This window comes from Clostridium sp. chh4-2, assembly GCF_002899675.1.
GTDB lineage: Bacteria > Bacillota > Clostridia > Lachnospirales > Lachnospiraceae > CHH4-2.
Genome location: NZ_PKUU01000021.1, coordinates 1 through 57,671 on the forward strand (window position 1 = coordinate 1; position 57,671 = coordinate 57,671).

The 57,671-nt window shown below is 46.7% G+C and carries 44 protein-coding genes (1 of these 44 running past the window's edge); 6 read left to right on the forward strand and 38 right to left on the reverse strand.

Translation table 11 applies throughout. The features are described from left to right. Positions 1–343: 343 nt before the first annotated feature. The 9 genes from C0033_RS19480 to C0033_RS19520 form a co-directional block, all read right to left on the reverse strand. Complete coding sequence (locus tag C0033_RS19480; protein WP_103229573.1) at positions 344–1,177, reverse strand: PRD domain-containing protein; 834 nt, start codon at positions 1,175–1,177, stop codon at positions 344–346. 91 nt (positions 1,178–1,268) lie between these two features. Further along, complete coding sequence (locus C0033_RS19485; RefSeq protein WP_103229574.1) at positions 1,269–3,527, reverse strand: PTS transporter subunit IIABC; 2,259 nt, start codon at positions 3,525–3,527, stop codon at positions 1,269–1,271. Between the two features lie 859 nt (positions 3,528–4,386). After that, entirely contained in the window at positions 4,387–5,868 is a 1,482-nt protein-coding gene (locus C0033_RS19490; RefSeq protein WP_103229575.1) for a tripartite tricarboxylate transporter permease, read from the reverse strand. A 17-nt stretch (positions 5,869–5,885) separates the two neighbouring features. Then, the gene (locus C0033_RS19495; RefSeq protein ID WP_180994822.1) at positions 5,886–6,377 is read right to left on the reverse strand and encodes a tripartite tricarboxylate transporter TctB family protein; all 492 of its coding nucleotides are present in this window, start codon (positions 6,375–6,377) and stop codon (positions 5,886–5,888) included. Positions 6,378–6,449: 72 nt separating this feature from the next. Then, on the reverse strand, positions 6,450–7,526 hold the full coding sequence (locus C0033_RS19500) for a tripartite tricarboxylate transporter substrate-binding protein (protein WP_180994823.1): 1,077 nt from the start codon (positions 7,524–7,526) through the stop codon (positions 6,450–6,452). 23 nt (positions 7,527–7,549) lie between these two features. Next, positions 7,550–8,998, reverse strand: coding sequence for a sulfatase-like hydrolase/transferase (locus C0033_RS19505; RefSeq protein WP_103229578.1), 1,449 nt, complete (start codon positions 8,996–8,998; stop codon positions 7,550–7,552). Positions 8,999–9,054: 56 nt separating this feature from the next. Then, positions 9,055–10,269 carry an ROK family transcriptional regulator gene (locus C0033_RS19510; protein WP_146043795.1) on the reverse strand — a complete coding sequence of 405 codons (1,215 nt, stop codon included), beginning with the start codon at positions 10,267–10,269 and terminating at the stop codon, positions 9,055–9,057. A 497-nt stretch (positions 10,270–10,766) separates the two neighbouring features. Beyond that, entirely contained in the window at positions 10,767–12,473 is a 1,707-nt protein-coding gene (locus tag C0033_RS19515) for a DUF5722 domain-containing protein (RefSeq protein WP_103229580.1), read from the reverse strand. 138 nt (positions 12,474–12,611) lie between these two features. Next, on the reverse strand, positions 12,612–13,607 hold the full coding sequence (locus C0033_RS19520; RefSeq protein WP_103229581.1) for a spore photoproduct lyase family protein: 996 nt from the start codon (positions 13,605–13,607) through the stop codon (positions 12,612–12,614). 405 nt (positions 13,608–14,012) lie between these two features. Here C0033_RS19520 and C0033_RS27170 point away from each other — a divergent pair, with 405 nt between their 5' ends. Then, on the forward strand, positions 14,013–14,453 hold the full coding sequence (locus tag C0033_RS27170; RefSeq protein WP_180994824.1) for a hypothetical protein: 441 nt from the start codon (positions 14,013–14,015) through the stop codon (positions 14,451–14,453). Positions 14,454–14,567: 114 nt separating this feature from the next. On the opposite strand, the gene C0033_RS19530 is transcribed toward C0033_RS27170, so the two are convergent. The 4 genes from C0033_RS19530 to C0033_RS19545 are packed head-to-tail and all read right to left on the reverse strand — an operon-like array spanning position 14,568 to position 18,675. Continuing rightward, positions 14,568–15,548 (reverse strand): hypothetical protein, encoded by a 981-nt coding sequence (locus tag C0033_RS19530; protein ID WP_103229583.1) that lies wholly within the window; start codon positions 15,546–15,548, stop codon positions 14,568–14,570. 33 nt (positions 15,549–15,581) lie between these two features. Next, positions 15,582–16,445: a carbohydrate ABC transporter permease gene (locus tag C0033_RS19535; protein WP_207656882.1), complete on the reverse strand. Its 864-nt coding sequence runs from the start codon at positions 16,443–16,445 to the stop codon at positions 15,582–15,584. Between the two features lie 10 nt (positions 16,446–16,455). Next, positions 16,456–17,343, reverse strand: a complete 888-nt coding sequence (locus C0033_RS19540; RefSeq protein WP_103229585.1) for a sugar ABC transporter permease — start codon at positions 17,341–17,343, stop codon at positions 16,456–16,458. A 15-nt stretch (positions 17,344–17,358) separates the two neighbouring features. Then, the gene (locus C0033_RS19545) at positions 17,359–18,675 is read right to left on the reverse strand and encodes an extracellular solute-binding protein (protein ID WP_103229586.1); all 1,317 of its coding nucleotides are present in this window, start codon (positions 18,673–18,675) and stop codon (positions 17,359–17,361) included. A gap of 226 nt (positions 18,676–18,901) precedes the next feature. Between C0033_RS19545 and C0033_RS19550 the strand changes: the two genes are divergently transcribed. Beyond that, positions 18,902–20,644 carry a sensor histidine kinase gene (locus tag C0033_RS19550; protein WP_103229587.1) on the forward strand — a complete coding sequence of 581 codons (1,743 nt, stop codon included), beginning with the start codon at positions 18,902–18,904 and terminating at the stop codon, positions 20,642–20,644. Further along, positions 20,638–22,188, forward strand: a complete 1,551-nt coding sequence (locus tag C0033_RS19555) for a response regulator (protein ID WP_103229588.1) — start codon at positions 20,638–20,640, stop codon at positions 22,186–22,188. Before C0033_RS19550 ends, C0033_RS19555 begins: the two co-directional genes overlap by 7 nt. 65 nt (positions 22,189–22,253) lie before the next feature. On the opposite strand, the gene C0033_RS19560 is transcribed toward C0033_RS19555, so the two are convergent. The 7 genes from C0033_RS19560 to C0033_RS19590 form a co-directional block, all read right to left on the reverse strand. Further along, positions 22,254–24,845: a M56 family metallopeptidase gene (locus C0033_RS19560; RefSeq protein ID WP_103229589.1), complete on the reverse strand. Its 2,592-nt coding sequence runs from the start codon at positions 24,843–24,845 to the stop codon at positions 22,254–22,256. Next, entirely contained in the window at positions 24,838–25,221 is a 384-nt protein-coding gene (locus C0033_RS19565; protein ID WP_103229590.1) for a BlaI/MecI/CopY family transcriptional regulator, read from the reverse strand. The genes C0033_RS19560 and C0033_RS19565 overlap by 8 nt, the downstream gene beginning before the upstream one ends. A gap of 297 nt (positions 25,222–25,518) precedes the next feature. Beyond that, a complete protein-coding gene (locus tag C0033_RS19570) occupies positions 25,519–26,724 on the reverse strand; it encodes a uroporphyrinogen decarboxylase family protein (protein ID WP_103229591.1) in 1,206 nt (401 codons plus the stop codon). An 18-nt stretch (positions 26,725–26,742) separates the two neighbouring features. Next, the gene (locus tag C0033_RS19575; RefSeq protein ID WP_180994825.1) at positions 26,743–28,110 is read right to left on the reverse strand and encodes a sulfatase-like hydrolase/transferase; all 1,368 of its coding nucleotides are present in this window, start codon (positions 28,108–28,110) and stop codon (positions 26,743–26,745) included. Positions 28,111–28,204: 94 nt separating this feature from the next. Beyond that, positions 28,205–29,716, reverse strand: a complete 1,512-nt coding sequence (locus C0033_RS19580) for a tripartite tricarboxylate transporter permease (RefSeq protein WP_103229593.1) — start codon at positions 29,714–29,716, stop codon at positions 28,205–28,207. A gap of 33 nt (positions 29,717–29,749) precedes the next feature. Next, positions 29,750–30,724 (reverse strand): tripartite tricarboxylate transporter substrate binding protein, encoded by a 975-nt coding sequence (locus C0033_RS19585; protein WP_103229594.1) that lies wholly within the window; start codon positions 30,722–30,724, stop codon positions 29,750–29,752. Between the two features lie 48 nt (positions 30,725–30,772). Next, positions 30,773–31,237 (reverse strand): tripartite tricarboxylate transporter TctB family protein, encoded by a 465-nt coding sequence (locus tag C0033_RS19590; protein ID WP_180994826.1) that lies wholly within the window; start codon positions 31,235–31,237, stop codon positions 30,773–30,775. Between the two features lie 291 nt (positions 31,238–31,528). On the opposite strand from C0033_RS19590, the gene C0033_RS19595 reads away from it, so the two are divergent. Further along, the gene (locus tag C0033_RS19595) at positions 31,529–32,590 is read left to right on the forward strand and encodes a LacI family DNA-binding transcriptional regulator (protein WP_103229596.1); all 1,062 of its coding nucleotides are present in this window, start codon (positions 31,529–31,531) and stop codon (positions 32,588–32,590) included. Positions 32,591–32,715: 125 nt separating this feature from the next. Here C0033_RS19595 and C0033_RS19600 read toward each other — a convergent pair whose 3' ends face one another. The 12 genes from C0033_RS19600 to C0033_RS19650 form a co-directional block, all read right to left on the reverse strand. Further along, positions 32,716–34,119, reverse strand: coding sequence for a PLP-dependent aminotransferase family protein (locus C0033_RS19600; protein ID WP_103229597.1), 1,404 nt, complete (start codon positions 34,117–34,119; stop codon positions 32,716–32,718). Between the two features lie 58 nt (positions 34,120–34,177). Beyond that, positions 34,178–35,491 (reverse strand): L,D-transpeptidase family protein, encoded by a 1,314-nt coding sequence (locus tag C0033_RS27820; protein ID WP_347501201.1) that lies wholly within the window; start codon positions 35,489–35,491, stop codon positions 34,178–34,180. Between the two features lie 70 nt (positions 35,492–35,561). Beyond that, complete coding sequence (locus tag C0033_RS27530) at positions 35,562–35,774, reverse strand: hypothetical protein (protein ID WP_242984557.1); 213 nt, start codon at positions 35,772–35,774, stop codon at positions 35,562–35,564. 182 nt (positions 35,775–35,956) lie between these two features. Continuing rightward, positions 35,957–36,748, reverse strand: coding sequence for an RnfABCDGE type electron transport complex subunit B (locus C0033_RS19610; protein ID WP_347501202.1), 792 nt, complete (start codon positions 36,746–36,748; stop codon positions 35,957–35,959). Between the two features lie 16 nt (positions 36,749–36,764). Then, positions 36,765–37,340 carry an electron transport complex subunit RsxA gene (rsxA, locus tag C0033_RS19615; protein ID WP_103229599.1) on the reverse strand — a complete coding sequence of 192 codons (576 nt, stop codon included), beginning with the start codon at positions 37,338–37,340 and terminating at the stop codon, positions 36,765–36,767. A gap of 13 nt (positions 37,341–37,353) precedes the next feature. Beyond that, entirely contained in the window at positions 37,354–38,145 is a 792-nt protein-coding gene (locus C0033_RS19620) for an electron transport complex subunit E (protein ID WP_103229600.1), read from the reverse strand. A gap of 15 nt (positions 38,146–38,160) precedes the next feature. After that, complete coding sequence (locus tag C0033_RS19625; RefSeq protein WP_103229601.1) at positions 38,161–38,775, reverse strand: RnfABCDGE type electron transport complex subunit G; 615 nt, start codon at positions 38,773–38,775, stop codon at positions 38,161–38,163. A 1-nt stretch (position 38,776) separates the two neighbouring features. After that, positions 38,777–39,697, reverse strand: a complete 921-nt coding sequence (locus tag C0033_RS19630; protein ID WP_103229602.1) for an RnfABCDGE type electron transport complex subunit D — start codon at positions 39,695–39,697, stop codon at positions 38,777–38,779. An 11-nt stretch (positions 39,698–39,708) separates the two neighbouring features. Beyond that, the gene (gene rsxC / locus C0033_RS19635) at positions 39,709–41,034 is read right to left on the reverse strand and encodes an electron transport complex subunit RsxC (protein ID WP_103229603.1); all 1,326 of its coding nucleotides are present in this window, start codon (positions 41,032–41,034) and stop codon (positions 39,709–39,711) included. An 835-nt stretch (positions 41,035–41,869) separates the two neighbouring features. Further along, entirely contained in the window at positions 41,870–43,018 is a 1,149-nt protein-coding gene (locus tag C0033_RS19640) for a PrpF domain-containing protein (protein ID WP_103229604.1), read from the reverse strand. 1 nt (position 43,019) lies between these two features. Further along, entirely contained in the window at positions 43,020–44,528 is a 1,509-nt protein-coding gene (locus C0033_RS19645; RefSeq protein ID WP_103229605.1) for a tripartite tricarboxylate transporter permease, read from the reverse strand. A gap of 11 nt (positions 44,529–44,539) precedes the next feature. Then, positions 44,540–45,943 (reverse strand): tripartite tricarboxylate transporter substrate-binding protein, encoded by a 1,404-nt coding sequence (locus tag C0033_RS19650; RefSeq protein WP_103229606.1) that lies wholly within the window; start codon positions 45,941–45,943, stop codon positions 44,540–44,542. Positions 45,944–46,151: 208 nt separating this feature from the next. Here C0033_RS19650 and C0033_RS19655 point away from each other — a divergent pair, with 208 nt between their 5' ends. After that, positions 46,152–47,060: a LysR family transcriptional regulator gene (locus tag C0033_RS19655; protein ID WP_103229607.1), complete on the forward strand. Its 909-nt coding sequence runs from the start codon at positions 46,152–46,154 to the stop codon at positions 47,058–47,060. Between the two features lie 350 nt (positions 47,061–47,410). Then, positions 47,411–47,764 (forward strand): hypothetical protein, encoded by a 354-nt coding sequence (locus C0033_RS19660; RefSeq protein WP_146043796.1) that lies wholly within the window; start codon positions 47,411–47,413, stop codon positions 47,762–47,764. Positions 47,765–48,008: 244 nt separating this feature from the next. Here the strand turns inward: C0033_RS19660 and C0033_RS19665 are convergent, their stop codons facing one another. From C0033_RS19665 to efp, 6 genes are all read right to left on the reverse strand, one after another. Beyond that, positions 48,009–49,886, reverse strand: coding sequence for an ABC transporter ATP-binding protein (locus tag C0033_RS19665; RefSeq protein ID WP_103229609.1), 1,878 nt, complete (start codon positions 49,884–49,886; stop codon positions 48,009–48,011). Next, a complete protein-coding gene (locus C0033_RS19670) occupies positions 49,886–51,625 on the reverse strand; it encodes an ABC transporter ATP-binding protein (protein WP_103229610.1) in 1,740 nt (579 codons plus the stop codon). The genes C0033_RS19665 and C0033_RS19670 overlap by 1 nt, the downstream gene beginning before the upstream one ends. Continuing rightward, complete coding sequence (locus C0033_RS19675) at positions 51,622–52,101, reverse strand: MarR family transcriptional regulator (protein WP_103229611.1); 480 nt, start codon at positions 52,099–52,101, stop codon at positions 51,622–51,624. Before C0033_RS19675 ends, C0033_RS19670 begins: the two co-directional genes overlap by 4 nt. Before the next feature lie 178 nt (positions 52,102–52,279). Then, on the reverse strand, positions 52,280–55,426 hold the full coding sequence (locus tag C0033_RS19680; protein ID WP_103229612.1) for a DEAD/DEAH box helicase: 3,147 nt from the start codon (positions 55,424–55,426) through the stop codon (positions 52,280–52,282). 5 nt (positions 55,427–55,431) lie between these two features. Then, complete coding sequence (gene argS, locus C0033_RS19685) at positions 55,432–57,201, reverse strand: arginine--tRNA ligase (protein ID WP_103229613.1); 1,770 nt, start codon at positions 57,199–57,201, stop codon at positions 55,432–55,434. 171 nt (positions 57,202–57,372) lie between these two features. Then, on the reverse strand, positions 57,373–57,671 hold the 3' portion of the coding sequence (efp, locus tag C0033_RS19690; protein ID WP_103229614.1) for an elongation factor P. It continues 259 nt past the right edge of the window; the window shows 299 of its 558 coding nt (coding positions 260–558); its start codon lies beyond the right edge, outside the window; it ends in the stop codon at positions 57,373–57,375.

Consider the following 57,671-nt stretch of genomic DNA (forward strand, 5'->3'; position numbering starts at 1 on the left):
GTCCGTTCCGGCTTTGGCAGTTTTGCAGAATCTTTCCAGTTCCGGTTTCGGGCATAAGCACTTCTAAACGTGCAGGAAAGTTCCTGCAAAACTGCCAAAGCCGGAACGGACGGCAGAGACCGCCGGGACTGTGAATACTAACCTTTTCTTTCCATATTGTAACACGTCTTTCGACAAATCACCACATGGTATCATATCACATAATAGAAACCGTGGCAAATAAAATTAACATTTGACGGCGTATTCACAAGAGGCGGCATTTTGAACGGAAAAGCAGCGCCGCCGGAGTAATTCCGGCCACGCTGCTTTTCTGACCGCTGTCAGCGGTTTATTCTATTATTCATCAGGCTTTTTTAAGCCGTTCAATGTGAATTCCCAGATGGCCTACGGCTTCCTTAGGCACCTGCATGTTCAGTTCCTCTTCGATCACCCGGCATGCTGCTATAGCCAGCCGGTAGGACTCCGGGAACTGGGTTCTGGCGTACTCATCCATGTTCAGGCTGACCGGGTCCCCGTTCTTAACGCAGGCGATCAGATACCGCAGATGGGCCATAAACCGTTCATAAGTAAAGGAATGTGAATCCAGGCTGATTTCCAGCCCGTTCTCCACCACATCCAGCACCTTTCCAAGAAGGGCAACCGTCTTTAACGACTCTTCCAGCTTTTCGTCCATGCGGCCGGCCCGGACGTGGAGGGCGATATACCCCACTTCTTCCTCCGGCAGCTCACAGTTCACCGCTTCTTTAATAATCCTGCGCGCGGCCAGCGCCACCTGGTATTCTTCCGGATACAGGGTCTGGATGTCCGCATGAAATGGATTTTCTATGACCACTCCGGTTTTTATCCGCTCCACCGCAAACGCGATATGGTCGGCAAGAGGAATCATGATATTGGGATTCATCTCATTTAAAGACTGTCTTGCCATATCCACAATCCGGCTTGCCACCTCCAGATAAACAGGGTTCATTCCCCCGATCACCTGGCGTCCGGTACGTTTCTTTTCCTCCCGGTCGACGATGGTATACCGTTTGATTCCATCCGCCTTTTCCAGCTCAAACCGCTCGTTCACACGTTTTCCGAAGCCAATGCCGCTCCCCAGCAGGATGACTTCTTCTTCCCGCTCCATATCATAGACCATTACTCCATTGTTATTTAAAATCCTGATTATGCGGTACATCTTTTATCCCCCATTGTTCCAGCTGTGTATCTTTTATAATGATTCTATCATATCATAACTCCCCGGTTTTGTCTTGTTCCGTTTCCAGTTGTCAGCCGATCAGATCCGCCACATGATCCAGCGCCCGGACTTCTTTTTCTTCGATCACTTTTACGGCCGTTCCCTCTTCCATAGCCGTGAAAATGACGATACATGCCTCGGAAACCGCATGTTCCTTTATATAATCCAGATCGAAGGCCATCAGACGGTCACCTTTTTTAAAGGAATCTCCTTCTTTTACGAACACGTCGAATCCCTGACCGTCCAGTTTCACCGTATCGATTCCGATGTGAAGCATCAGTTCCATGCCGTTATCCATCTTTAAACCGACTGCATGCTTGGTAGGGAATACGAAAACTACAGTGCCGTCACAGGGAGCGGTCACCACTCCTTCTGAAGGGATTACCATATAACCGTCGCCGATCATTTTCTGAGCAAATGTCACGTCAGGAGCTTTGTCGATGGGCTGGGCTTTTCCGGTAAACGGGCTGTAAAGCGAAACTGCCTTACAGGGCTTACTTGCCTTCCTTGCCTCAGCTTCCGGATTCGCTTCGCAGGAACCGGCGCTCTCCGGCGCTGCAGTCTGCAGGCTGCCTTTTGTTTCCTCTACACCATGATATTCTTCATTCGGCGCAGTTTTCATATAGGCTACCAGATTGGCCTTGATGTTCGGCACAGTTGGGCCGTATACCACCTGGATTCCCTGGCCTTTTCTGATGACTCCGGCGGCCCCGGTCCGTTTTAACAGCGCCTCATCCACAAGCTCCGGTTTATTTACCGTACACCTCAGCCTGGTGATGCAGCAGTCCACATCCGCCACATTTTTCTTACCGCCTAAGCCGTTTAAAATCATTACGGAGCGCTCATCCGCCTGGTCGTTTCCATCGGCTCCACCGGACTTTGCCCCCTGTTTCTTCGCATTCACGTCACTTCTTACATAGAGCTTCACTTCTTCGTTATCGTCCCGTCCGGGTGTCTTTAAATTAAATTTTACAATCAGGAACTTGAACAGGAAATAATATACAACGAAATATCCGGCTCCCACAACCGGAATCCAGTACCAGCTGGTCTTGGCCGCTCCCGGCAGGATGCCAAAGAGCACCAGGTCGATGATACCGCCTGAAAATGTCATTCCAACGCCCACATTCAGCATGTGCATGATCATATAGGAGGCGCCTGCCAGCAGGCTGTGGATCGCATATAAAAATGGTGCGACGAATAAAAATGTAAATTCAATTGGCTCCGTAATACCCGTCAGCATAGCCGTCAAAGCCGCTGAAACCAAAAGGCCGCCCGCCGCTTTTTTCTTCTCCGGCTTAGCCACCCGGTACATGGCCAGAGCCGCACCCGGCAGACCGAATATCATAAACGGGAACTTGCCGGTCATAAAACGGGTTCCGGGGCTCACGCTGAAATGGCTGATCGATCCCACATTCGCCAGCTGGGCGAAGAAGATGTTTTGGGCTCCGTATACCATCTGTCCTGCCACTTCCATCTGGCCGCCCACTGCGGTCTGCCAGAAAGGAATATAAAATACATGATGAAGTCCGAACGGAATCAATGCCCGCTCGATAATTCCATAGATCCAGGTCCCCGCATAGCCGGAATTATTAACCAGCGCTCCCAGGCCGTAGATCCCTGACTGGATGACCGGCCAGATAAAATACATAAGAATTCCCACAAAGATATAAACAAGGCTGGAGATAATCGGTACAAACCGGGTTCCTCCGAAAAAGGAAAGCACCTGCGGAAGCTGGATATTATAGTATTTATTATGAAGAGCCGCCACGCCGAGCCCGACGATAATACCGCCGAACACTCCCATCTGAAGGGTGCTGATTCCAAGCACTTTCGTTATGGAACCGTCCAGCATTCCCACGGCCTGCTCCACCGTTCCCACCATCCCGGCAATCCCATTGCCGAATGCGTCTAAAACTCCTGGCACGACGGCCAGTTTGCCTGACAGCATCAGCAGCGCATGAATTGCGGTGTGCATGATGAAAAATGCGATCACGCTGGCCAAAGCCGCCACTTCTTTTTCCTGCCTCGCCATACCTACCGCCACTCCAATGGCAAACAGCAGAGGCAGGTTATCGAAAATAACGCTGCCGCAGCTGTTTAATATGGAAAGAAAACCGTTCAGCAGCGTTCCCTCACCCAGAACCCCTTCCAGATGATAAGCGCTTATCATTGTTGCATTTGTAAACGATCCGCCGATCCCAAGCAAAAGCCCGGCTACCGGAAGAATTGCGATTGGAAGCATAAAGGAACGTCCAACCCTCTGAAGTACTCCAAAAATCTTGTCTTTCATACATATACCTGCTTTCTTTTCTATTTTTCGTAAAAAGAAGCATTCTCATACAGCAAAAAGGCATAAACCACACCCATCAGCCTTATCTGCCGAATGATGTATAGTTTATGCCTGAATAAACATCTCTTTCAGTAACACACTATCTGCATTCATTTACATTCCCGATTATATCCATTTGTGAAAAGATTGTCAATACTTCCTTTTGTATTTTTCAGCCAAGCGCTGATTTTTGTATAATATTTCTATTTTATGCCCATCTGTTTTGTTCAGTTTTGCCAATTACTTTTCACCGCCGGAAAAATAACAGTTCTGTTTTTCCGGATTCGGCCTTCTTAATCCCTGCCGCACAAAACCGGTAATGAACAGGGTTGAAAATAAAATAAAAAAATTTTAAATCTTTTTGCAATAAAAATGTTTTCTAGTGCATTAACCTATTGAACGGATGAAAATCACTTATGTTGAGATTATAAGAGTTCCGGCAAAAAACATATCAAGCTTCGAAATTCCTTGATGCATTACACTCAATCACACCGCCGCCTCTTATAAAAAATACAAAGTATTTTCACAATTACAATCTAACGGCAATTAGAATTTGTAATCGAAGAAAAAAAGTTTCCTGCTGCAGCCGGAAACTTTTTTATTTGGTCAAATCTTTTATTTTTCGTAACTGTTCAGAGGGCGGGAATATTGATATAAAAATCAGTGTCAAGCTTGCTTGAAAGCGGATTTTTATATCAATATTCACATCGGAGGAACCTCCGATGCTTCTTGTATGGCCGCAGGCCATGCAAGAAGATGCCCCCTCTGAACAGTTACTATTTTTCTATTACAAACCACTCTTGCTGCAATTCCACAGACTTTAAGCCTTATATCTGGACTGCTTGCGGACGGTCATCGCCAAAAAGATCACCGAAAGCAGCATAAAAAAGCCGGAAATCGGACGCGTAAAAAATGGTACGATGCTGCCGCCTGTGAGCTGAAGCGCGCGCAGCAGGTATTTTTCCACCAGCGGACAAAGAATAAATCCCATGATAAACGGGGGCGCGGGGAATTTAAATTTGTGAAAAGCATAGCCCAGGGCCGCAAATATCAGGATGGTCACAATATCAAAGGTGCGGTTATTGCTGCCGTATGCGCCAATGCTGCACATTACCATAATAACAGGGAACAGCACCTCCCGGGGCAGGTTTAAAACCTTCAGTACAAACGGCAGGGAATAATACTCCAATATGACCATCATGATGTTGCCCACAAACAGACAGGCGAACATGGTATAGACCAGCGCTCCCTGTGTGGAGAACAGCAGCGGTCCAGGGGTGATCCCGTGCATCATAAACGCCGAAAGCAGAATTGCCGTCGAACCGTCGCCCGGAATTCCAAGGGTGAGCAGCGGAATGAGGGCTCCGCCTATAACCGCATTATTGGCCGATTCAGAAGCAACCACGCCGGGAACAATGCCGGTTCCAAACAGTTCCGGGGTTTTGGAGCGGTTTTTGGTGACCGTATAGGATATCATCGCCGCCGTACCGGAACCGATGCCGGGCAGAAATCCTATGCCGGTTCCGATGGAGGAGGAAATCAGGAAATTCCCCATATTTTCCTTTACCTCTGTGCGGGTGATATCAAACCCCTTCATGCGGTATTCGGCCTTCGGAGACGGCTGTATATCGAATTTTTCAGCCATTTTAAGGACTTCGATTACCGCATAAAAACCGATCAGTACAGCCACAAAGGCAAACCCTTTATCCAGTCCGATATATCCGAACGTATACCGCCTGGCGGCGTCCAGAGGGGCCATTCCTACCGTTGCAAATGCCATGCCCACCGCAGCCGAAGCCAAACCTTTAATTAACGACTTGCCGGCCAGGCTGGCCACAAGCATCAAAGCGAAAAAGCTTACGGCAAAATACTCCACCGCGCTGAATTTAAGCGCCAGAACCGCAATCGTGGGCGAAAGGAAAAACAGGAAGATAAAGCTGAACATTCCGCCGAAAAAAGAGCACACGATACCAACCGACAGAGCCTTGCCCGCCTGGCCCTTTTTCGCCATAGGCGCCCCGTCAAATGTGGTCGGCACGCTGGCGGAAGTACCGGGTATGTTCAAAAGAATGGCCGTTATGAGGCCGCCGGACACGGAACCCACGTAGATGCCGAGGAATATGGCCATCGCGCTTTCCAGCGACATGCCATAGGTGGCCGGCAGCACCAGAATCAGTCCCATGGAACTGCTCAGTCCCGGACTGGCTCCGACGATAATGCCTATGATGACGCCAAGAGCCAGAGGCGCCAGCATATTGATGGAGAACAGGGATGCAAAGCCTTGTGCAAACATATCAAGCATAAACGGTTACCCCCTTCTTAAAATATAATGGGTCCCATTGGCAGCATAACGCCAAAGCACCGGGTGAACAAAAGGTAGATGATGAGATCGGCCGCGGCCGCGATCAGGATGATCTTAGGCAGACTGCGCGCTCCTTTTGGAGACAGCAGACGGATCATACAGGCGAGATAGAAAAAAGTTCCGATCAGAAAGCCAACCGGCTGCATGAGACACGCATAGGCGGCAAAAAATGCAAATGTGAGAACAACATTTTTTATATTCACCGGCGCCTTTGGCTCTGATATCTCCTTGGTCCGGGCCAGAACGGCCAGGGCTTTTATGATTTGAATCAGTCCCAGAAACAGAATGATAGAACCGATCACCCAGGGAAAAAATCTGCTGCCGCCTAACCCGTTTTTGAGCGTGGATTTGATTTGAAATGAATACAACAGATAGAATCCTGCAAAAACTACCAGGGCCAGACCTGCAATTAAATCCTTTAAATCTTCAAAGGTCTTGTTTTTAAACATACGCTCCTCCATTTCCAAAACAGGCTTCACTGCCGTTTCCTTACGGCATCGGTAGTGAAGCCTGTTTTTTCATTATTCAATTACATATTTCTTATTGTATTCAATCAGATGTGCCAGTGTATTGTCCAGATAGGTCTCCTCGTCCTCGATTATGCCGGGAACGAGTTCAAGAGCCTGGGCCTCGGCGATAAACTCGGGATCAGCCGCCATCTGCTCCAGCAGGCCATGGCATTTTGCCAGAATTGCAGGATCGGTTCCCTTAGGGAAGAACAGGCCGTAGAACTTATCGTAAACGTAATCAATTCCATAATCAGTGGAGCAGGGATACTCTGAATAAGTATCGATGACGGAATCATTGAACATGATGAGCGCAGTGAACTCGCCGGTCTTAATATAGTCGGCAACGTTGCCTATGGAAGCTACCTGAAGATCCATATGGCCGCCTGCCATCGCTGCGGTACGTTCACCAACCGCTCCGCCGTCAACAATATCCAAGTCTATGCCCAGACACTGCTCTACGGACAGCAGGTTCTGGTGGGAACTGCCTCCCCATTCGGTGCCGGCTATAATGCTGCCCGGATTTGCCTTCGCGTACTCGATCATCTCATCCATGGTCTTGAACTTCTTTCCGTTGGTGATCAGTGCCTGAGACTTGGAAGTGAGGGCGATTCCGCCGATGTCAAAGCTGGTATAGTCGAAATCCACGGTGCCGGACGCTTTGTTGTTCTCCAACGCTTCATGGGACATCAGGATTGTGTAACCGTCAGGTTTGGAGTCCTTCGCCTGCGAAGAGGCGATTGAGCCGGAGCCGCCTGAGATGTTGGTGACGGTAAACGCCTGTCCGGTGTATTTTGAGAGATACTTGGCGTAAAGTCTGGCAGAAGCATCCTGTCCGCCGCCCGGATTTGCGCCGACAATGATCGATACGGCGCGCTCGGGCCAAGCCGTTTCATCCTGTGCAGCTGCGGTCGTGTCAGGCGCTGCAGTTGTTGAAGCTGCGGATGCGGAATCTGCGGATGTTTCTGTTTTCGGCGCCGCACCGGCAGGTGCAGTTGTCTCCGGCTGCGCCGTCTTTCCTCCACAGGCACTGAGGGACAGCATCATGGCGGGAATCAACAGGGCCGCTGAAAGTTTCATCGTTTTTTTCATCATTGTTACCTCCATTCAATTTTTCACTTTGTTAGTTGAGGGGCGGGAGAAAATAAAACAGGCTCAAATGTGGCCATTACGCTCTCCCTTCCACCATGTTCGGACAGGATTTTCTCCTGATTTTCCTTTATCATATCATTTACCGCTTTCGGATCGCAGATTTGACGTAGCTGCGTGTCGAGCCGGGCGGCAATTTCTGAATACGCAGGATCGTCTATCAGGTCATTTTGCTCTGCTTGGTCTGCTGTAATACAGAAAAGCTGGGGTTTATAGCCCACATAATAGATATATTTATAATCTCCCCAGCGCAGCATAAATCCGCCTGTCACCGAACCGGTAGAATGATATTCGCTGAAAGCACAGCGCATCCTAACATCATCCGTTTTTGCCAATTTTAACAGAGAGGTTCCGGGCAGCACGGCCTTTTCTTCCTCAGTCAGACGGATTTCAAATGCGTCCAGCACCGTCGGATACAAATCCACCAAAGAGACGATGGTCTCGCTGGTCTTTGCCTTTGGAATTCCCGGCCCGGTCACAATGAGCGGCACGCTTACAGAGTTCTCAAGCATGCAGTTTTTGTTCCACATGCCATGGCTGCCTGCCATCTCACCGTGATCGCTGGTGTAAATAATCACAGTATTTTCATATTGTCCTATCTCTTTCAGCTTTTGCACGACTGCGCCCAGCTGGTCGTCCAAATAGGAACACATGCCATAATATACGCGCAGCGCCTTGCGGATTACTTCATCCTCATATTGTCGTTCCATCCCGTAAAACCTCCGGTGATCCCGGCAGGACGGATGTTCTGAGCGCTCTCCGATCTTATAGGCTGCCGGCATCGGAATCTTAGCCCCTTCATACAAATCCCAATATTTCTGCGATATGGTAAGTGGAAAATGGGGCAGCGTATAGCCCACATACAGAGCCCAGGGTTCGTCGGTACCGCGCTTTCCGTCTAAGTATTCGAGAGCTTCCCGGGTCACATTTTCATCGTAATCCATGTATGACGAACGGCCCACCGAGGCATTGTCCGGAAACTGACCTACTTTCGGCTTTGTCACGCGCTGATCGCGCAGCAGGCCGAAGACGTCTCCAACTCCGTCGCGCACGTGCAGCGGAATGCGCTGGTCACAAAAACCGGTATCATCCTCCGCATTGCGGTAATGAAGCTTGCCGATGGTTGTGATGCCGATTCCATTTTCCTGAAGTCTGTGTCCAAAGCTTTTCACTTGGCCCGTATAGGGAGTGGCGTTATCATAGCATCCGATTTTAAAGCTGTATTGGCCGGTGGCCATGCTGGCACGGGACGGCACGCAGATCGGGTTGTTGGAATAGGCATTTTGAAACCTGGTGCCGTCTCTCGCCAGACTATCAATATTCGGCGTTTTAATAACAGGATTGCCGTAGCAGCCTGCCTCGCATTTGTTATGCTGGTCTGAACAAATGAACAGCACATTTTGACCTTTAACCATTATTTACCTCCTTTTTCTGTATCACATATTCAGCTTTGGAAGGTTTTGTCATATGGTTAATAGGAGTTCCCCATCTGTGCTTCCATCGCTGTAATTGCAGCTCCAACGGCTGATTTTCCCATATTGGTCCGCGGCATAAACAACAAATCGCTCTTTCCCTGAAGGAGCCGCGTTATTCTGGTAACCGTCTCTTTTACAGTTTTATAGTAAACGCCGGAATTCTCCATAAGAAGACCTGCGCAAATAAGGATCTCTGGATTGGTCAGATTTATGTAGTTTGCCGCTGCCATACCAACCATGGTGGCGGCCTTTGTAATCACTTCCACAGCGAGCTGGTCGCCGTCCTCCCCTGCATGGAGAATGTTGTAGACTGTAATATCCTCGATCGGCATCCCGTTTAAGGCGCTGGCCCTGCCGCAGCGCAGCTCACGCCGAAATGTCCGGACGATTGCGGACGCGCTGCCATAAGTTCCCACACATCCGTAATTGCCGCACCTGCACGGCCTTCCTCCCACTTCGATTACCATGTGTCCAAACGCATCGACGATGTTGTTGGCGGGCCGGATCAGCATTCCGTTCTGCATACATCCCATCCGGATGGCGTTGGAACAGAGCAAAACGCTCATTTTACTGTAGCTGCGGCCGTTGCCGAAGCAGTGTTCTCCGATGCACACGGAATTAATGCTGGTTTCCATGACCGGAGTCATGCCGAAAATCTCTCCGACCCGCTGCTTAATCGGAAAACCAAACCACTCCGGGTTCAGATTCTCAGCAGAGACCGATTTAAGAACAACGCCTTGTATGCGGTCCAGCGAGCAGAAGATACAAAGGCCGCAGCCGCAGATATCCTCAGGGTCTATACCAGTTTTGTGCAGCGCTTTTTCATACATTGCCCGGATATCCGATAGCGTCTGTTCCGGGCCGGTGTCCAGCGGGTATGGCTTTTTCAGCAGAACCTCTACCTTACCGCTGTAATGCAGAATACTGATATCCAAATGATAAAAACCGATGTTTACGCCGACGAAGTAGATCTTTTTTTCATTGTCAAGACCGTACAGCAGGGGACGGCGGCCTCCTGTCGAGTCCCCCTCGCCGCATACGAGGATCAGTCCTTCGTCCTTCAGACGTTCCAGAATGCGGTTCATCGTCGTGCTTTTAATGCCTGTTGCCTGAATAAGTTCCTCCTTACCGGAGATTTTTCTCTTCTGAATGGCGCCGAAGACCTGTATGGCCTCCTGCGTCAAATTATCAAATACCATTTTTTGTGACAAAGCGGTCACTCCTTTATTTTAATTTGATTTAATAAGGGTAATATGGCATCAGCATAATTCCATTTGGAATTAAAGTCAATTTATTTGATGGGGATAATTCATTTTTTCCTCTTATATTCCGATATCTTTTTTTCATTTCGGTTTAATCACATTATAGCAAGGGTGATTAACCAGTCAACACTTACGACCAAACCGCTGTTCTTTTTAGCTAATTCAATAAAAAGTGCTGTAAAAACAGGGTATTTTCCGCAAAACAAATGAGGGGAGGGCAGGACTTTCAACCATTTTTGTATTCTATAAAAGGGAGGGGAACGGGAATTTGGAGGGATGGACGGAGGAAAGGGCGGAAAAGGCCGGCAGGAACTGAGTTGAATTCAGTTTCTGCCGGCCTCTTTCATAAAGACTTTTTACATTAAGCGTGAAGGCATTTTCGAAAATGCCTTCACGTTTTACATTAAATCCTCAAGGCATTTCGGAAAATGCCTTCACGCTTTACTTTAATTCTCTTTGTACTTGAAATTCGGAATCACATCCGACCAATTATTAATTCCAATAATCGGTTTCGCAAATTCCGTAATTCCCAGGGATTCTTTCTTGTTATCAATCCATTTAAACACAGTCCAAATCTTTTTACGTTTTGTCGGGTTGATCTGGTTCGGCGTATTCATATTGCATTCCCAAAGTCCAAAGTTCAAGGAATCCTTAGCTTCTGCCGGAGCGTCTACCTGACGGCTCATGATAAATGCATCGATATACGGATTGTTGTCAGTAATATAATAAGCATAAGCAAATGCCGCTGCCTGAAGATCCGTGTTCTTTCCTCTCGTCGCGCTGTGGGAGGTGAAGCCCTGCTCGGAAAGAATTACGTGTCTTACATTGCCGTCCGCCATTCTCATCTCCGGAAGCTGCAGATAATCGGTCAATACGCTTAAATTGCTGAAGTTGATTACCGGGGAAGACGGATCGTTTTTGATTAATCCCGTCTGGTCATCATCCCAGAATTCCGGTTCTGTCAGAGGAATGGAATATGGATGATAGGCAAGACCCCAGTCCATCTGGCCGCCGATTCTTACGTTTCGGTTGAAAACGTCCACAATGTCTTTTGCATTGTATTTCAGGCTTCCGTCCGCTTCATGATTCCAGTTATAATCGGTGGAGAAATACACGCGGTCGCTCTTGTTGGTGCTCTTGATGGCTGTGTAGAATACCCGGAATGCCCGTTCGTATTCCTTTACATAGGTTTCAATATCCATCTTGCCCATGTAGTTCCAGTTCATATTGTTGTTGATCTCATTGCCGATGATCCAGTTGGAAACTTTTCCGTGGGAGGAAGAATGATCGCCGTAGCGCTCCGCCAAAAATGACGCGATCGCTTTCACGGTTTCATATCCTTCTTTTGTGGATACGTTGAATCCATAGTAGTTGGCCGACGCCGATTTTGTCACACCAGGATAAACCAGCTGAGGGGTTGCGTCATTCCATCCGTTTAAGATAACGGCTGTTACCAGCATGCCTTTTTCCGACATGCGGCGGATGGTGTAATCGTATTCATCCATCAATTCTTTGTTGAAATGATAGGTTTTTCCGTCATATGTATAATCGATGCCATTTCCTAAAATGTGGTGGAATGGGATATTGACGATTACGTGTTTTACGCCCAGTTCAAATGCGTCGTCCAGCATGGACTGTTCGATTAAAAGGCCTTTCTTTGTAAGAGGCGCTCTAAATTCATCCGTATTCTTTGCAAGAACTTCCGGGTTTGTTACGTGAATCGCGTTGCTGACAGGGATGTACTGCTCACCGTCAAACACCGCCACCATAAATTTAGAATATAATTTGTCGCCTTCTGTGCCCAAATTAAGGGGCTGGGTAAAGGAAACCGCATCTCCTTTGGTAATCCAGGCCGCATAATCTGTCCGCCCTGTTAAATCATTCTGATAGGGCTGCAGTTCAAATAAATAAAGGTAATTATCATAATAAGCGGGATCTGACCAGGCGCCTTCAACGCCTCCCGCAATTTTAATCTGTCCGTTCTCTATCCGGCAGGTGGTCAGCGCTACCTGCTCCGTAGGAGTTGGCTTCTGCTGGGCCTGCTGCTCTGTGTTCACCTGTGCCGCACTGCCGCTCACGGCGTTGACTGCAACCAGTCCGGCCGCCAGCATCGCCCAGGCTCCCACCTTAATCCATTTTATCACTTTTTTCATTCTTATTTTGCCTCCTCAAATGCCTATAGTTATGATATGCCATGCTTTCTCTATTATATGAGTTTACATAAGAAAAGCAAGAGGTATTCTTCTTACTTTGTCTTAAAATTTCCTTACGTGGAAAAAAATACCGAGAACTCAGCTGATATATAAAATAGGCACATTTCCCAGGATTTCAGCCGTCTTTTCCCGCAAAAATGCTTCCGCCAGGGCCCGTTCCTCCGCCCGGTAGCAGTATTTTCCCCGGCCTCTTCCCGTCATTTTTTCCTTGTCATAAAGATCCGGGGCATTGGGGAACGCGTCGCCGTTAATCGCCCGGTGGACATAGCTGTAGGTCATCAGAATGATCTCCAGAAACATCTGCGATTTCATCTTGGAAGAGAGTTTGTCCTTTAATTCGATCAGCAGTCCTGTGTATAATTCTTTCCATCCGTCAACCAGGATTACCGGCGCGATTAAGAGGCCGCATGGATATCCGGCTTCACACATTTTATTCACAGCTTCAATCCGCTTCTCCAGAGGTGACGTGCCGAATTCGATTTTACTGATGATCGGCTGCGGGTTTACGCTCATTCGGAATATCACTTTTCCCTGGTGGTTCAGGTTTAAAAGCGGGTCTACCATGTGGAACTTGGATGGAAATGTGACTGCTCCTTTTCCCCGCTCTGCGAATTGGGGGATCGTCCATTCCAAATTGCCGGTTATGGTATTTTCCAGGATCAGGTCGCTGTTGCTTCCGATTTCAAAGGTCTGGGGAGCGCTGCTTTTCAGGGAAGAGCGCACTAAGCGGTCCATCATCTGTTCCCGGTTGACAAACAGCCTGAGATAAGAACATTTGTTATAATTGCATACCAGATAGCAATAGAGGCACATGGCCGTGCACCCTGAAGAGGTATAAGGAACGAGAAAATCGGATACTTTGTGATTTTCCGTGTATTTATGGGTTTTTCGAATGCCTACGATCAGGTTCGATTTCATTTTGCCGAATTCTGAGTTTTGCTTCTTCTGCATTTCTTCAATCCGGTTGTGGCTTTCTATGGGAATCCATGGCAGATCGCCGAAGGTTTCCTTTAACTGTCTGCCAAGTGGGTAATTCAAACTGTCTGGTTCATAATATACGGCGTTGAATTTCATGATATAGCGCTCCTTTTCATGCGTCCTGTTTTTATTTCAGTATGCTTCCGGGTGCGCATTTTATCCATTTTTCATGCGATTGTCTTCACGGCTTTTCCTTTTTCACATATATTATCGTAAGTCCATATTATAATTACGCCGCTTTTGCGGCAGAATGGAGCTATTATGAGCGATGCCGACAATCCTTGCAGCCTTCTATGCAATGCGTTATGCTACAGCCTGTGCTGCAATCAATGCAAAAAGCCATGCCCTCCACCGGAACCGCCTTGTCCGGCACCTTGTCCGGCCCCCTGTCCTCCTCCGTGCCCTTCGCCGGAACCGCCTCCGTGTCCTCCGCCTAAGCCGCCTTGTCCACCATGCCCGCCGCCTTGTCCTCCGCCGCCATGCGACTGCTGTCCGACAAAATTGAAGCCCCTCCCAAAACCGCCGGAACCGTGCCGCTTCAACTATCTTAGGTCGGAATCCTGTGGAGAACAGATCGTCTGTGCCGGAGCTCCTGTTATATTTGGAAAAAATACGGTTGTCTCCGGTTACTGCATCGAACACCGCGAAGATTCACCCCGGTTTTGCATAAAAAAAGCCGGCGTTTATCAGGTTTCCTTTAAATTCAACTATCTGGCCTGTTCCTGTGGAATCCTCGCCTTTCATCTCAGGCCTGTACCTTCTACCCGCATTCAGGAACAGATTGTGGTAGAAAATCAGATCGGCAATTTTTCTATGACAGATTTATTTTCTTTGCTGCCGGGATCTGTGATTGAGCTCTGCTTTATGCCGTGTCCGGCCAGCACGGTGGATCGGATAGTAATTACAGACGCGGTGATTACGATCAGAAAGATTGAGCGATAGATTGAAACAAGGCGAAGCAGAAAAAGAAGCAGCTTAAAAGGCAGTAAAAACGGACTAAATCCGTTTCCACTGCCTTTTCTCCTTCCGGATCAAAACACAATTAATTTCATTCATTCAATTTCCGGTGCCTGATGGAAATTCTTTTACCAGGTTAATGGAATATGCCTCTTCCTTGGAGATTCCCGCTTTCTTCCAGTCAATTTCTCTCTCATAACCCGCATAATCGGAAATTCTGACCGCACACAACAGCCCGCTTTCTCCTCGTTCATACGCCGCTACGCCGGACAGCGCCACTCGTGACAGTTCCTTCTGTCCTGCTTCCGATACAATATGTACCCATTCGATCACACAGTTTTTTCCGTCATCCGTCAGCGTCTCATATCTCATGCCCACACATCTTGGAATATAGGAGGACATCTTTTCAAATTTTTTCCTCATTTCGTCTTTATTGGATACTTCGTGCTCCCCTTCCTTTAATGGTTCATATCCGCCGAACAGGCACTCGTCTTCCATGGCGGACAGGATTCTGTCCACATCGGCTGCGGGCACGTGGTGGAGCGCTTCATAGTACTCCCGGACCGCCCCGGTTAAGAGACCCGGCTCTCCCATCTCCAGATGGGAAGGCGAAAAGATAGGTTTTCTGTATGGGGTAATCTGAGGAAGATAGGTGCAGTGGAAGTAAATTCTCACTTCATCAAGCATAGATCCGGTTCTCAAATCTCCTATTACGAACATGGGAACCTGATCGATCCCTTCGTCCGTTTCAAAATTTACCACCAGTTCAGTAATACTCCGCCCATTTGCCCTTGTCTGGATGACCGGAACGACGTCAGCCGTTTCAGCGTGAAACCATTCCAGCAGGCTTTCCGCAAAACGCCTGATTCCGGCTTTTCCTTCGAACCGGCCGTGAGGGGCATCCACCGCTGTTTTATGGCCGCCGAACATTTTTTCTTCTTCGAACAGGCCGACCGCTGTTTCTGTATCTCCCGAGCAGACCGCTCTCATGAAGATCAATTCCGGCGCTGTTTCTGAGATCGGGTGGCTTTCATTTTTGTATAGCCGTTCCAGGGAACTGGCTTTTCTGATCTGTTTCATTATGCTTCTCTCCCTTCCTTTTTTCAGGCGTACCTATCCTTTTACTGCTCCGGCCATCATTCCTTTCATGATCTGTTTTGAGAAACAGAGATAGATGGAAAATGTCGGAAGAATTGATATAAACATCGAGGTCATCACCCTCGGATAATCCGTTACATAATCCCCTTTAAAGCGCATCAGCGCCAGCGGAAGGGTATACAGCTTTTCCCGGTTAAACAAGATCAGCGAAAACGGGAACTCATTCCACACATGGAAAAAACAGATAATCGCACAAGTTGCCAGCACCGGTTTGGCAATCGGCATGATGATGGTAAACAGCGTTCTGGAAAAGGAACTTCCGTCAATGGCCGCCGCTTCCTCCAGTTCCTTCGGCATGGATTCAATGTATCCTGTCACCAAAAATATGGTTGTGGTCACTTCCATACAGATACACGGCAGTATGGTTGAATACCACTGATTGTACAGTCCCACCGCAGAAAATAAAATATAGGTTGGGATCAAAATCGCATGAACCGGTATAAATAGATTACAGGTATACAGCCCCGCCAAAAACCGTTTGCCGAAAAACTGGAACCGGGCCAGAAAATATCCGTTGATAAATGCGAACAGAACGACGCAGGTCACAACAATTACAGAGATTCTCACCGTATTGAACATTGCGCCAAGAAGATTCATTCTCGTTAAAACGTATTCGTAATTCACAAAATTTGTCCAGGACTTAGGCAGGGCCAGAACATTGGCCGAGAATTCCGTCATCGTTTTAAATGTAGAATAAAACAGCCAGGCCACCGGAAGAATGCAGGTGAATGCGTAAAAAAGAGGTACGGCATTTAAAAGGACGACAGAAATCACAGATAAACACGTTATCTTTCCTTCTTTATTTTTAAATCGTTTCAAGAATCTCACCTCATTCCTTTTTCTTTCCCACAGCCATGACCCCATTGGAAAGCAAGAATAACAGAATCGTGATCGCCAGAATGAAAACGGATACCGCGCTTCCATACCCCATATTCATCTGACTGAACGACACATTATAAGCGTATAAAGCCAGCACGTTGGACGCGAATCCGGGGCCTCCGTTGGTCAGAGTCATGATATGGTCAAATACCTTCATATTGGCAGAGATACATAAAAAGACACAGATGAGCAGCGTGTTCTTTATCATGGGAAGCGTGATGTAAACCGCCTTTTGCAGCGCCCCCGCTCCGTCTATGGAGGAACTTTCATAGATATCCTGGTCTATGGAGGTCATGGCCGAAACCAGGATGACCAGATGAAATCCAACATACTGCCAGATTAAGGGGATGCATACACAGAGCATAACGGTGGATTCCTGTCCCAGCCATGGGGCGATCAAGTCAGACCGCCCTACAAATTCAAGCAATTTTGCCACAATTCCATAGTTATAATCGAAAACCATTTTCCAGACGTAACCGATCACAACCGCTGAAATGGTAACCGGGAAATAGATCACGGTTCTGCTGAGTCCCGCCAATATGGTTTTAGATGAGTTTAAAATGCAGGCCAGCACGAATGCGATTCCAATCTGCCCGATCAGGCTGACCCCTACTAAAAATAAGTTATTCTTTAACGCAATCCAAACATTCGGATCGTGAATCAGCGTGAGATAATTCTGCAGACCTATAAAACTGAATTTTCTTATGTTGGAAAATTTGAAAAAGCTCAGCAGGATGGACGCCGCCGCCGGAACAATGAATACAAAAATATAAATGCATAAACACGGTATCAGATAAGCAATGAAAACGCCTTTTTTAGGCCGTATTGCACGATTCATCCATTTCACCTCATTTTACAGCTGATCCTGGAACGCCTGCAGTTTTTCAGCCATTTCTTCAGGAGTGTTATTTCCCGCCAGCAGGCTCTGCGTCTCCGCCTGCATCAGATTTGCAATTCCCTGGTTAAAATAATCGTTGAAGTTAAGCCCGGAAACCGGTGTGTTCAATACCTCGGCAAATTCCTCATACTGAGTCCCTTTTCCGGTAAAATCCAGTTCTGTTTTAACCGGAGTCGTGCTGGCCCGTTCAGCCATAAATTTGGCATAGTCCTGGCTACTGATCTGTTTTACCAGTTCGATTGCAGCTTCCCGTTCCGCGCCTTCCAATTTTGAGCTGACGCCCACCGCTGCCCCTACTGCGGAAACCAGGGTAGGTTCTGCCCCATTGGCTGCCGGTAAAATCACAACGCCCGTATTCTCCCAAACGTCTTTGTACTCTTCAGACATATTTTTAGCCGTGTCGATTCCCCAGGTTCCAACCGCATGGGCGGCCGCATTGCCCTGCATATACCATCCCATCGCCCACATATCATCCTGCATATTAAAGTCTTCATTGAACAGGACGGACATCTTTTGAAGTTCTTTCATGGCCTCGATGAAGCAGTCGTCCGTCCATTTAGCCGTTCCATCCTGGGCGATCATGGATTCCACCCATTCTTTTCCGCAATAATCATATAAAAGAGGGCTTGTAAAATAGGACACTGCATTCCATTTCGCCGTATTTCCAAAAGATACCGCGGTGATTCCTTTGGCTTTAAATTCCTCTCCCGCCTGGATTAACTGGTCCATGGTGGTTGGGAAGGTATCATATCCGGCCTCTTTCCACATCTTTTTATTATATAAGATCAGGTTATAGGCGGAATGTTTATTCGGCATTCCCCACACTTTTCCGTCGTAGGTAACGGAATAGAGGCCGTCCACATAATCATCGGGATTGATATACTCGGTCAGATCCACGAGCATATTGTTCTCCACCATATTTTCCAGCCATGTGTATTTTACATATGTGACATCCGGGAGCTCGTCCGCTGCGATCAGAGCGAGATACTTGTTGAGTATCTCGGAATTAGAGACCGTGGTTTCTTCCAGATGAACCCAGGGATGCTCCTCCTTGTATTTGTCCAGCATGGCCCGGAATCCTGCGCTGCTGACAATATTTTCTGCCGCTTCCGGAGAGTGCTCATGAAGAATGGAAATTGTTACTTCTTCGTGCTGATCCTCCCCGGAACCGGTATTCTGCTGCTGCGTTTTTGTACCGCATGCCGCTGTTCCCATCACCAATCCCCCCGCCAGGAACAGCGACGCCAGTTTCATAACCATGTTTCGTTTCATACTGTCTCCTCCTTAAACTTTAGTTCATGTTTTAATTGTAAAGGAAACCCTTTGATATTCACAGATTATTTCTTGTGACATTTCTTATTTTCCAACAATAAATGTAATATTTCTTTCGTTATTTTATGGTCATATATTACGATTCTTGCGGTCATGGCAAATTTTGGAATATTCTCCATTTCCTTCTTTTGTGTTACTATAAAAGAAAAATACAAAAGAGGATGTCATGAAAAAAAACAGTCTGCTTTCCAAGCTGATTCTCTCGAATTTAATGTTCTTTTTACTGCCTGCCGTCGTATTTTTGATTCTTGCTTCCGTCTTTTTCAGCAACCGCCTGCTTTCAGACCGCCGGGCCACAACTCAGTACATACAAAACGACGTGTCAACTTCCGTCTCCAATTTATTGTCCGGCATCAGCAACCTGTCCATTTCCATCATTGCGGACGAGACAATACGTGAATTCATACTGGCGGATAATCCAGCGCCTACTTCCGAATATCTGGAGCAGTATTCCTCTGCCCTCTCCACGCTGCAGACCATGATATCCCAAAATACTGCCGTACAAAATATCTACATCCAGACAGCCGATGACCGCCAGCTCTGTACCGGCGCCTATTCCAAAAATGCTCCGATTTTCACCGGGCAGGAATTTGACGGCATGAACAGCACCTATGGCCAATGGGTTCTGTTTTCAGATGGAAAATATCTGAATTTCTGCCGTTCCATACGCAATATGTACCATCCCGAAGAAAAAATCGCTTATTTAAAAATCATTTTGGACAGTTCTGCCCTCCGCCGTTTTTTTGCTTCCTCCCAAATGCCGGACGACATCTGCTTTGCATTGTGGAGTCAGGACGGACAGCTGCTGACCCATAATCTCACCGATTCAAACCGGTGGCTGTTAAATGAAGCGGATACGGAAACCCTTTTCCGTCTAAAACAGGGCGAACGGATTTCCCTCCATGGGCCGGACGGATACTATCACGCCCTTTCCTCCCGGATGTTTCACGGCAGGTTATATCTGACGGAACTTGCCCTTGATAAAAAGAACGTTTACAGACGGATGATATTGATTATTATTCTGGCGCTGACCACTCTCTTTGCAGTCTTTGCCACGGTACAGATTATCTTTTACCGTCACTTTTTGGTAAAACCAATTTTACATCTGGGGAAATTAATGGAATCCATAGAATCGGAAGATTATTCGGTTCAGTTTAACTATAAGGTCAGCCGGGAATTGGAACAGCTGACCAGCCGTTTCAACACCATGTCAAAACGGCTTCATTTTTTATACAACCAGGTTTATCAGACGAATCTGAAATATAAAGACGCAGAAATTCAAAATCTGCAGGCGGAAATAAATCCTCATTTTTTATATAATGTGCTGGATTCGATCTGCTGGCTGATCGAACTGAAGCGGACAGAACATGCGTCCAGAATGGTGAGAATGCTCTCCTCCCTGTTCCGCCTGTCGCTGATACGGACGGAAGACGGTCTGATCCCTTTATCAAAAGAACTGGAACATGTGAATCTATATGTGAAGCTTCAGCAGGAACGTTTTGAAAACCATTTTCAGTTCACTTTAGAGGTGGATGAATCCGTCGATCCCTCTTCCATCTATGTGATGAAGCTTCTTTTACAGCCTTTAGTGGAAAATGCCATTGTCCACGGCATCGTTCCGGACCGCAATGACGGAGAAATCATCGTAACGGTGTACCAGGAGGATCAGAATCTGATCTATCACATATACGATAACGGCGTAGGCATTGATCCTGATTATATCCAAAGCCTGCTGTCCCACTCCAATCCGCCTTCCGATACGCACGGCCTGGCATTGAACAACATCAACGAACGCCTGAAGTTAAAATACGGCGATTCTTACGGCCTGGCTTACTTCCATCCCGGTATCGGAGGCAGCATCTTCATCGTCAGACAACCAATCATCACAAAGGAGGACCGGTCATGTTAAAAATCTTATTAATCGATGATGAATCCATCGTCCGCCAGGGACTGCGCCAGTCGGTTGACTGGTCTGCCCTGAATCTTACCGTTGTAGGGGAAGCCGACAGCGTTTCCGCCGCTTTAAACCTGGCCATGTCATACCGGCCGGATATCTTTCTGTGCGATATACGCCTCCCCGGCGGCGACGGCTTTACGTTTATCGACAAGGTTAAAAAAATCCTCCCCCATTCGCAGATCATTATTTTAAGCGGCTATGGGGATCAGGCCTACATGCTGAGCGCAATCCGCCACGGAGTATGCGCCTATCTGTTAAAACCGTCCTCCGTATCCGAAATATCGGAGGCCTTAACAAAAGCCTCCAACCTGATATACGAACAGAGAAGCAAAGACCTGGACTACCAAAAAAGCTCCCAGTTTCTCTATGAAAATACGGACACCCTGAAAATGCATTTTTTTGACAAACTGCTGACCCAAACTATGTCCTTAAACCAGTTCGCCTCCTACTCCTCTTCCCTTGGTTTAAAACTGGAGGGGCCGTTTTTCCTTTTGCTTTTAACAAACCGGCCTTCTATCGCGTCCATGTGGGACTATGTGAATAAGCTGGCTTTTTCGTTTAAAGATTATGATCCTATCATTTCGCCGCTTCCCAGCAAGGATTTAATGGCCGTCATTTTAAATGTTCCTGACAACAATCCGCCTTCCGCTCTGGTAAATGCCTGCTGCTCGCCGGCCTTTCCTGCTGCCGGGTCCCCCCTCTGTATCACGCCCCTTTACAGCAGCCCGCTGTTATTCAGCCAGTATTTCAGGAAAATGGAGGATTTTCTCAGCAGAAGCATGTGGTTTCACCCTAACGAAATCTATCCCGCAGATACATTAACCCTTCCTCCGTTTCCCCTCAAACAGTTCCGGGAATTAGAAGATCTGTTTGTGATATCCTTAAAAAATGAGGAAGGCGCCGCGTCTTACCAGGCATTCCTCCAAATCTTGAATATGCTGGAAACCTGCAAGGCAGAAAATGCAAAGTTCCGGGAAGAGATTTCATACCTGCTCCGGATCGCCTGCACCATACGAAATGTCAAAGAGCCGCTGCCGCTCAATATCCCACTTAACACAGAGGACGTAAAAAGGTTATTCATTCAGCATTTGGGGGACTTTTCCAAAATGACTGCTAAAACTGCCGGAAAATCCCTGGCGCAAAAGGCTCTCGACTTCATTCAGGCGCATTATCAGGAAAGCCTGACTTTAGACAGCATTGCGGAAGAATTATTCATCTCTCCTACCTATCTGTCTCATTTGATTAAAGAAAAAACGGACCGCGGATTTCAGGACTGGCTTCACTATTTCCGTATTCAAAAAGCCTGCCGGATGCTGATAGAAACAGATCTGACAACGAATTCGATCTCGGAAGCGGTTGGTTATCATTCTTATAAATTATTTTCAGAGCATATAAAAAAAGAAGTGGGAATGACGGCTTCCGAATACCGTTTTCATCATAAGGGCAGCGGATTGCAGCTTTTAGGTGAAGAACAAATCCGTAATAGACAGCCATAGAGGAACAGGAAATGGGGCCGATGCTTCCGCACCGGCCCCATCGCTTATCTTTCCAGTATCCCCCTTTAAAAAGCCCCGTCCTTAAAGTGAACGCTTCGCGCCATCTTCAGCGCATCGTCGCGCTGGTATAAGTCCGCATTCAGGGAGACCGAATACATCTTATCGCTGTCCTCTTTGGCGAAGAATACATACCACATGCGGGATGTTTTGTTTTCTTCTGAAATAGGGCCATACTCCGCTTCTGCCTCTTCCAGCGCGGCCGGAGTGTACAGATCATGCTGTACCAGGATGATTAGGGCCGGAACTTCACAGTCGGCGATGGAAACAGGTTCCGAGAGAATGGAAGTATGATTCCACGGCAGCCCCATAAGGCTACCCTTTTCAATTCCTCCGGTAACTCCGGTTCCGTCATAGCGTTTTACCGCCCCCGCCGCTCTCCACTCCGCGGGAACTGATTCTTCATCTATGTAACGGGATAATTCCTCTAACCGGTTAATCCCCTCAGGATCAGATGTGAGGAAAAGATTCCCTCCGGTTTCCATCGTCGCCAGATAGCCTCCATTGGCCAGCCCGTCAGGAAGATGGTATGTCAGATAATCCTCCATGCTTTTGTGTGTTTCAAAAAATTCCCGAATCCCCTGTTCATCCGAAAGCTCAATCCCATACTGAGCTGTATTTTCCGGCGTTTCATAGATCGTGATCCATTCTCCTGTAGACAGGCGCTGTACGGCAATATATTGCAGACTGTCATCCGCATTGCCATAGGCGATCAGCAGTTCATAATTATCTTCCCCATATGGAAATTCATACCGTTTTATCACATCCGGCGTTTCGTTATTTCCGCTTATGCTGTCCGGTTTTGGAAAGCCTTTTGTCATAAGGTCCAGCTGTTCCATAGTGGAAACGCCTGCCAGCCTTACCACATCATAGGATGTGATGCGGCCGGAATGTTCTTCTGCCGCTGTTTGAGAAGCCGTCTCTACCGATGCGGCATCCGCCTGTTGATTCTGCAGCGCTTCCGGAATGGAGGTGATCTCCTCCGGAATCCAGATTCCGTCTGATCCATGGGGCTGTATCATGGTGACTGCCGACCTGCTTCCATCTGAAAAGGTGTACACAACGGTAGTCGTACTTCCGGCGGTCAGGGCAATTCCATAGCCGCCGTGAAGATTCAGAAGATATTCCATGGCCCGTTCAGGGACGAATAAATCCTGATAAACCGGATCTGATTTAGCCATCTCATTAAGCGCTTCACTCATCCCGTCCTTTCTGTAATCCATAGCCGTATCTGAAATTTTCCCTCCATAAGCTTCCTTAAATTCATCAGCGGATACAATCTGGTCATATTCTTCAAATACTTCCTGGTCCACATACCAGGTTCCCCTCACCTTTTTCCATGTAAGCCATTCTTTCCAAACCCAGCGGTGAGGATCGGATGTCATGGCATAATAGGTCAGCTCTGTAACCCCATTGTCGGAATAGACGCGGTACTGACCATCCATAGGCCATGGGCTCGACCATCCAAAACTGACGAAATCATCCCCCGGCTCAGACTGCACCAAATCGATCTGATAAAAATCATCCAAATGTTCCGGATTATACATCGCCTTCAGGGACTGCCCGTCTCTATCGCAAAATGCTTCCGCCCACTGTCCGCTCCTGACATAGATCTCCCTTTGGGTATTCTGCCCGGTATAGGTACAGAGAACCAGCACAACCAGCGCGGCCGGTATAAGAATCGAGGTAATCCTTGTCATCCTGGGATCTTTCGCCAGAGTTATGATTCTCTCTTTCATCGCACCTTTTCCATTGTTCAGTTCAGACGGAACGCTGAAAAAACCGGGCGCGTATTTTTTATCGGATGCCAGATCAATGAGAACTCTCCCATAGGCAAACCGTTCTTCTTCCCCCAACCGCTTGACCGCCGCCGCGTCGCAGGCCAGCTCACAATCCCGTTTGGATAAAAATGCCGCTGCCCAGACAAGGGGATTCACCCAGTAAACGCAAAGCAGAATACAGCGCAGAGCGCTCCAGATATGGTCATGATGGAGTGCGTGGCAGTCTTCGTGGACCAGGACATAGCGCACCTTTTCCGGCTCCTTTGCCATTCGTTCCGGAAGATAGATGGCCTTGTCTCCCAAATAAGCCACAAAACACGGAGAGGCTAAATTCTTCACACAATATACGGGAAGTTTAGTGATACCATCCGTATTCCCCTTATACCGCTCCCGCTGAAAATAAAGGCGTCTGGAAAAATGAAGATTCATACAGACCATCCATACAAAAAGCAGGATGCTGACGCTTACCCAGATCATCAGAATGATAAACAGCCAATCGGTTCCAGCCGTTTTTCCGGCCAAAACCGCCTGATCCGCCGGATTTACCTGTCCTGCTGCTAAATGAACCGCAGCCGGCGTTAATTTCGTGCCGGCAGACACATTTTCCCTGACTGATTCTGCGGCATTCATTACGCTGAACCGGCTTTGAAGGTTCTTTAAACGGCCGAAAAACGGGTACAGCAAAGGGAAGCACAGCCGCAGAGCTGCAACAGACCACAAGCCGTACTGCACCTGAGGGCTGATCCGCCCTTTTAACAGGAAACGGATCAGGCAGATTCCCATAATCAGCACCGATGAGGTTATCAACGTCTCAGCCATGTCTCTCCTCCTCCGCCTTTTGCAGAATTGCCTTCAAATCGTCAATATCTTTCGAAGACAGCTCATGGGAATCCACCATGGCATTGACCATCAGGCTCAGGCTCCCCTGATAAACCCGGTTTAAAAAGCCTTTCGTTTCCTCCAAGGCTGCCCCCTCCTTGGTGACGGCCGGATAAAACTGCTTTGCCTTGTCCCCTTCTTCATGGCGCACCGCGCCTTTGGCTTCCAGGCGCTTTAACATAGTGATGATCACATTCTTTCCCCAGCCCGTATTTCCTTCCAGCTCTTTTGTCAGCTGAGTGATTGTTTTGGGAGGGCTCTGCCACAATAAATTCATTAATTTCCATTCTCCGTCCGATAAGCTGATCTTTTCCATATGTGTATTCTCCAATTCTCTGACTTCCCGATTTGTCGACTGATGTTTTTTTGTTATAGTATACATTTGTATACCTTAATTATAGACAGCGGGACATTGAATGTCAACGGTTAACGGAAATTGTAAGAAACTGTATTTCAACTGAATTTATTCTGTATTCCGGACGCCAGTTGACTGACCGGGAATGAGATAGACGTTTTGACCAAACCAGCGTAAAAACGTACAGAATAGGAAGGCAGTTCCGGCATTCGCCGTCCCGCCTTCCTATTCTGTACGTTCCTTTTGTAATCCCCTGTTTTATTCGTTGGTCACTTCACGGGCTGCCTCCGTCCAGCGCCGCACTCTGAATATCGTATCTTCAATAGCGCTCCGGTCAAATGAGGGCGCGTTGACAGCACTCACCTTCAATCCCACTCCCAAAACACCGCTTCTCTCACAGCACTCCATCACATAACGCACCTTTTCTTTCATCTGTTCCGGCCCGGCCCTCAGAACATCCAGTTCCGGATTCATGCAGACTTCCAAAGGAGCTTTATCCCGAAATGCGCAGCCCGCCTCATAGATATCCGTCCACGGCCCCACGTTGAACATGGCCAACCGGTCCAGTTTTGCTATATCAGGGAGCATCTTTGTAACGTTTCCGCAGCTGTGCCAATAACTGATTCCTCCGTGATATTCCGACAGCTCCTGTTCGTATGGAAAAATCATTTGGCGGTAAAGTTCGGGCGAAATGGTGGGCACATTCACCTCATCATTAAACAGATTGCCCGGATGGCGGGGCGTTTTCAGATAGTCATGCATATCATCAAACCATTGTTTTCTGGAATCCGTAATGAGCCGCAGTTCCTGATGCGCAAATTCGGGATCTCCGATCATATCCATCAGAAACTCGCCGTATCCCCGCAGATAAAATGCCACGCCCAGCACACTTCTGATCCATTCCGGGAACAGAATCTCAAAATCATCGTCCACAAGTTCCTTTGCCTCTTCATAGGCCCGGATCAGGCGGGGCATAATACCGCTTTTATAAAAATCCACCCGTTCTATCCGTTTGATATCCTCCGGCTCCCGGATGACAGGTTCTGTTAAAATGCAGGGGTCCGCGTCCTTTGAATACTCCGCTTTCACTCCGAAAATCGTACCTTCCAGTACGGTGCTTCCCCACATGGGCAGCCATTTTTCCAAAAACGTGTCATCCGGAAAGTTCTTGAACCGGAATATCATGATGCGAAGATAATTTTCCACAAATACCCGGGCATTAAAATAATAGTCGTTAATATCGAAACCGAAGTATTTGGACCATGTAAGCGTCTGAATATCCGCAGTGATGGGAACCTGCCCATCCCGCCAGGAACGGTCGGATTTGGGAGTGGCCCGCCATTGTTCCCTGCTGCAGTGATCCAGCCCCTTCCACATGGACCGGCGGCGTCTGTTTTCTTCGCTTTCTTCCAGCTGCCTGTATTCCTCCATCAAACGTTGGATCGAATCTTTCTTCCTATCCATCTCTTCTTTCCTTTCCTGTCAGACAATGTGCAGTTTCTGAATGCGATTCTGCTCCCGCTCATGTGTATACTGCGACAGTTCGATCCGTCTGTCCAGAATTTGAGCGGCCAATTCATATTCAACTCCAATATAAAGCGGATTTCCGGCCAGATTTACACATTCCTCCGAATCTGATTTCAAATTATACAGTCCTGTAATTCCGCCCTGCTGCGGGTCATAAATCATCTTCCATCCTGCCGTCCGTATCATAACTCCGGTTCCCAGCTCCGAAATCACCATGCTGTGAGAAGATCCTCTCCGTTCCAATATCATTGGAATCAGGTTTTTTCCGAACCTTTTTCCGTTTTCTTCCTGTTTTACACCGGCAAGCTCCAAAATCGTCGGATAGAGATCCAGAAGGGAAACCAGCGCTTTGCATTTTTTACTGCCGTTCATCATGGTATCCTTTGGAATCCCGGGCCCAGCCATGATCAGCGGAACGCCGACGCTTCCTTCATAAAAATTGCGTTTATCCCAAATGCCATGATCCCCCAGATTGTCTCCATGATCCGACGCGAATATAAACACCGTATTTTCATATTCCCCCTTTTCCCTGAACAGATCCAGCATTTTCCCAATGTATCCGTCAATAACAGCGCATTTCTGCAAATAATGAGCCCTCCGAAGCCTGCAGTTTTCCGGATCTTTTGCCTCCACAGGCGAAAAAACGGATTCGGGATCGATCGTCAGCTCGCCCGGATGCCAGAGGGGAGGATGGGGGCCGATAAAGGACCATTGAAAATAAAGCGGTTTTTCAAATTTATGGGACCGGATAAACTCAGCGCCTGATTCATAGATAAAATGTTCCGCTGTATAAGGTTCTTCAAAAACATGTTTAAAAAAATTATCTCCATGATTGGGATTCACGGAAACAGCCCGAAACTCTTCCAAAAGTCCGTGTTTTTCCAAAAAATGCGTATAGGCGTCGCTGTTTGAAAGGTTTTCCCCGTCATCCAGCACCTGAATCACTGTATCAAAGCCATAACGCCCGATTAATTCATCGTCCGCTGTAATATCACGGAATTTTCCGTAGCTGTCAATAAAATGGTGTTTGCCTATCATTGCAGTTTCATAACCATGATTCCTGAGCAGATTCGGATAAGTCCGAAGCCTCATCTCATCGCTGACCGGCTCTGCTCCGTTGCCGCAGATTCCGGTCTGATGCGGCAGCAGTCCGGTCATCATAGAAACCCGCGCCGGCTGACAGAGCGGCGCCGGGGTATAGGCATTGGAAAAACAAGTTCCTTCCGCGGCCAGTCTCTGCACATTAGGCATATAATCAAGCGCTTCTCTCCTGCACTGATCCGTCATAATCAGGACAATATTTGATTTTTTGTTCTCTCTCATGTCAATCTCCATTCCGCGCGCCGTAACCTGTGACTTAAAATTCATTATCCCTGCCGCGCGCCCCGTTTCGCATCATAAAATAATTTGAACTGCCCTATTTTTCCGGTTTCATCTTCCCACTTTTAGCTGTTGTTTTGAAATTTCCTACAAACATCAAGACCGCCAATAGAACCACTGCGATGGAAAGGGGTCTCGTAAACATATATTGAAATACAGAGATCCCCTTTGCCCCGGCAATCAGCATTGAATTTCTCAGGTTCACCTCTATCAGATTTCCTAAAATCAGCCCCAGCAAAATGGGAGGCGACGGAATACCGCACCTTGAAAATATCACGCCCAAAAAGCCGCATATAATCGCAATCACCACATCATATACGCTGTTTCGGGCGCTGTATGCGCCGATCAGGGAACTGATGATCACCACGGGAATAATGTAACGGATCTTTATCTTTAATATCTGGGAAAATAAAGGGACGCCGCAGATTCCAATCACTCCCATAGCCAGTACGGCAAACAGCATTCCGATCGTAAAACTATATGCCAGCTCCGGCGTTTCTCCGAATAATTTAGGGCCTGGCGTAATGCCATGGATCAAAATCGCGCTGTATATAATGGCGGCCGTAGCCGATCCGGGTATTCCGAGAGCCAACAGAGGAATCAGAGATCCTCCTACCGCAGCGTTATTAGAGCTTTCGGCTGCGATAATTCCGCTCTCATTGCCTTCTCCAAACGGAACCTCACCCTCTTTGCAGTTTCGCTTGGCTTCTCCATAGGAAACAAAGGAAGAAATCGCTCCGCCTGTGCCGGGAAGAATGCCAATCCAAATGCCGATCAGCGTGGACTTTATGAGAGTCGCCATTTTTACCGTCAATTTACGGACCACTTCCATTACTCTGATTCTTTCAAGAGCCACAGCACCTTCTTCCTGGTTCTGACCCGCTCCGTCACACTGACGAACCATCTCAGCCAGCGCAAAAAAGCCTACGATAGCCGGGATCAAACCGATTCCGGAAGAAAGAGGCGCAATTCCAAATGTCAGACGGGTATGCCCGGTCAGCGAATCCACTCCGACCATGCTTAAAAATACACCGAACAGTGTGGCAAAGCAGCCCTTCATCAACCCGGTGCCGGACAAGCTGCCAACCACAGCCAGTCCCACGACTGCAATCAAAAACATCTCCGGCGGGCCGAAGCGCAGAGCGATGCCTGCCAGAAGCGGCGCAAAAAAGATCAGAACTAAAACTCCGCAGAAACCACCGAATACAGAAGAAAGAATCGAATAATACAGAGCTTCCCTGCCTCTTCCTTTTTTCGCCATAGCATATCCTTCGATGGCAGTACATGCGGCCTCACTGGAACCCGGCACATTGATCAGGATACCGGAAATCGATCCTCCGTAAGAAGATCCCATATAGATTGCCCCCAAAAGCAAAAGGCTGTGTACGGAACTGAGTCCATAAGTGGCCGGCAGCAGTATGGCAATGCAGATGGAGCCGTTAAGCCCCGGTATAGCGCCAAAAACCACTCCCAGAACTGCGCCCAGCAAGGTGATAAACACCGTATCGAAAGAAAGCAGCCCTTTAAAAACAGCTAAAATTATCTCCATATGCATCCTCCTTACAGATACGCTCTTTTACCACTATTTCTTATCAGCCTGCCATTTTTCCAGTCCGCCTTTAATTCGTTTAATGTTATCGATTATATAAGTTCCCGCCTCTTCTCCGCCTTTATATGCGGGGATTGCATCAATCGCTTCCAGATTGTCCTTGAATTCCTGGTTGTTTCCCACCTTGTCAAGGGCAGAACGAAGCACGGTCAGCACGTCGTCGGGAGCCCCCTTGGGCATAATCAGAATAAAATTCTGTACGATATTCACATCATATCCACATTCCGTAAAAGTGGGAACATCCATACAGGTGGGCAGCCTGTCCGGGCTTGTCACTCCCACCACTTTAAGTCCCTGATCCACCGCCTGCTGATAAAATTGTGCAGTAAGAAGTCCAATATCCACATGTCCGCCTGCAATGGACGCCAGATTATTGGCTCCGCTGTCATTGACAATCTGAGTGAACTCCGTACCGGTATTCACTTCCAGAGTCGACATCACCTCCGCGATTCCGGAAGGCGTTCCAAGCGTCAGTTTTCCGGGATTCTGGACCGCATATTCCATCACTTCCTGGAGGGAGTTAAATGTACTGTTTTTTCCTAAAACCATTATGTAAGCCGTCATATTCGTTACGGCCAGATACTCCCAGCTGTCCTCCGTATACTTGGTATCCGTATATAAAACGGAGTGGATTGCCTGAACCGTATCCGCGGACAGATCAAGCGTATAGCCGTCCGGTTTAGAAGCGGCAGTTTCATTAAGCCCTACAACTCCGTCGCCGCCGGTTTTATTCACTACCACAACGGGAATTCCCAGCTCTTTTTCCAACAGAGGGGCGATGGCCCTGGCAGTCAGATCGCTTCCGCCTCCAGCCGCTCTTTCCACAATAATTGTTACGCTCTTGTTTTTATCCGGATATTTCGCTTCTTGTTTTGCACAGCCTGTCAAACCCGCCATACATAAAACAATTCCGGCCAGAAAAAAACAAACCTGGTTCTTTTTCAGCATAGTAAATTACCTCCTTATATTAAAATCATTCCGATTATCAAGTGCATATTAAATCAGAAGCCCTGACGGCGTCGGCACATGCAGAACCAGGTGAAAAATGATAAATAAAACCGCTGCTGTCACAAAGCAAAAGATACCATTGCAGATAAGAGTCTTTTTAAAGTTTTTCCGGCGGATCACCAGAGAACAAACACCCATCATTCCCAAACATAAGGATACGTAAAAACCGAGAATCCGAATGAACAAAGCAGTTACGAGCATAATACCAAAAATCAGCAGCTCCTGCTTATTCATCAGTTTTTCCGTCTCTTTCTGTTTTTCTTTTTTTAAAGAGGACATAAAGCTGAATGCTCCTATGAAAATAAAACAACTGCCGGTCAGCGCAGGAAACATCCGAACTCCCGGGCCATACTGCAAGGCTGAAATCAGGATAATCAGGCCGAAAAGCAGCATGGCTAAAGAAATCATGCACTCGCGGGTTTTTATTTTCTTTTTTACTAATATCGGTTTCATAATCCTCCCCCATTCCATATTAGTTAAATATTAGTATTAATATTTAACGTTTTATTAATTGTGTCGTTGTTTTTATACTAACACATGTCACATTTTTTGTCAAATATTTCATCATAATTTGTGCATTTTATTTATGTCAGTATTTTATTTAATAATTTCCCTCATTTATTATTACTAATATTTTTATTAATAATTATTAATTTATGGACAGCTTCCATTGATTTTCTTTTCCAAATACGCTAATATATATTTATAACTATTAAACAGATCACGAGGACTTGATAATATATCATGCAGAACACAAATAAATCAAACGGCAAGAAAGTCACAACCATAGATATAGCAAAATTATCCGGAGTTTCCCAATCCACAGTCTCCTTTGTTTTAAATAATAAAGAAGGAATTTCCATCTCCGAGGAGACGCGAAAAAAGGTCCTGGACTGCGCCAATGCTCTTGGATATGTTCACAAATCCGCCTCTTCCCGCCTCAAGAAAAAGAATCCGGTCATCGGGTATGTATTTCCGTCTTTTGCCAATATCTTTCATTTTATGGCCGCCCAGATCATTGACAGCGAAGCCGGAAAACGGGGGTGCCATACAGTTTTATGCAATACCAGGCGGGAACGCCAAAGCGAGGCGGAGCAGGTGGAATGGCTGATCAGCCAAAAAGTAGACGGAATTATCTATTCTTATAATCCTATAGAATTGGATCTGATCGAAACTTACAGCCGCCAGGTTCCCATCGTGATCCTGGCGGAAAAGAATTATAACATCAATATTAATACCGTATCGTTAAACAGTTTTAAATCCGGGGAACTCATTGCAGAACATTTAATAGAATTGGGTCATCAGAATTTTGCATTTATTACCACGCCGCTATCCAGCCGGGCGATCTCGCGCAAGCTTCGGTTTGAAGGGGTTATTTCCGCTCTGCAAAAATATGGGCTTGAAAACCATATGGAGATCTGTCAGGCAGAGAAAGAGAACGAGGCGCTCAGCGGCTGCGGCGATGAAGTGAATGTGGGATATGCACTTACCAAAGATCTGCTGTCACGCAGACATGATATTACTGCCATGATCGGGCTGAACGATATGTTTGCCATCGGCATCTGCAAAGCGCTCCACGAATCCGGGATCAGGATACCGGAAGATATATCGGTCTGCGGTTTCGATAATCTGTTCATCTCAGACTATATCTTCCCTTCCCTCACCACGGTGGACCACTTTTTATTACACCGGTGCAGGGCCGCGTTAGATATGCTGATCGATCATACTGCTTCAAGTGGGGATGACATCATTAAAATCGAATATGATCCAAAATTAATCATACGAGGTTCAACCGGGCCTGGTTAATGCAAACTTTTATTCAGTCGGACCGAAAAACTCAAGAGAAAAAGAGATTTAAAGTTAAACCTGAAGGCTTTTTCGAAAATGCCTTCAGGTTCTATGTAACAGTTACTATATCTTTTCCGCCCCGTCTATACAATAAAAACCGGCGCTTTATTTTTCTGTTTTTCTACAAACTGTTTTACCTCCCTCAGCCCTGCCTTCAACTGAGTTTCATTATCTGCAGAACAGGTAGCAATTCGCAGTGCATTAGCCCTCTCCGTATTTCCGCAGAAAAACCGCTCCGCCCCAAACACACTGATCCCTCTGTTTGCCAGTTCTATCTCGCACATCCTTCCGGTACATGTCTCCGGCAGTTCCAGCCATTGATAATAGGAATTGGGGCAAACCGTACTTTCCGGGAAAAATGAAGCATAAATCTGATTTCTTTTAACCGCCGCTTTCCGCTTTCTTCGAATAATCTTCTTATCCATTCCGCTTCGTATAACTTCCGTGGCTATTTCTATATTCAATGAAGAGATTTTCAAATTCTGGCTAAATATTCCTTGTTCCATTGGCACAATAAACCGTTCCGGCAAATACATATAAGCAATCCTAAGTCCCGGACAAATGGGTTTTGACAATCCGCTGAGATAAATGCAATGTTCCGGCGCTTCAAGCGTAACAGGTACATATGGTTCCTCAAGAAGAGCCGCATAATTATCATCTTCAATCGCAATTAAATTTCGTTTTCGGATAATATCTCCAATTGCTTTTTTTCTCTCATTGGAAAAAGCAATGTTAGTTGGATTGCTTCCTGCCGGCATCATATAGATTCCTCTGATCTTACGCAAAGTGCATGCCTTTTCCAGTTTTTCCGGCAGCATTCCCTCCCTGTCATTTTCAATCGGCACAAGCTGAAGGTAAAGCAGGTTTGCCAGGCTAATAAAATTGGGATAAGTGTACGTATCTACCGCAATACAATCCCCAGCTTCAAACAGAGTTGAAAGAATGATTGCCAGAGCATTCTGAGCACCGCTTGCAATCATGGTATTGCGTTCATTTGCTTCGATCCCGCTGCGCCTCAGCCATTGAGCAGCTGTCATAATTTGTTCTCTGTCTCCTAAAGGATGTGAATATTCAAATAACCGCTCTGCCCCCGGCTTTGTCAAAAGCTTTATGGTCAAATCACGAATATCCACGTTCGAATCATAAAAGGGATGTATGACAGCCAGTTCAATCTCTGCCCGCGTGTTTTTCTCTACGGTTGATGTAGAAGCGCCAGCATAAGGTGTTACAAATGTTCCTTTCCCTGTTACTGCATGGATCAGTCCCCTCATCTCTCCCAGCTTATAAGCCTTTGTAATAGTGCTTAGGTTCAAATCTAAAAAATCAGCCAATTCCCTTTGAGGCGGCAGCTTCGTCCCTGCTGTAAGTTTCCCGTTTTTTATATCCTGCTCCATCAAATCAGCAAGACAATAATAAAGCGGATGCGTCAGTCTGTTCCTATCCGGTTTCCAAGACATCGGATAATCTTCAAATGAATTTACGGGCATGATACTCTCCTCCAATTATTCTAACTGTAATTTCACTAAAACGGTCTGCTCTGTCTTTTTATTCTGAAAGAACCGGTTCCATGGCCCGCACAGGCAATTCACCAGTATGTTGTTCAGACGCCTCCGTTATTCCCGGCCCCACTGAAGGCCCGGGCTGAACCACTGTCTCTAACAGCGGTTCTACCGTCTCTGCTTCCAAATCAGATGCACTTTCTTTCTGTGCAGGTCCTTCCGGAATAGTTTCCTCCGAGACAGTCTCTGCAGGATTAGTTTCTGCCGGCTCCGTTTCTACCTGCTCCATTTCTACTGGCTCCATTTCAATCGTTGTCGTTTCAACAGGCTCCGCATCCACCGGTTCTGAGCTTTCCATCGTTGTTTCCGGTTCCTTTCCAACATGACTGTTGGTCTTTGCAGATGTATCCTTTGTCGTCTTATTGGTTTCCGTGCCGTCTAAATGATAGCAAAGAACCGGAGTCCCTTTTTCAATATTATCAAAAATAGTCTTTGCAGCCACCGGCGGCAGGTTCACGCAGCCATGAGAACCGTTCTCTTTGTAAATTGTTCCGCCGAAACTGGATCGCCAGTAGCCATCATGCATTCCAATATTCCCATTAAAGGGCATCCAATATGTCACCGGTGTTTTGTAATTGCTCCCCTTTAAAACAGCGTCCTTCTGTTTATAAGTCAGTTCATAACACCCCACAGGAGTGCTCCAGCCCTTTGCCTCATTTCCTGACACAAAATCGGATTCAATCAGCATTTTCCCCTCTTTATAATAGAACAGATGCTGAGCTGTCAAATTAATTTCCACATAGGTATCCCCATAATCCGGGCCATCATGGCTGTTCGCAGTCTGAAGATAAACCGGCTCCCGATCTCCGCTTTCGCCTGTCTCTATTATCTCAATCAGCCTATCCACTTCCGCGCCTTGATCGATCATCCAGCCATAGTGTCCCTTTGTGATTTTTACAGTCGGACCATAAGAGGTTTTTAATTCCTTAACGCAGTAGGCCGTATTGTACTTTTTGGCAAGTTCCTTCACATATTCCTCAACTTTTTTGCGATCAACCGACACCTTTCTATTTTCATCCACGTTCAACCAATCTATGATGATATTCCCGTCCACCACTTCGGACCGGCTGCCGAACCGATAAGTGACATTTACCGAAATATATTGTTCCCACTGCTCTTTTTGCCTTATTAAAACCGGATCTTCCTCGTCATTTATAATCTGACAGAGTTCTGTTTCCTCCATATCTTTTGGGATTTCTTCTGTTGTCGTCCCGATCACTTCTGTTCCATCAATAACCGTATGTGGAAGAAAGGGATCTTTATAGCAGATACTGACTGCCGTATATCCAATTATCATCATTATCACAAAGCCAAACACAATCTTTATTAAAAGCCTTCTGCTTTTCTTTCTTTTCTTTGTACATTGGACCTTATGTTTTCTTGCAGTTCTCCTGCTGTCTCTGTTTACCTCCGGTACCGGTCTCGTATGCGGCTTTTTTCGGCTCTGCCTTATTCGCTCCATTGCTGCCACTCCATTTCCTATTTTCATCCTGTTGTTCGGCTGTATCTTCCTCTTCTTTTGCATTATAACAGCACATGCTTCTCTCGAAAAGCAAAGAATTGTATGCCCTACATTTTGTCATAATTCAATATTCGCAAAAGATAATCTAATACGTTTTCGGAAGCTGTATGGGATAAGCAGGAGATTATATATCCAGAACCGGATATGATAAAGATAATCGTTAGCAGGATGGAACCAGACATGATTCATTGCAAATTAAAAGCCAGGGCATATGATATACCCTGACTTTTAATATTCTGCCTATTATTTAATAATCTTAACCGGACATTTCGCCGCGCACTTGCCGCAGTTCGTACATTTCTCATAGTCGATAACGGCTACGTTATTATCCATATGGATTGCGTCAAATTCGCACTGTTTGGTACAAAGGGTACATCCGATACAGCCGGACGCACATTTCGCCTTAACATCTTTGCCCTTATCGTGAGAACTGCACTGTACCAGATGTTCTGCACTGTACGGTACCAGTTCGATCAGATGGTTCGGGCAGACTGCGGTACACTTGCCGCAGGCAACGCATTTTTCCTTGTCGACTACTGCTACGCCGTCGATTACATGGATGGCGTCAAAGGCGCAGGCCTTTACACAGGAGCCGTAACCCATACATCCGTAAATACAAGCTTTTTCGCCGGCGCCAGGAACAACGGAAACCTTCTGACAGTCGTCAATACCAAAGTAATTGTACTGTAATTTTGTTTTATCACAGGTACCTTTACATTTTACAAAAGCTACTTTCTTTTCTGCGCTTCCGCTTTCAACACCCATGATAGCGGCAATCTTTTCCGCTACAGGAGCGCCGCCTACCGGACATGCTCCAACTTCTGCTTCTCCGGCCGCAATGGCTTTTGCAAGACCGTCACAACCAGGATATCCGCAGCCGCCGCAGTTGTTGCCCGGCAGTTCATTGCGGACGAGAATTTCTTTTTCGTCTACTTCTACTTTAAACTTTTCACTGGCAACTCCCAGCAGTACGCCGATCAATAATCCAACCAGACCTACTACGACAGCTGCTGCTAACATTCCCTGTACTATCATTCTCCGTCTCCTCCCCTTAAATTAATCCGGAAAATCCGAAAAACGCGATTGCCATCAGGCCTGCGGTAATCAGGACGATCGGTGATCCCTGAATTGTATGAGGGATGTCATTATGTTCAATTCTTTCGCGGATACCAGCCAGCATAACGATGGCGATGGTAAAACCAACTGCTGTACCGAAACCATTCACAACGCTGGTTACGAAGTTGTATTCTTTCTGAACATTGGTTAAAGCCACACCTAAAACTGCACAGTTTGTAGTAATCAAAGGAAGGAACACGCCCAGAGACTCATAAAGAGCCGGCATGGATTTCTTTAAAAACATCTCTACAAACTGAACCAAAGCTGCGATAACCAGGATAAATACGATTGTCTGGAGATATTCCAAATGGAAGGTTACCAGAATTCCATCGTAAATCAAGCTTGCTACAATTGATGCAATCGTAATAACAAAGATTACGGCCGCACCCATACCTGCAGAAGTCTCTACTTTCTTAGAAACGCCAAGGAATGGACACAGACCTAAGAACTGGCTCAGTACGACGTTGTTCACAAGCGCGGAGCCAATCGCTACTAACAATAACTCTTTCATCTAATCCATCCTCCTATTCTTCTTTTTTACCGGTAGCTGCATTTAACTGTGCCTGTTTTGCTGCTACTTCTGCTTTTTTCTTTTCTAATGCTTCTTCTTCCGCCTGTCTTAAACGGGTTTCCAGAATGTCGTGGTTTGCCATACAGGAAGAACCGCTGCAGGAGCTGCAGTTGCCGCCGCATGCCAATTTTGACTTAGGAGCGGAACCGTTGGTTGCAGAAGGAGCTTTAAAATAGTTCTGAAGAGCTGTTAAAAGTGCCAGTACGAAGAACGCGCCGGGAGCCAGAACAAAGATTGAGATTCTGAAATCTTCCGGAACAAATTCCATACCGAAGAATGCGCCTGATCCTAAGAATTCACGGAAAATACCGATAAAGGTTAAGCCTACGGTAAATCCAAGTCCCATTCCGATACCGTCAAAGCAGGATAACAGAGGGCCGTTCTTAGATGCATAGGATTCTGCACGTCCGAGGATGATACAGTTAACTACGATCAGAGGGATATAAATACCCAGTGAATCATACAGGGAAGGAAGATATCCCTGGATCAACAGCTGTACAACTGTTACTAATGAAGCAACGATTACGATAAATGCCGGAATACGAACTCTGTCCGGAATGATATTACGCAATGCTGAAATAATAATATTGGACATAATCAGTACGACTGTGGTACTAAGTCCCATACCCAAACCATTCACAGCTGAGGTTGTGACCGCCAATGTAGGACACATACCTAACATCAGGACGAAGGTCGGGTTTTCTTTTATAATACCGTTATATAAACGTTCTTTACATGTATTCAAACTTCCCACCTCCTGTTATTGTGCCATGCAGTTATCCGCAAAATAAACTGCTGCGTTCACTGCATTGGTTACTGCGTTGGATGTTATGGTAGCACCGCTCATAGCATCGATTTCACTGTCAGATGCAGCACCTGATTTTGTTACGGTAAATGATTCTGCCTTTTTATTGGAGAACTGGTCTTTAAATGCCGGTTTTGTAGCATTCATACCAAGACCCGGTGTTTCGGAAAGTGAAAGGAATTCAATTCCCTTAACCGTTCCATCTAAATCAATACCTACGGAAATGCTTACCGCACCGCCGAAACCGTCTTTTGATGTTGCAGAAACTACGGAACCAACGGAAGCGCCGCTGCCGTCTACGACTTCAACTGCTTCAGAAACTAATACATTGCCGTATCCCATGCCGGCTAACGCTTCGTTCGCTGCCGGAATCGCGGCTGTAATTTCATCGCTGGAAGAGAATTTATAATCCCCAGGGAAAACAACTCTGTAAGCTGCTTCTTTCGCTTCCTGCTGGGCTTTTGCAATCGGTTCTTTTGTGATTGTATAAACACCGCCAAGACAAACACCTGCTATCAGAGTAATCACAAATAAGATAACAGCGTCTTTCATAAATCCACCTTTACTCATCTTACTTGCCCTCCTTTCCAAATGCTTTTGGAAGGGTTACCTTCTCAATTAACGGTACTAAGATGTTGCTCAAGATGATCGCATAAGAAACACCTTCCGCTGAACCGCCCCAAAGACGGAAAATACCGGTTAACAGACCGAGTAAAATACCAAAGGCAATCTGTCCCTTTGGAGTGATCGGACTTGTTACATAATCAGTTGCCATGAAGAACGCACCGAAGATCAAACCGCCGCCGCAAAGGTGTGCCAGCGTATAATTCACATCAAATCCGCCGAAGATAAAGATGAAAAGGGCAAATGTGATGATATAAGTTGCAGGAATACGGATGGTGATAACTTTTCTAACCAGCATATAAACAGCGCCGATCAGCAAAGCGATTACGGAAACCTCACCGATGGTTCCTGGAATTCTTCCGACGAACATGTTCATAACATTGTATTCGCCGCCCGCTCTCATAACTGCCAGAGGAGTCGGTCCTGTCACGCCGTCCAGATCAAAGCTGGACATCTTTCCTGTAAAGGAAATGAGCAGGAAACATCTGGCCGCCAATGCAGGGTTCATAAAGTTCTGTCCGAGTCCGCCGTATAACTGTTTTACGACAACGATGGCAAACACGCCGCCCAGCACTGGAATCCATACCGGAATTGACGGCGGCATGTTGAGAGCCAGGATCATACCTGTTACCAAGGCGCTGCCGTCAGCGATGGTAATCGGCTTTTTCATCAGTTTCTCATATACATATTCACTCAGCACACAGGCTGCCACTGTTGCGATGATTATAATCAGCGCTCTTAATTTAAACTGGTATACACCATACGCAGCTGCAGGAAGCATAGCGATCGCAACGTCCAGCATAATGCTCTGGGTCGTCACCTTGCTTCTCACATGCGGGGATGATGATACGTTATATAATTTAGACATGTCTTCCCCTCCTACGCTTTCTTACGGCGGTTAGCCGCAACCGTCTTTCTCATCTCTTTAAATGCCTGTGTCAGCGGGCGCTTCGCAGGGCAGATAAAGGTACAGCTTCCGCATTCCATACATTCCATACCGCTTAACTTTTCAAATAAATCGCAGTCATTTCTCTCTGCTGCGTCCATCATCATCTGAGGCACAATATGGCTTGGGCATACGCTCACACATTTGCCGCAGCGGATGCATGGGCTTGGAGCATTGGCCGCAACTTCGTCTTTCGTGAAGCAGGTAAGCGCGGAACATGTCTTGGTAACCGGGATATGCAGGTCAAACAATGCCATTCCCATCATAGGGCCGCCTGCGATCAGCTTCTCCGGCTCTGTCTTAAATCCGCCTGCCGCGTCCACTAATTCCTGGAAATCGGTACCGATCTTAACGTTGTAGTTCTGTGGATTGACAACCGCATCACCGGTCACAGTCACAATTCTTCTCATCAGAGGCGTTGTCTTGCACACCGCCATGTAGATCGCGATTATGGTATCGATATTATCCACGATACAGCCTGCATCTGCCGGCAGCATGGAGGAATTCACCTTTCTTCCTGTAATCGCGTTAATTAAGGAACGCTCACCACCCTGAGGGTATTTGGTAAGAAGCGGACAAACGCTGATTCTGGGTTCGTCTTTTACAAGATCTGTCAGAATCTTGATCGCTTCCGGTTTATTATTTTCAATTCCGATCACGCCTTTTGCATTGTCGAATAACTGAAGAACCACTTTCAGTCCGCCGACAATCTTCTCCGGCTCTTCAATCATCATGCGGTAATCGGAAGTCAGATACGGTTCACACTCCGCACCGTTAACAAGTATGTAATCAATCTTGTTTTCGTCCTTTGGCGTCAGCTTAACGTGTGTCGGGAATCCCGCGCCGCCTAAACCTACGATACCTGCCGCTTTGACAATATCACGGATCTCCTGTTTGGAAAGCTTAGAGGAATCTCTGTCAGTTCCTAATCCTTCTACAGTTTTGTACTCACCATCATTCTCAATGATGATGGAATTCACCATCGCACCATTTGCAACGCGCCTTGGTTCAATCGCCTTAACCGTTCCTGATACAGAACTGATTACGTTGGCTGAAATGAAACCGCTGGCTTCGCCGATCTTCTGCCCCGCCAGAACCTGGTCACCTTTTGCTACCAGTGGTGTTGCAGGCGCTCCGATGTGCTGAGACATTGGAAATACCATTTCCCCTTTTGGCATCAGAATCTGTACCGGCTTGGACTCGGACAGTTCTTTTCCTTCATAAGGATGGATGCCGCCTTTAAATGTAGCCAATCCCATCTAACTAACCCTCTTTCTATACTATTTCGTTTATACCCAAAGGCGCCGAAACGGACCTTCCGGGTTAACTATCTTGTACAGTATATCACAATTCAAAATTCGAAACAATTGAAAAATTTTTATCAAATAAGGCCTTTTTCCTTATCTTTCCAGGAAATTGACCAACTGATTTTGTATTTTTTCCAATAATTCCTGACAAAAAAAAAACGATGTCAAAACATGTCAATAGTTTCATGTTTTCACAAAAATACAATTTAAAATTAATATGTGAGAAACGCCAAAGAACAGAGGAAATTATCCCCTGTTCTCATCATTTTTTACATATATTTTTTCGTAGTTTTTTTAACAAAGATCAGGTGTTTTATGGAAAATATTGCAGGTGTGTCTAGTAGTTTTATCACTATTTCGCTTTTCTTTTATTAGAAATTTGAATAAATGATTCATGCATATTTTTTTAACTATGGAACGGTTCTGCAATTGATAACCGATGTGCCTCCATCACCGCCCCTTTTCCCTGACAGGCTTTAAAATTCATCATACAACGCATTAATAGTTTACAGCGGAAAACTGCCGCTGTCATTTATTTTTCTATGATACGTTCCTCGTACAGTCTCTTTTAACTATTTTTCCTGTCAGCCGCGGTCTGCCAATCCATATTGATATTTATATAACAGAAAGAATTCATTAATTCTTCAGTTTTTATTAAATTCGGCTCTGAGTTTGTAAACCAATTCAGGCAGAATTACAGTCAAAAAAGCGGAATCGGAGGTTAATATTTCTATTATCTCCAATTCCGCCTATACTGTTTTTCCTTTTCTAACCTTTTATTCCAATCCTATTTTCCGTTATAATATGCCATACCATCCATTAAAAAGTTGGCCGTGCGGAATCCGTATGTCTGCTGAATCGTAACCTCTCCGCTCTCTTCCACCCGGTAATCCGCGCCTGCATCCAGGATTCCGCCGGGATGGCCGATCCTTATATAGGAAGGGTCCGCATTCTCGTCTAATACCTGGTTTACCACGCTTCCCGGAATCACAGCCGCCGCCACAGTGCACATCGCTCCTGTCATGGCATAAGTAGGATGCGTCTTCTGCATGGACATCATTCTGGATACAAGGTCAATCTGGTCCGCTTTTATCTCCGTATCTCCGGCCGTCTTATAATCAGCCGCTTTCGACACAAATGTCATCTTAGGAACTCCGGGCGTCTCCCATGCCGATTTTTTATAATCGTCAATCAGTCCCAGCTTCACAGCCGCCATGCCGCGCACGGTCTCCAGCCGGTTTAGCATCTCTTCGTCCTGATCTAACTCGGCAGGAAGTTCCGTCCCCTTTAATCCCAAATCCTCCGCTTTCACAAATACCAGAGGATTCGCAGCATCCACAATCGAGATTTCCACTTCTCCTAATCCCGGCACTTCAATGCGTTCGCTGGCATGGCCGGTTGGCAGAAGTTTTCCCGTTACGGAACCTGCAGGATTTACAAAGTTCAGTTTAATGGGAGCCGCTGTCTTGGGAACTCCGGCGATTGCCAGCTCTCCCTGATAGTTCACCGCTCCGCCCTTTGTGCGGACTTCAGACACGATAACCTTATCCGTATTGGTATTATAAATTCTCACTTTTGTGACGGGTCCGGTGATCTTAACCAGACCTTTTTCGATCGCATAAGGCCCCACTGCGGACGAGATATTGCCGCAGTTTCCTTTATAGCTGACAAGTGGTTTATCCACGGATACCTGGGCGAAGGTATAATCCACATCCGCGTCCTCGCGCTCTGACACGGAGATAATCGCCACTTTGCTGGTAACGGACGCCGCCCCTCCAAGACCGTCGATCTGTTTTTTGTCCGGACTTCCCATCACTTCCATCAAAATCCGGTCTCTCTCCTCCCCTGCCGGGGGAAGGTCTTTTTCCATAAAGAATAAGCCTTTGCTGGTGCCTCCCCTCATAATCGTACAGGGAACCATCTGTTTTGATACCATATTACGCTCCTGCCTTTCCCGTCTTTTTATCTTTCAATCCCTGAATCAGCGGAGATGCAAATGCGATCACTGCCACAACGATAATAACAAGGGCCAATGGTCTGGTAAAGAAAGATGCTGCACTTCCGCCTGACAGAATCAACTGTTTTCTCAGGTTATTCTCAACAATACTTCCTAAAATCAAGCCCAGGATCATAGCCGGGTTTGAATAGTTAAACTTGTTAAATAAAATTCCGATAAAGCTGAAACCGAACATAATGAGCACGTCATAAAAACTGTTGTGCAGAGAATATGCACCTACCGTACCAAGAGCTGCAATAACGGTTCCAAGCAGCGGATAAGGCAGTTTTAAAATCTGTGCAAACTGTTTTGTGATAAATCTTCCCACTACGAAAAGAAGCAGGGATGCAAGCACAATGCCGAGGAAAATCGCATTTAAAAGTACCGGCTGGTTTCTGATTAATAAAGGTCCGGGCGTCAGGTTGTGGATCATAAATGCCGCCATAATAATTGCTGCTGTAGGGCTTCCCGGAATTCCAAGTACCATGGTTGGAACAAGGCTTCCGCCGATCGCCGCATTGTTGGCACATTCAGGAGCTGCAATTCCTTCGTCACATCCTTTACCGAATTCCTCCGGATGCTTGCTGGATTTGGCTGCCACTCCATAGCTCACTAATGATGCGATAGAACCGCCCGCTGCAGGAATGATACCGATGATTGTTCCAATAATGGAAGATTTCAGCAGAACGCTCCACATATGAGCTATTTCTTTTAACTTTAAAGTCTCTAAAGATATCTTTTTACTGTCCGCTACTGTGGTAGTATCGCGGTTTTTATATTCAGCTGCATTCTTATAAACTTCTGTCAATGCAAAGGAACCGATCATAACAGGAATGTAATCAATTCCGTTTAATAAGAATACCTGATCGAATGTAAAACGGTATGCGCCGTTGATCGCATCGATTCCTACAGTGGATAAGAGCAGGCCGATGCAGACTGAGAATAAGGCTTTCGTCTGATTCTTCGCTCCGATACTGGTGATACAGCTAAGTCCTAAAAGTCCCAGTGCAAAATATTCCGCACTCTGGAATTTCAATGCAAGCATTGCCAAAAGAGGTGCGCAGATCAGCATCGCGATGGCCGACATGATGCCGCCCACTGAGGAAGCCGACACGGAAACTCCCAGCGCTCTGCCCGCTTTTCCCTTCTGAGCCATGGGATAACCGTCAAATGTGGTCGCCACAGCCTCAGGAGTTCCCGGTGTTTTTAAAAGGATCGCGCTGATACTTCCGCCGCAGGCACCGCCTACGTATACGGCTACCAGCATAACGATGGCGCTGACAGGTGTCATCGTATAGGTAAATGGCAGCATCAAAACAATTGCCATGGAAGAACTAAGTCCCGGAAGTGCGCCGCAGACCATACCGAACATAACGCCGGCTACTACAAATACAAGATTCAATGGCGTGAAAACCTGTAAACATGCTTCTATGATTGCTGTTGGATTCATACATACACCTCCTAATATACGTAATAGCTCAGATTTCTGAAGAAGCCCAAGCCTCTTGGCAGCGGTACATAGAATACCTTACCAAAGATCAACACGACCAGAACCGTAAAGATCACGGTAAATATGGCCAGTACCTTATAATTCTTATATCCCATCAGCCTTGCATTCAGGAATGAAAATAGGAAGGTGGATACTGCAAATCCTATATAGTTCATGGATGCCACATAAGCTCCCAGCATAATAATCGTGCTGAGCATGCCGGATTCCGGTTTTCCAAATGCAAATACTGCTTTCACACTGCCCGCTTTTTTCAGAGACTGGAAGAAAATGATAACCAGCATGATGATTCCAAGTCCGATAACGAACATCGGGAATCCCATATCTCCTAATACATCACCGCTGATATCGGATGCTACCAGCTGGTCATTCTCATCTAAAAGTCCCATCTGTTTAAACGTATCATGCAGGCTGGTGCTTTCTTCATTCCAAGACTGTCCATACTGCTCCGGATCCATATAACCATTGCTTAAATTGGTCATCATCTCTTCTTCCAAAGCCGCATATCTCGGATCTTTATAAGCATCGTTAAATGCTTTTATCAGCACCTGTTTCACATCTTCAGGCACGCCCTTTGCCACACAGAAACCTCTCCAGGAACCCTGGGTAAAATCAACTCCAAGATCTTCGGAACAAGGCACACCTTCAAGAAGCGGAGTATCCACCGGCTTATCATTTAAAACAACTAAAGCCTTGATATCTCCTGACTCCACTAACGGAAGGAAGGATGAAAGTTTATCCTGATATACATCCAGCTCACCGCCCAAAACTGCGGCCTTCACTTCTGAACCTGATTTATAAGGAACATACGTCCATTCAAATCCTGCGTCCAAAGCAAATCCGTTGGCTATGTAATCATCCAGACCGCCCGGGCTCAAACCGCCGATCTTTAATTCGCCCGGATGCTCTTTCGCATAGGCAATCAATTCTTCCATGGTATTGAACGGACTGTCCGCCGCCACACCAAATGCCATCAAGTCATTCTGTACCTTGATTAACGGGTCAAAATGCTCTTTGAACGGAAATTCACCTGTTACATCTTTAATCAATACGGAAGGGGTTATCTCCAGAACCAGATAGCCGTCCGACGGCTGGCTGGCCGTATAAGCCATTCCTTCAACCGTTCCGGCTGCCGATTTGTTCACGCAAGTCACCGGAACTCCCAGATAATCTTTTACAATATCCGCATATCGTCTGGCGAAAATATCGCTGGCCCCGCCCGCTCCGAATGGAATTACCATTTCAATCGGACGCTTAGGAAACGTGGTAGTCTGTGATGACGCACATCCCGTAAGTCCAAGCGCCGCCATGATGGTTAAGATCCCCAGACAGATCAATGCTTTTAATTTCTTCCCCATTTCTACTCCTCCTTAATTAACCTTCTCTTTGTCTGATAATACGATTATAATCCTGTATTTACCATTTGTAAAATTCATATTTTTTATTTAAACAATAGCTAAAAAGAATGATTTGACGGTTATTTCGAAACCATTATAGCCTTTAGGAATAATTATTATAGTTTTTATGGCCTACTTATGATAAGATATGGGAAAAGGGGGGACTTTTATGGATTTTAAAGATATGTCTTATATTCTGGCTATCGCCAAATATCAAAATATAACGAAAGCGGCTAATTCTCTTTACATCAGCCAGCCCACTCTGACCAAATTTTTACAGAAGCTGGAAAAAGAGCTGAATCAAAAACTTTTCAAACGGATGGGCAATAAATTTATCCTAACCTATGCCGGAGAACGCTACGTCGCAAAAGCCATGGAAATACTAAAATTAAAAAATGAGCTGGATCACGAGATGAACGATATCATCAATTCCAATGTGGGCGTGCTGAAGGTGGCATTTCCCGTCATGAGAGGCACCTATATGATGCCCTGCACCCTGCCCATCTTCCAAAGCCTGTACCCTCATGTGGAACTGTCCATCTACGAAGGCAACTCCATGGAACTGGAAGACCGGCTCCTGACCGGGGAAACCGACTTAGCTTTCTTTAACCTGCCCACCAGAAGCCCGGATATCAGCTACGAGATCATCAGCCACGAAGAGATTCTTCTGGTTCTTTCCGCAGACCATCCCTTAGCTAAAACCGGCACCCCAAAAATGGGCTGTAAATATCCCTGGATCGATCTGTCTCTCCTAAAAAACGAGCGTTTCATCCTACAGCTCCCGGACCAGCGTACCCGCCAGATCGAAAATTCCCTGTTCCAGGAATACGAATTCGATCCCAAGATCATGCTTGTCACCAGAAACATCCAGGCTTCCTGCCTTTTGGCTTCTGTGGGAAGAGGAATCTGCTTTGTCAGCGAAAGCCACCTAAAGCATATTCAGTTTGACAAAAACCCGGTAGTCTTCTCCGTAGGAAATCCATGCACCACCGTAGACTTCGTAGCCGCCTACCGAAAAGGCAGCTACATCCCCTATCACGCCCAAGAATACATAAAAATCGTCCGCGACTTCACTTAAATCTTTATTTAGTTGGCGGAAGGTACGCCGGAAAGAAGGGGGAACCTGGGCGGGCGGGAGAACTGATGAGACATAGGGGATTCGAGTTTCGACCCTAAGAGGTACTAAGGCCAGCAGAAACGGAAAAAGGCAGAGCGGTGCCCATTCACGATGAACTCCTGATGACTTCATCGTTCAAGGGGCACCTCAAATACCGATTCGGAATTCAGTATTTGTCTGCCTTTTTCCGTTCCTGCCGACCAAGTACCTCTAAGGGTCTGCAAACGATCCCCTATGTCTCATCAGTTCTCCCGCCCGCCCAGGTTCCCCCTTCTTTCCGGCTGTTGCTTGGCTAGCTAAGGAAAAAAGATTTGGTGAAGGGAGTAGTTTTTACATCAACCGTGAAGTCTTTTTCAGAAATGCCTTCACCATTTAATGTAAAGGGTGAGGTCATTTTGCGAAATGCCTTAACGTTTAAAGTAAAACCTGAAGTCGTTTCTGAAAATCCCTTAGCGATCTATGTAAATTGGCTTCTATACAAATCCCAATACAATAACATTGTTTTTAACCAGGCTAGCGAAAACCAGCCCGGAATCGTGAGAAGGAACCGGAAGCCAAAGGTCGGAGGGGCCGTCCGGGCCGGGGAAGGAAGATGCAGCCAGTTGGGATCGTATGGAACCCCTGTAGAACTACTTAGTCCCGTAAGGGCAGAACGAGGCAGGTAGAAACTGAATTCCAGATCAGTTTCTAAAGCGCCGCTGAGCAGCGAAGTCATAAAGAGTTCACTGCGAATGGCGCTGGCCTGCCTCGTTCTGTCCTTACGGGTCTTAGTAGTTCTTAGGGGCGAATCCCGAATCCCAACTGGCTGCATCTTCCTTCCCCGGCCCGGACGGCTCCTCCGACCTTTGGCTTCCGGTTCCTTTTCACGATTCCGGGCGTACCCTCCGCCAACTCAGTTAAATAGCAATCTTAATCCAATTCGGACAGGCCGGTGTAAAGTTCGTAATAGCGGCCTTTTAGAGCAACGAGATCGTCGTGGCTACCTCTTTCGATAATCTGTCCGTTTTCCAGCACCATGATGGCGTTGGCATTTCTTACGGTGGAGAGGCGGTGGGCGATCACCAATGTGGTTCTGTCGGCCATCAGGCGGTCCATGCCGTGTTCGATGTGTTTCTCGGTTCTGGTATCTACGGAGCTTGTGGCCTCATCCAGGATCAGAATCGGCGCTTTGGAGATGGCGGCTCTGGCGATATTTAAAAGCTGTCTCTGGCCCTGGCTCAGATTTGCTCCGTCGCCTTCCAGCATGGTGTCATATCCATGGGGCAGACGCATGATGAAGGAATGGGCGGAAGCTGTCTTGGCTGCCTGGATCACTTCGTCGTCGGTGGCGTCCAGCCGTCCGTAACGGATATTTTCCATCACGGTTCCGGTGAATAAGTGGGTATCCTGAAGAACCATGGCGATATTGCGCCGCAGTTCATCTCTTCTCATATGTTCGATATTCACGCCGTCAATGGTGATGGTTCCCGACTGGATATCGTAGAAACGGTTCAGCAGATTGGTGATCGTGGTTTTGCCCGCTCCGGTAGAACCTACGAAAGCGATCTTCTGTCCCGGCTTTGCATACAGGCTGATATCCTTTAAGATAGTCTTTTCAGGCACATATCCAAATGTCACATGATCGAATTTCACATCGCCCTGCATGGGATGAAGGGTTACCGCGTCCTTGTCATCCACAGGCTCCGGTTCCGCATCCATAACGGAGAATACACGTTCTGCACCTGCCAGAGCGGAAAACACGTTGCTGATCTGCATGGAGATCTCATTGATCGGACGGCTGAACTGTCTGGAAAAGTTCAAAAATACGGTCAGTCCGCCCACGTCAAAATTCTTAAACACGCATAAAAGTCCGCCGATACAGGCCGTAAACGCATAATTCATCTGGCTTAAATTGCCCATCACGGGCCCCATGATGCCGCCGAAAAACTGGGCGCGTATCTGGTTGTTTCTCAAATCTTCATTTAAAATCGAAAATTCTTCAATGGCCATATCCTCATGGCAGAATACCTTGACAACTTTTTGCCCGGTAATAGTTTCTTCTATATAACCGTTAACCGCGCCAAGAGATGCCTGCTGGGCTGAGAAATACTTCTGGCTTCTTCTCGCCACCGCGCCGCCGGCCTTCATCATCAGCGGAATCATCACCACAGTGATCACCGTGAGGTAGATATTGGTATAAATCATCAGCCCCAACGTTCCGATAATGCTGAGAGCGCCGGAAAACAGCTGTACCAACGTGCTGCTCAGCATCTGTCCGATGGTGTCCACGTCATTGGTATAACGGCTCATCAAATCTCCGTTGTTATGCGTGTCATAATACCGGATCGGCAGCTTCTGCATCCTGGTAAACAGATCGTTTCGGATCTTCTGCAAAGCGTTCTGAGCCACGGTCAGCATCACTTTGGCCTGGGCATAGTTGGCCGCAACGCCGATAATGTAAACGGCCCCCATCACCACAAGAGCTCTGGCTAAACCGGCCGGATCTCCTTTTCCTCCCGGAGGGGCGATATAGGTATTGATAATCGGGCGGAGCATATAGGCTCCCGCCAGACTTCCAAACGTATTGACAATGACGCAGATAAATGCCAACACCATCATCGGTTTATCCTCATCCAGATAAGCCAAAAGGCGCTTTACGGTGTCCCTGGTCTGGCTCGGTTTCCGCCCGTCAGCTGAAGCCGCCCGTCTCGCCGCAGGGCCGCCGCCCATAGGTCCTCGTTTCGGCGCCGGAGCCGAATATCTTCCATATCTGCGTTTCAGGCTTTCAATCTTCTGTTGTCTGTCCATTAAGCACTCGCCTCGCTTTCCCTGTCACGCTGTGAATAGTAGATCTCCTGATATGCCTCGCATCCCGCCATCAGTTCTTCATGGCTGCCGATGCCGATGATCTTTCCGTCGTCGATTACGATAATCTGGTCGGCTCCTTCCACAGATCCGATTCTCTGTGCTATGATAAATTTCGTCGTATCTTTTAATGTAGTCTGGAAGCATTCCCGTATCTTCGCTTCTGTCGCAGTATCCACCGCGCTGGTGCTGTCATCCAGAATCAGGATTTTAGGCCGTTTTAAAAGAGCGCGGGCGATACAAAGCCTCTGCTTTTGTCCGCCGGAAACATTGACGCCGCCCTGGCCCATCTCTGTCTGATATCCGTCAGGAAATGCATTTACAAATCCATCCGCCTGGGCGCTGTCCGCAATGGCTCTCACCTCTTCAAAGGAGGCATTTTCATCGCCCCACCGGAGATTTTCCTCAATCGTTCCGGAAAAAAGCACATTTTTCTGAAGAACCATGCCCACACCTTCTCTTAAATTTCTCAGGGAATAATCCCTTACATCGATCCCGTCCACTAAAACCTGGCCTTCGGTGGCATCGTAAAGTCTGGGAATCATCTGTACAAGGCTGGTTTTTCCGCTTCCCGTCGCTCCGATAATGCCGATGGTCTGCCCCGGCTTTGCGGTAAAGCTGATATGTTCCAAAACCATTCCCTCGTCTTCATGGCCGTAGCGGAAGCTGACGTCCTTAAATTCCACCTTACCATGTTCTACCAAAGCATCTTTTCTGGAGGCGGATTCATCCGTTAAATCCACTTCCGTATCCATCACTTCATTCACACGCTTTATGGACGCCATGGCACGGGAACTCTGTAAAAAGACCATGGAAAGCATCATAAGCGACATCAGAATCTGGACAATATAGGTGGTAAATGCGGTCAGATCTCCCACTTTCATTCCCCCGGCGATAATAATATTTCCTCCGTACCAAACGACAGCCAGAGTTGTGATATTCATAGCCAGCATCATAACAGGCATTGTGGCGATAACAATCTTCATCGCATTTAAACTGCTCTGTTTTAAATCTTCATTGGTGGCTTTAAACTTCTCTTCCTCATAGTCTTCACGAACAAAGGATTTAATTACTCTGACGTTGGTAAGCATCTCCTGAATGCCGGAATTTAAGCGGTCAATCTTCTTCTGCATGATCTCAAAACGCGGAAACGCTGTTTTCAAAATCACTGCGATCGCGGCTGTCAGAAGCGGGATCACAACAAGAATGACCACTGCCAGCTGTGCGTTCATCAAAAATGCCATGATCAGCGCGCCTACCAGCATTCCCGGCGCCCGCAGCATCATTCTCAGGCCCATCATCATCACATTCTGAACCTGCTGGATGTCGTTGGTAAGACGGGTCACCAGAGAACCGGTGCTGAATTTATCGATGTTTTGGAAGGAAAAGCCCTGCACTTTCGTAAAAATATCATTTCTTAAATCACTGGTAAAACAGATTGAGGCTTTTGAAGAAAAATAAGCCCCTCCGATCCCTCCGACCGCCATGATAAATGTGGTAAACACCATCAGGATTCCGATTCCAATGATATACTTATAATTACGGTCTGCCACTCCATTGTTGATAATTAAAGACATCAGTTTCGGAAGCATAATCTCTCCCAGCACCTCAGTCAGCATTAAAAGCGGCCCTATTATAAAGGCGCTTAAATATGGCTTTACATATTTTTTATAGCGTTTCATCTGTGTCCCTCTCTTTCTGTCTCCGGCATCAGCTTCTGCAAGTTCGTATTCATACGTTTAAAAAGCCCCAATAAACATTCCATCTCCTCCTGGGAAAAATCTGCGAACATCTGCTCTTCCACAAACTGAAAAAACTTCTTACTGCTTTCCACAATCTCGCTGCCTTTATCCGTGATGCATATTTTATTAAACCGGTTATCCTCCTGATCCACAATCCGTTTAATATATCCGCCCTTTTCCAATTTTTTCAGCGAAACCGCTATGGTCGCAGTGGATACGTGAAATGTGTTGGCAATATCCTTTTGTGAAGAATTGGGTGTCCTGGATATAAACATGAGGATCTGGTGCTGGCTCCTGTAAACGCCCGTTTTATTCAAATGGCGTTCCAGCACAGCTCTGTGCAGACGGTTTCCATAGATATATTCCCCTATTAATTTATGATATGGAGTATCCCAGTCTTTTATAAATTGATTCATCCAGCCGCCGCCTTTCTCTTGTCCTTTTAATTAACTAGGTAATAATTAACTAATTAACTGTTAACCATTATAAAAGCACCTGCAGATTTTTGCAAGTGCTTTTATAATTTTATAATATTTTTGTAACAGTCCGGCCTTCCGATGTAAAAGCCGGTACAGGTATCGAAAAGCGGAATTATCACAGGATTTTCATAAGCTCTTCTTTTGTCAAACTGCTGAGAGATACCATTCCGCCGGCTATTACCTGCTCCGCCAAATACCGTTTGCTCTCCTGAAGCCTCAGGATATTCTCTTCAATGGTGTCCTTCATAATCAGTTTAAAGACAGTTACCTGTTTTTCCTGCCCGATCCGGTGCGTCCGGTCTGTGGCCTGGTTCTGAGCCGCCACGTTCCACCACGGATCATAATGGATCACCATATCGGCGGAAGTCAGATTGAGCCCGGTTCCCCCCGCCTTCAGAGAGATTAAAAATACCGGTGTTTCATCATTTTGAAATGAATTTACCATTTTAAGTCTTTCTTCCTTGCTGGTGGAACCGGTCAAAGTAAAATAGGGAATCCCTTCTTTTACCAGTCTCTTTCCAATGATTTCCAGCATAGACGTAAATTGGGAGAATAATAGGATCTTATGTCCTCCGGCCACCCCATTGCCCAACAGATCCATACAGGTGTCCAGTTTCGCAGAACCGCCCTTATAATTCTCAAAATGAAGCGCCGGATCGCAGCAAATCTGACGCAGACGGGTCAGCTGTGACAGAATCTGGATCTTATCGCCGCCCCAGGAGCCTTCCTGCTGCTCCAACTGCTGTTTCAGCTGATAGGCGGCCGCCGTATAAAGATCTTTCTGCTCTTTCTCAAAACCGGAATAGATCACAGTTTCCAGCTTATCCGGCAGATCCTTTAACACATCCTTCTTCAAACGTCTCAGCACAAACGGTCCGATCATCCGGTGCAGGTTTCGCAGAGCATCCTCATCCTGTTCTTTAATGACAGGAACCTCATATTCCTTTTTAAATCTGGCATAATTGAACAAAAATCCGGGCATCAGATAATCAAAAATGCTCCACAGCTCGCTCAGCCGGTTTTCAATCGGCGTGCCGGTCAGCGCAAATTTCGTTCTGGCCCGCACCGTCTTCACCGCCTTTGCGCTGAGGGTATTGGCATTTTTAATGTACTGTGCTTCATCTATGATTTGAAAACGGAAGGACAGCTCCCGGTACAAAAGGATATCCCGTTTCAGAAGATCATAGGAAGTGATTAAAACGTCATACTGCCCGGCTTCTGCCAGTTTCTCCTCCCGTTCAGCCGCATTTCCCGTCACAGGCAGCGTCTTTAATTCAGGGGCAAACTGTTTGAACTCACACTCCCAATTGTAGACAAGGGATGCGGGGCAGACAATCAGGGAAAGCTCATTTCTTCCTTTGTAAGATTCATCTAAAAGCATGGATATAATCTGGATCGTTTTTCCAAGGCCCATATCATCCGCCAGAATCCCTCCGAATCCATATTCATCCAGGGTTCTCAGCCAGAAAAATCCCTTTTTCTGATACCCTCTCAAAACAGACTGCAGAGGTTTAGGTACTTCAAAATCGCCGTCTTCAAAGGATTTCATCCCACGGACAACGGCTTTAAACAGGTTATCCCTGTAAAATGTGATCCCCTGGCTCTCCTTTAAAATGCTGTCCAGATAGAAGGCGCGGTAACGCGGAAGGCGCAGCTTCTTATCCAGCAGCTCCGCTTTATTGACCGGAAGCCCCTCTAACAGCTGAGCCACCGACATCAGCCCGGTATCCTCTAACTGAAGAAATTCCCCGGTCTTTAAACGGAAATACCGCTTTTTCTGGCTGTATTCCGAAAGGATGCGGCTCAATTCCGCCCCGCTCATATCTCCTGCATCTATGGTCAGTTCCAGCCAGTCTCCGGCCATATTGACGCCGATGGACACATTGGGCGAAGGAATCACCTTGACCGCCTTAAAGCGGTCCGACAGGTATACGCTCCCCAGGGCTTCAAATTCCGCGATTCCATGGGTCAGCAGCCGGTACATGGTGTCCTCGTCGTCCTTAATCACCAGATTGGACGTATCCTGTTCTTTGTATTTAAAATACTTCGTGATCAGCTGGCTGATCCTGTATTCGGCTGGAACATCACGGCACACCGCCCTCGGCACTTTCTCATCGTCCACCGGATGAAAGGAAAAATCTCCGTAGCTCAGAACAGGACGGAGCGTAAGCTCCTTTCTGCCGGGGCTGTCAAATTCAAATCTGGCCTTCAGTTCTTCCGGCTGGTAAGCTTCTAAATCCACCCCTTCACTGTCAATCACACAGTAAGGTTCCAGCTTTTTCAGAATCCTTTCGTAAAACAACGGCACATCCTTATCATTTAACTCGATTTCATGGCTTTTCACATCTTTTTGGATGATCTGAATTAAAAATTCTCCGACCGCATGGGTAAATTCCTGATCACAGCAATAAAGGGAATCCTTCTCGCCGATATACAGACGGCGTTCTCCTAAAAAGCAGAAAATCTCTTTATCCACAGAGACCTTAATTCCGTCCTTCCCCGCTTTTCTCACAAAGATCTGCAGATCCGGGTTCTGATCCAGAACTTTCATGGTTCTTCCCGTTCCCCTCACATCTTCCACTTCCAGCCGTCTTCCCAGCAAAAGGCCGAAAAAACGGTCCCGGTTTGACCTGCTTAAATTCAGCTGGCGGATGGTTGGAATCGTTGCATACGCGCTTTTTTGAAACTGGACGTAACACTCTTTATAAGCGCCTACAAGCTCTGTCACCAACTCCACCATCTTCCGGTCCGCCTCATCAAATACATCCGGGTTATGATGAAAGGACAAGGTTTTGCTGTATTCCACATAAGCGCCATTTGCCATGGCATCCGTAAATGCGATCAGATCCTTTACAATGTAAAAACGTTCTCTTCCCAAGCGGAATTCCGCCTTCACATCTTTCCGGTCCAGAATGAGGCGGGGCTCAAATCCCACCTTTCTGCATTCCCCTTCGCTGATAATCTGGGTCACTTCCCGGTTGGTATATTCCCGGATCATGGTTCTGACTTCCGGAGAAGTATAGACGGTCTTTTCACTTCCCTTTCCCGCCTGGCCTTCATAATACGCAAAAAGGGCCCTGCAGTGGCTGCACATGCCCTTATAAGAATTTCCATTTGCACAAGAACAAGAGTAGGCATTGACCTGTCTACCCTTGATCTCTAATTTGGTTCTATATTTCCGGCCGTCTTCTTCCACGGTCCCGGTGATTCCCGACTCGCCCTTCCAAAAGGTACGAACCGTCATTTCACAAACATTAATCATAGATTCTACATTCTCTCCGGCGCCTCGATGCCCAACAAATCAATACAAACATTCAAAACAGCTTTCGTCAGGCTGATCAGTTTAATCAGGCCTGCCTGCCGTTTTTTATCTTTCTCTGACACAATCTTGGTATCATGGTAAACACGGTTAAATGCATTGGATAAGTCATAGATATACTGGCAGATCTTATGCGGCGCAGTCTCTGCAAAACTGGTTTCCACCACTTCATTGTACTTGGCTAATTCAATCATCAGCGCTTTTTCCGCTTCCGATACAGCCGGTAAAATCTCAGGCGTGCCCTCATATTTTTCGTCTAATTCATTATATTTGGATAAAATGGAATTAATGCGGACGATGGTATATAAAATATACGGCCCCGTATTTCCCTCAAATGAGATGAAACGGTCTATATCAAAGATATAATCCTTAGCCGCCTGGTTGGATAAATCACCGTACTTGAGCGCCGACAGCCCTACGATCTTCGCTGTTTCTCTGGCTTCCTCTTCGGAAACCGTGCGGTTTTCCATAATTCTCTTAAATACTTCTTCGTCGATATTGGCGATTAAAGTCTCCAGACGCATCACTCCGCCGTCCCTTGTTTTAAACGGCTTTCCGTCTTTTCCGTTCATGGTTCCGAACCCGAGGAAAGACATAGGAGTATCCTTGGACACGATGCCCGCCTTCTTGGCAACGCGGAATACCTGGGTGAAATGAAGTTCCTGCCTCTTATCCGCAATATAGATATAACGGTCCGGTTTAAAGTTCTTCTCCCGTTCAATCAGGGTTCCCAAATCGGAAGTGGCATACAGTGCCGCCCCGTCGGATTTGCGCACGATACAAGGAGGAAGCTCTTTGGGATCGCTTTCTTCCGTTATGTCCACAACCAAAGCGCCCTGGCTCTCATAAGCCAGACCTTTATCGATCAGATCCTGAATCAGATCCGGGATATACGGCTGGGCGTCGCTTTCACCCTTCCATAAATCAAAGGTAACATTTAAGTTGCCGTAGTTCTTCTTTAAATCGGCTAAAGACACCGCCATAATGTGTTTCCAGATGGCATGATAAGGCGGATATCCGTTCTGAAGTTTGAAAGTGGCATTCTGAGCCCTCTCCTTAAACGCTTCGTCCGACTTGGATTTTAAGCTAGCCGCCGGATAGATCTCCTCCAGCTCTCCGATGGTAAACGGGTGTTCCTCAGGAAATTCCCCGGTATAGCTTTCATCAAAATAAACAAGCTCCGGCTTTCTGTCTCTCAGCTCTTCTATGATAAGCCCCATCTGAAGGCCCCAGTCGCCCAGATGAACGTCTCCGATCACATTATGGCCGATAAAACGGCCCATGCGCTTTACGCTCTCACCGATAACAGCGGAGCGGAGATGGCCTACGTGAAGCGGTTTTGCCACGTTGGCTCCGCCGTAATCCACAATAATCGTCTCAGGGGTCTGAGGGGATTCCAGACCCAGCTTGTCCGATCCCTCCATCTCATTCATATAGTCAGCCAGATATCCGGCATTCAATTTCAAATTAATAAATCCCGGCATAACCGCGGACGCCTCTTCAAACATCCCGCTTCCCGCCAGCTTCTCAACCACTTCGTTGGCAATATCAATCGGTTTCTTTTTATATACTTTGGCAGCTGCCATAGCTCCGTTACACTGGTATTCGCATAAATCAGGACGGTTTGACAACGTTACTTTTGCATAAGATTCATCATAACCGCACCCGGTAAAGGCTGGTTTCATCTCTGCCACTATCAAATCAAGAATCTTCTTCACGTTTCCTGGTCTCCTTTTCAAAATTATCGGACTAAAATTATATTATAAAGGATTTTCCTCAAAAAATCAATGTTCTTGGAGGGTTTTATTATATCATAGGGGCACTTTCCTATGATATAAAAAAATCCCTCACACAGGAGTATTCCCGTATGAAGGACATTTTAGCAGCAATTAAACTCTGGATAAATATTCGCCTGTACGTGTGTCGATTTTGATTCTATCGCCCTGGTCTACGAACAGTGGTACATATACGGTTGCGCCGGTTTCAACAACAGCAGGTTTTGTAGCGCCCTGTGCGGTATCGCCTTTGAAGCCCGGTTCTGTATCGGTGATCTCTAATTCTACGAATAAAGGAGCCTCTACAGAAAATACGTTTCCGTTGTATGAACAAACCTTGCACATCTCGTTCTCTTTTACAAATTTCAGTGCGTCGCCGATTGTTTCATCATTTAATGCAACCTGCTCATAGG

Bases quoted from the DNA above. Each gene is read 5' to 3' on its own strand.
- C0033_RS19480 (WP_103229573.1), bottom strand. From the start codon at position 1,177: ATGTACCGCATAATCAGGATTTTAAATAACAATGGAGTAATGGTCTAT.
- C0033_RS19485 (WP_103229574.1), bottom strand. From the start codon at position 3,527: ATGAAAGACAAGATTTTTGGAGTACTTCAGAGGGTTGGACGTTCCTTT.
- C0033_RS19490 (WP_103229575.1), bottom strand. From the start codon at position 5,868: ATGCTTGATATGTTTGCACAAGGCTTTGCATCCCTGTTCTCCATCAAT.
- C0033_RS19495 (WP_180994822.1), bottom strand. From the start codon at position 6,377: ATGTTTAAAAACAAGACCTTTGAAGATTTAAAGGATTTAATTGCAGGT.
- C0033_RS19500 (WP_180994823.1), bottom strand. From the start codon at position 7,526: ATGAAAAAAACGATGAAACTTTCAGCGGCCCTGTTGATTCCCGCCATG.
- C0033_RS19505 (WP_103229578.1), bottom strand. From the start codon at position 8,998: ATGGTTAAAGGTCAAAATGTGCTGTTCATTTGTTCAGACCAGCATAAC.
- C0033_RS19515 (WP_103229580.1), bottom strand. From the start codon at position 12,473: ATGAAAAAAGTGATAAAATGGATTAAGGTGGGAGCCTGGGCGATGCTG.
- C0033_RS19520 (WP_103229581.1), bottom strand. From the start codon at position 13,607: ATGAAATTCAACGCCGTATATTATGAACCAGACAGTTTGAATTACCCA.
- C0033_RS19530 (WP_103229583.1), bottom strand. From the start codon at position 15,548: ATGAAACAGATCAGAAAAGCCAGTTCCCTGGAACGGCTATACAAAAAT.
- C0033_RS19540 (WP_103229585.1), bottom strand. From the start codon at position 17,343: ATGAATCGTGCAATACGGCCTAAAAAAGGCGTTTTCATTGCTTATCTG.
- C0033_RS19545 (WP_103229586.1), bottom strand. From the start codon at position 18,675: ATGAAACGAAACATGGTTATGAAACTGGCGTCGCTGTTCCTGGCGGGG.
- C0033_RS19550 (WP_103229587.1), top strand. From the start codon at position 18,902: ATGAAAAAAAACAGTCTGCTTTCCAAGCTGATTCTCTCGAATTTAATG.
- C0033_RS19555 (WP_103229588.1), top strand. From the start codon at position 20,638: ATGTTAAAAATCTTATTAATCGATGATGAATCCATCGTCCGCCAGGGA.
- C0033_RS19560 (WP_103229589.1), bottom strand. From the start codon at position 24,845: ATGGCTGAGACGTTGATAACCTCATCGGTGCTGATTATGGGAATCTGC.
- C0033_RS19565 (WP_103229590.1), bottom strand. From the start codon at position 25,221: ATGGAAAAGATCAGCTTATCGGACGGAGAATGGAAATTAATGAATTTA.
- C0033_RS19570 (WP_103229591.1), bottom strand. From the start codon at position 26,724: ATGGATAGGAAGAAAGATTCGATCCAACGTTTGATGGAGGAATACAGG.
- C0033_RS19575 (WP_180994825.1), bottom strand. From the start codon at position 28,110: ATGAGAGAGAACAAAAAATCAAATATTGTCCTGATTATGACGGATCAG.
- C0033_RS19580 (WP_103229593.1), bottom strand. From the start codon at position 29,716: ATGGAGATAATTTTAGCTGTTTTTAAAGGGCTGCTTTCTTTCGATACG.
- C0033_RS19585 (WP_103229594.1), bottom strand. From the start codon at position 30,724: ATGCTGAAAAAGAACCAGGTTTGTTTTTTTCTGGCCGGAATTGTTTTA.
- C0033_RS19590 (WP_180994826.1), bottom strand. From the start codon at position 31,237: ATGAAACCGATATTAGTAAAAAAGAAAATAAAAACCCGCGAGTGCATG.
- C0033_RS19595 (WP_103229596.1), top strand. From the start codon at position 31,529: ATGCAGAACACAAATAAATCAAACGGCAAGAAAGTCACAACCATAGAT.
- C0033_RS19600 (WP_103229597.1), bottom strand. From the start codon at position 34,119: ATGCCCGTAAATTCATTTGAAGATTATCCGATGTCTTGGAAACCGGAT.
- C0033_RS27820 (WP_347501201.1), bottom strand. From the start codon at position 35,491: ATGATGATAATTGGATATACGGCAGTCAGTATCTGCTATAAAGATCCC.
- C0033_RS27530 (WP_242984557.1), bottom strand. From the start codon at position 35,774: ATGACAAAATGTAGGGCATACAATTCTTTGCTTTTCGAGAGAAGCATG.
- C0033_RS19610 (WP_347501202.1), bottom strand. From the start codon at position 36,748: ATGATAGTACAGGGAATGTTAGCAGCAGCTGTCGTAGTAGGTCTGGTT.
- rsxA (WP_103229599.1), bottom strand. From the start codon at position 37,340: ATGAAAGAGTTATTGTTAGTAGCGATTGGCTCCGCGCTTGTGAACAAC.
- C0033_RS19625 (WP_103229601.1), bottom strand. From the start codon at position 38,775: ATGAGTAAAGGTGGATTTATGAAAGACGCTGTTATCTTATTTGTGATT.
- C0033_RS19630 (WP_103229602.1), bottom strand. From the start codon at position 39,697: ATGTCTAAATTATATAACGTATCATCATCCCCGCATGTGAGAAGCAAG.
- rsxC (WP_103229603.1), bottom strand. From the start codon at position 41,034: ATGGGATTGGCTACATTTAAAGGCGGCATCCATCCTTATGAAGGAAAA.
- C0033_RS19640 (WP_103229604.1), bottom strand. From the start codon at position 43,018: ATGGTATCAAAACAGATGGTTCCCTGTACGATTATGAGGGGAGGCACC.
- C0033_RS19645 (WP_103229605.1), bottom strand. From the start codon at position 44,528: ATGAATCCAACAGCAATCATAGAAGCATGTTTACAGGTTTTCACGCCA.
- C0033_RS19650 (WP_103229606.1), bottom strand. From the start codon at position 45,943: ATGGGGAAGAAATTAAAAGCATTGATCTGTCTGGGGATCTTAACCATC.
- C0033_RS19655 (WP_103229607.1), top strand. From the start codon at position 46,152: ATGGATTTTAAAGATATGTCTTATATTCTGGCTATCGCCAAATATCAA.
- C0033_RS19665 (WP_103229609.1), bottom strand. From the start codon at position 49,886: ATGGACAGACAACAGAAGATTGAAAGCCTGAAACGCAGATATGGAAGA.
- C0033_RS19670 (WP_103229610.1), bottom strand. From the start codon at position 51,625: ATGAAACGCTATAAAAAATATGTAAAGCCATATTTAAGCGCCTTTATA.
- C0033_RS19675 (WP_103229611.1), bottom strand. From the start codon at position 52,101: ATGAATCAATTTATAAAAGACTGGGATACTCCATATCATAAATTAATA.
- C0033_RS19680 (WP_103229612.1), bottom strand. From the start codon at position 55,426: ATGATTAATGTTTGTGAAATGACGGTTCGTACCTTTTGGAAGGGCGAG.